This is a genomic window from Aeromonas sp. R6-1 (genome assembly GCF_040908165.1).
In the GTDB taxonomy this organism is placed as follows: Bacteria; Pseudomonadota; Gammaproteobacteria; order Enterobacterales; family Aeromonadaceae; genus Aeromonas; species Aeromonas caviae.
Map to the genome: position 1 here is coordinate 1 of NZ_JBFODF010000026.1, position 55,875 is coordinate 55,875.

Here is a 55,875-nt window from a genome sequence, read left to right on the forward strand (position 1 = left end):
TTTTGGCTGCTGCGGGAGTGGCATTCTACTCAACCGCCTTCTCGAGTCAAGCCTTATTTTACGAGGCTTTTCGAGGCTACCGACCGGCTTGTTTGCGTTGCCGCTTGCCCTGTCGATGGAGGCGCATTATAGGGAGCGAATTCGTTCTGGCAAGAGGATAATTGCAAAAAGATGGCTTTCATCGTTCAACCGATTACAAAGCGACCGCAGTGATGAATTAATGCACGAGAAGGGTCTGCAGATTGGTATTCCGGATGCTGTATTGAGGCCGGCAGGTTGACAGATCAAGCTTGTATCAGTTTGGCTTTCCCTTGCAGCACAACCATGATGATCGGCTTTCCGCCTTCGGGTAACATAGCGCCCCTTTGCGATTCTCACACTCTTGGGCTTTGGAGAGTTTAATGCCTTTTGCACTTGGCCAGCGTTGGATTAGTGATACAGAGACGGATCTGGGTTTGGGGACTGTCGTTGCTGTTGAAGGACGCATGGTTACCCTGTTGTTTCCGGCTACCGGTGAAAACCGCATGTATGCCAAAGAAGAGGCACCGGTCACCCGGGTCAGCTTCAATGTGGGCGATCAGATAGCCAGCCACGAAGACTGGACCATGACGGTCGACGAAGTGCAGGAGAAAGATGGCCTGCTTATATATGTAGGTGTTCGCACCGACAATGGTGAGCCCGTTGCCCTCAAGGAAGTGTTTCTCAACAACTTCATCAAGTTCAACAAGCCGCAGGATCGCCTGTTCGCCGGCCAGATTGACCGGATGTCCCGCTTTACCCTGCGCTACGAAGCGCTGGTCAACCAGCACCAGCGTCGCCGCAACCCGACTCGCGGCCTGGCTGGCGGGAAAGTCAGTCTGATCCCGCACCAGCTCTACATCGCCCATGAAGTGGGTCACCGCTACGCCCCGCGCGTATTGCTGGCGGACGAGGTTGGTCTGGGCAAGACCATCGAAGCAGGCATGATCATTCACCAGCAGTTGCTCTCCGGCCGCGCCCATCGGGTGCTGATCCTGCTGCCCGAAACGCTCCAGCACCAGTGGCTGGTCGAGATGCTGCGCCGTTTCAACCTGCACTTCTCCCTGTTTGACGAGGAGCGCTGCATCGAGGCGTTCGCCGATGCGGAGAACCCCTTCGAGACCGAACAGCTGGTGATCTGCAGCCTCGACTTCCTGCGCAAGAAGCGTCGTCGCTTCGAACAAGTGCTGGAAGCCGAGTGGGATCTGCTGGTTGTCGACGAAGCGCACCATCTGGAATGGAGTGAGGAGGCACCGAGCCGCGCCTACGAAATGGTGGAAGCGCTGGCCGAACAAGTACCGGGCGTGCTGCTGCTGACCGCGACCCCGGATCAGCTGGGCCACCAGAGCCACTTCGCTCGTCTGCGCCTGCTCGACCCGGAGCGTTTCTACGACTACGACGCCTTCCTCGCCGAGGAGCAGGCCTACGGTCAGGTCGCGAGCGCAGCCCAGGAGCTGCTGGATGGCGAACCCCTGAGCAATGAAGCCAAGCAAATCCTCGCCAGCCAGCTGGAAGGGCTGGACTTAAACGATGCAGCCGCCCGTCAGCAGGCGGTCGCCAAGCTGCTGGATCAGCATGGCACCGGCCGGGTGCTGTTCCGTAACAGCCGCGCCAATATTCAGGGCTTCCCGGAGCGCCACCTCAACGTCTACCCCATGCCGCTGCCGGAGCAGTACAAGACCGCCATCAAGGTGATGGGCATGATGGGTGGCAATGGCGGCGATCTGCAGACCCGTGCCTTGCGCTACCTCTATCCCGAGAAGATCTTCCAGCAGTTCGAAGGCGACAACGCTACCTGGACCCAGTTCGACCCGCGCGTCGAATGGTTGCTGGAACTGCTGCTCTCCGCCCGTCAGCAGAAGGTGCTGGTGATCTGCTCCGAAGCAGCCACCGCCATCGCCCTGGAAGAGGCGCTGCGCACCCGTGAAGGCATCCGTGGCGCCGTGTTCCACGAAGGGATGTCGATCCTCGAGCGGGACAAGGCCTCCGCCTATTTCGCTCAAGCTGAGGGGGGCGCTCAGGTGCTGCTCTGCTCCGAGATCGGCTCAGAAGGTCGCAACTTCCAGTTTGCCAGCCATCTGGTGCTGTTCGATCTGCCACTCAACCCGGATCTACTGGAACAGCGTATCGGCCGACTGGATCGTATCGGTCAGCAGAATACCGTCGAGATCCACGTTCCCTATCTGGAAGGGACTGCACAGCGCGCCCTGCAACTCTGGTATCACAATGGTCTGGATGCGTTCGAGCAGACCTGCCCGACGGCCCGCCCGGTGTTCGAAGCGGTACGTGACGAGCTGTTCGAGCTGCTGGCCGCCAACACCGGCGAGCAGGGCCCCCTCGACGCCCTGCTGGCCAAGACCCGCGAACTGCACGAGCCGCTCAAGGCCCGGCTGGAACAGGGTCGTGATCGCCTGCTGGAAATCCACTCCAGCGGTGGCGAGGCCGCCCAGCAGTTGGTCGACAAGCTCGCCGCCGAAGATGACGACACCGGCATGATCTCCTTCGCCCTCAAGATGTTCGACGAGATCGGCGTCAACCAGGATGATCGCGGTGAAAGTGCGCTGGTGCTGACACCCGGGGATCACATGCTGGTGCCGAGCTTCCCGGGCCTGCCGCAAGACGGCATGACCATCACCTTCGATCGCAACACCGCCCTGTCGCGGGATGATATGGCGCTGCTCTCCTGGGATCACCCCATGATGCGCGGCGGTATCGACCTGATCCTGGGTTCCGAGATCGGTGCCACCTCGGTGGCCCTGCTCAAGAACAAGGCGCTGCCGGTCGGCTCCATCCTGCTTGAGCTGATCTTCGTTGCCGAGTCCGCGGCTCATCCCCAGCTCTACCGTTTCATGCCGCCGACGCCGATCCGTCTGCTGATGGACAAGAACGGCCAGAATCTGGGCGAGAAAGTGGCATTCGATGCCTTCAACCGCCAGCTGACGCCGGTCAACCGCCACCTTGGCAGCAAGCTGGTGACTGCGTCCCAGCCAGTGATCCACGGTCTGATTGGCAAGGGCCAGGCCATTGCCGAAGAGCTGAAGGCCGGGATTGTCGACAAGGCCCGCGCCCAGATGGCGCAGACCCTGCAGCAGGATCTCGATCGTCTGGAAACGCTCAAGGCGGTCAACCCGAACGTGCGCGACAGCGAGCTGGAATATCTGCGCAATCTGCAGGCAGAATTGCACCACCTGATCGACCAGACCCAGCTCAAGCTGGATGCCATCCGCTTTATTGTGGTTACCCATAACTGATAAAACGGTGAAATGGCCAAACCCAACGCGAGTTGGCTGCCATGCACTTTTTTATCGTGGTTACCCATAACTGATGGGGGCTTGCCCCCGCTTTGACCCAAGATGCGAGACACTATGTTTGTATACTCACCGCCCCTGGAACCCTGGCTCGATATCCTGTTCAAGGACAAGGACATCATGGTGGTCAACAAGCCCACTGGCCTGCTGAGCGTCCCCGGGCGCGGCCCCGAGAACGAAGACAGTGTGCTCCATCGGGTCAAGCAGCAGCACCCCAAGGCGGCAGCCGCCCATCGCCTCGACATGGCGACCACCGGCGTGCTGGTGATCCCGCTCAACCCCAACTCCCACCGGGAGCTGAGCCGGCAATTCCGCGAGCGGGAGACCGAGAAGCACTACCTCGCCTGGGTGTGGGGTGAACCGGAACAGGATGCGGGCGAAGTGGATCTGCCGCTCTGTGTCGACTGGCCCAACCGGCCGAAGCAGAAGGTGGATTTTGAGGAGGGGCGCCATGCCCTGACCCTGTGGCAGAAGCTGAAGGTGGAGAACGGCAACAGCCTGATCAAGCTGACCCCGATTACCGGTCGCTCCCATCAACTGCGGGTTCATATGCTGGAGCTGGGTCACCCCATCCTCGGCGACAACCTCTACGCCAACCCGGATGCGCTGGCGGCTGCACCGCACCTTTATCTTCATGCGGCCAGCCTGACCATCAGCCACCCTCGCAGCGGCGAGCGGATGACCTTCGAGGCACCGGCCCCTTTCCCGGTCTGAGCTTGGCAGAAAACAGCCCAATAAAAAGAAAGCCCCCATCGAGAGATGGGGGCTTTTTTATCGCTCAGACGCGGATATCGATCTTGCTTCCGAGGGAAGCGCTGGCCGATGTCGGCGCAGCCGGAGCGGATTGCGCTGCTGTTTCCAGCAGTTTCAGTGCGGATTCGCCTTCCTGGGTCTGCTGCTTTTTGGCCAGGCTGGCCACCATCAGTGCAGAACCGAACGACGCATTTGCAGAACTAGAAATATCCATTGTGTACCTCCTGCCAAGAGACTATCGGCCGGGCCCGGTGAGACATGAGCCATATCGTTCAACGCAGATATGCCTTGTCCGGCGAGCGCCGGGCCAACCAGCGCTCTTCCATCTCCAACAATGTCTGATAGGCCTTTTCGGCATGCTCCGGGCGACTGAACAGATATCCCTGACCATATAGATGTATGTCGGTCAATGAGCGCAGCACATCGAGCTGCCCCTGGGTCTCGATCCCTTCACATACCAGTTTCTTGCCAAGCATGGAGCCCATACGGCAGATGTTGGCGACCAGTTCGGCCGCCTCGATAGAGGTGTCGATACCCTGGATGAAGGACCTGTCTATCTTCACCTTGCTCACCGGCAGCTTCTGCAGATAGCTGAGGGAGGAGTAGCCGGTGCCGAAGTCGTCAAGGGCCAGATGCACACCCTGCTGGCTGAGATCCTGCATCAACTGCAGCGAGTTCTTGACCTCGCGCATGGTGGTGTCTTCCGTCACCTCCAGCACCAGGCTGGACGCGGGAATATGGTGCTCCATCAGCGCTCTGGCCACCAACTTCAACAGGTTGCGCTGGTACATGCCCGGGGAGATGTTCACGCACATCTGCAAGTCCACCAAACCCAGGTGCTGCCACTGATGAAGTTGCTCACATGCGGTATTCAATACCCAGCCACCCAGTTTCTCAGCCAGCTGAAACTCTTCCGCCACCTGGATCACCTCGTTGGGCGGGATAAAGCCAAGCTCGGGATGGCGCCAGCGCAGCAGCGCCTCCACGGCTTCACAGCGGCCACTTTCCAGATTGACGATGGGCTGGTAATAGAGTTCGAGCGCATTGTGCTCCAGTGCCATCACCATGTCGGACGCAAGATGCTTGCGCCTGGCCGTCTCGTTGAGCAGGGAACTGTCATAGATGACATAGGGAACATGGGTCTTGCGGCTGTGAGAGAGGGCCTGCTCCGCCCGGCTGAGCAACTCCTGGGTCTGGTTGCTGTCGGTCGGGAAGAAGGCGATACCGATACCGACCTCAAGCCGGAAAGGGTAGTTGTCGATGATGATGTCTTGCTTGATCGAGTGGAGTACTCTGGCCACGAGCTCCCTGACCTGGCGAAGATCGCTCCCCTCCCGTTGCAGCATGGCAAGCTGATCTCCCCCCAAACGCGCCACCCACTCCCCGTTTTCGCACAGGGCGCGCAGCCGCTTTGCCACCTCTTGCAGCAGGAGGTCCCCTGTGTTGTAGCCAAACTTGCTGTTGATATCGCGAAAGTCGTTGATGTCGACCAGCACCAGTCCGAAGGAGGTGTCACGGGTGACATAGGCATCCATCTTTTCCAGCAGCGCCAGCCGGTTGGCGAGCCCGGTGAGGGGATCGATCCTAGCGGTCCTGAAATGGCGCCTGGCTTCTCGCACCAGCAGGCCGCTGAGCAGAATGACGGACACCACCAGCCCCGACACCATGAACAGCAGGGCATTGCGCAACTGGCCAAAACGCGCGTCGTTGCCCGTATAGACGTTGATGTTGTTCTGCATGACGGAAGCAAGAGAGTAAGAGAGGGGTTCCTGCAAGGGCGCCAGTGTCATCATGACTTGCTGGTAATCCGGCGTCCCCGGTTTGAGCTTGACCAAATCAGGCTCCAGCTTGCGGATACTGCTTTCAGTCAGTTTCACCAGCCGCAGCGTCTTCGGATTGTCCGCGAGGCTTTTTCTCAATTGGCCGCTCAGGAGAATAGGGGTACGACTCCAGAGAATGTCATAGCGGAGCAGCAGGGCTTCCTGGTCTATGCCGCCATAGTGGTAAATCTCGACGGCATTGAGAAAGCGGCCCAGCTCGAGCTGCAACTGCATCAATGCCCAGGAGACGTCATAGGTATACTTCTCCATCACCCGGGTCGCATTTTGTATCTGCACCAGGCAATAGAGGGTGCTACCCGTGAACAACAGAATGGATAGATAAAGAACGCCGAGTAAGGGCCAGGCCCTGGTCTTCGCTTTCACCCAGTACTCCCGTAAACCACCGTTTTTACTGCTGAATGTCGATCGCACTCAGTTGCCAGATCATCATGTCGGTGAACTCGGAACGCCTGAGTTCGGGATGCTGATCCAGTGGCAGGATAAACCAGAGCGGCCCCTTGTCACGTACCCGCATGGTCATCCCGTCATCCTGCCAGGCCAGGATAGGATCGTATTGCTTGACCTTATCCCAGTTGATCCGGATCTGGAAACTGTTCAGGGCGGTGAGTGTGATGCTCTTGCCGTTGGCCTTCACCTCCGTCAGCACGTCCGCCAGTTTCGGCCCTACGTATTTGTGCGGTTTGTCCACCCAGGGATTGCTCGTCACCACCTCATGCTGCGGCAGCGCCTGGATCATGGCCATATCGAACAGCACCTCTCCATCTGCCGGATCGGCAGGGTCCAGATTCCCCGTCACCTTGAGAATGACCGGCCCCTGCGGTGTCGCCTGCGCCATGCCCGGCAAGGCCAGGGAAAGGAGTAACGGGAGAAGCCCTAAGTATCGCATGTTCACCTCAGATCATTTCACTATCAACAACTTCAGCTTAGTAGCACTAAAAAAAACGGCCCGCAAAAGCGAGCCGTTTGATGACTTGACGGGATTACATCATACCCATACCGCCCATGCCACCCATATCAGGCATGGCAGGTGCATCTTTCTTCGGCAGCTCGGAGATCATGCACTCTGTGGTGATCATCAGGCCAGCGACGGACGAGGCGAACTGCAGGGCAGAACGGGTTACCTTGGTCGGGTCCAGGATACCCATGGCCAGCATGTCGCCGTACTGTTCGGTGTAGGCGTTGTAACCGTAGTTGCCTTCACCGTTCTTCACGGCATTGGCGATGACGGAGGCTTCTTCGCCGGCGTTGATGACGATTTGACGCAGCGGCGCTTCCATGGCGCGCAGGGCAACCTTGATACCGACGTTCTGGTCTTCGTTGTCACCACGCAGGGAGGCCAGCTTGGCAGCAACGCGCACCAGCGCTACACCACCACCGGCAACCACGCCTTCTTCCACGGCTGCGCGAGTGGCGTGCAGGGCATCGTCAACACGGGCTTTCTTCTCTTTCATTTCAACTTCAGTGGCAGCACCCACCTTGATCACGGCAACACCGCCGGCCAGCTTGGCCACGCGCTCTTGCAGCTTCTCACGGTCGTAATCGGAAGAGGTCTCTTCGATCTGCTGACGGATCTGGGCCACGCGGCTTTCGATCAGGGCGGCATCACCTACACCATCGATGATGGTGGTGTTCTCTTTGGTGATGACGATACGCTTGGCACGGCCCAGATCTTCCAGGGTCGCTTTTTCCAGCTCCATGCCCACTTCTTCGGAGATCACGGTACCACCGGTCAGGATGGCGATATCCTGCAGCATGGCCTTGCGGCGATCACCGAAGCCCGGCGCCTTGACGGCGGCCACTTTCACGATGCCACGCATGGTGTTGACCACCAGGGTCGCCAGCGCTTCGCCTTCCACGTCTTCGGCCACGATGATCAGCGGTTTGCCCGCCTTGGCCACACCTTCCAGCACCGGCAGCATTTCGCGGATGTTGGAGACTTTCTTGTCCACCAGCAGGATGAAGGGGTCATCCAGCTCGACGGAGCCGGTTTCCGGCTTGTTCACGAAGTAAGGGGAGAGGTAGCCGCGGTCGAACTGCATGCCTTCTACCACCGCCAGCTCGTCGTCCAGGCCCTGACCGTCTTCCACGGTGATGACGCCGTCACGGCCGACCTTGTCCATGGCTTCGGCAATCAGCTTGCCGACCTTCTCGTCGGAGTTGGCGGAGATGGTGCCTACCTGGGCAATGGCATTGTTGTCGGCGCAGGGAGTGGACAGTGCTTGCAGCTCGGCAACGGCAGCCACAACGGCCTTGTCGATACCACGCTTCAGATCCATGGGATTCATGCCGGCGGCAACGGCCTTCAGGCCTTCGTTGACGATGGCTTGAGCCAGTACGGTGGCAGTGGTGGTACCGTCACCGGCGGCGTCATTGGCCTTGGAAGCGACTTCCTTGACCATCTGGGCACCCATGTTCTGGAACTTGTCTTCCAGCTCGATTTCACGGGCAACGGAGACGCCATCCTTGGTGATGGTCGGGGCGCCGAAGGACTTGTCCAGTACCACGTTGCGGCCTTTCGGGCCCAGGGTCACCTTGACGGCATCGGCCAGGATGTTGACGCCTTCCAGCATTTTGATGCGAGCTTCGTTGCCAAACTTAACTTCTTTAGCTGCCATGTTCTTCAATCCTTAAATCAATTCGGGAAAAGAGGGAGGGTGATTACTCTTCGACAATCGCCAGGATGTCGGTTTCGGACAGGATCAGTACGTCCTGGCCATCCAGCTTTTCGGTCTTCACGCCGTAGCCTTCGTTGAAGATCACCTTGTCACCCACCTTGACGGCCAGTGCTTTGACATCCCCATTGTCCAGAATTCGACCAGTCCCCACGGCAAGAACTTCACCACGGGTGGACTTCTGGGCCGCAGTGCCAGTCAAGACGATGCCGCCAGCGGATTTGGCTTCAGCTTCGATGCGCTTGATGATGACGCGGTCGTGCAGTGGACGAATTTTCATCGATAACTCTCCCAAAATGAGTCTCTGTGTTGCTTGAGGAATGGCCGCAATCGGCCAAATTTGTCATGCCCCTGATCTGGGGCAACAGGGCTAGCCCTTCAAGGGCAAATACAAAAAAAATATTTTCACGTACTATGAACACCTTCGATGGATCACCCATCCCCAATCAGGAAGGCGGATGGAGACGGCCAGCATTCAGGCCCAAAGCACCTAGAGACTCTGCCTTGAGCCGACCCAATCCCATGCTGACCGCTCCCATGACGCCCATGCTGCTGCGCATGACAGGCCCCATGATCCTGGGCATCATCGCCATCCTGGCCTTCAACCTGGTCGATACCTTCTTCATCGGCATGCTGGGTACCCAGGCGCTGGCCGCCATCAGTTTTACCTTCCCGGTCACCTTTGTCGTCACCTCCCTGACCATGGGGCTGGGAGCGGGCCTGTGCGCCCTGCTCGGTCATGCCCTGGGGCAGGGTCGCCATGACGAGGCAGCCCGCATCACCACAGACTGCCTGTTCCTTGCCGTCATCGTGGTGAGTCTGCTCGCCGGGCTGGGGGCATTGACCATTACCCCTCTGTTCACCCTGCTGGGGGCCAGCCCCGAGCTCATCTCCCTCATCCACGACTACATGCTCATCTGGTATCTGACCGTCCCCATGCTGGTCGTGCCCATGGTCGGCAATGCGGCTATCCGGACGACGGGGGATACCAAGACCCCCAGTCTGGTGATGGGGGTCGCCGGTCTGGTCAACGGCGTGCTGGATCCTCTGCTCATCTTCGGGCCGGGCCCCTTCCCCGAGTGGGGCATTCGGGGAGCCGCCATCGCCACTTCCCTCTCCTGGCTGATGGCCATGCTGGTCAGCCTCTATATATTGCGCCACCGCGAGGGCCTGCTGCGCTGGCGCCTCTCCCCGCGCCCGCAGTTGCTGGCCCACTGGCGCGCCCTGCTCCATGTGGCGGTGCCCGCATCGTTTACCAACATGCTCAACCCACTGGCCAACGCCGTGTTGATGATCATTTTCGCCGGGCTGGGAACCGAGGTGGTCGCCGCCTACGGCGCGGCATCCCGGGTCGAGGCCTTGCTGCTCATCGTGATGATGGCGCTCTCCTCCGTGCTGGCCCCCTTCATCTCGCAGAACTGCGGCGCCGGGAATCCGGCCCGAGCCAAGGCCGCCCTGCTGCTCTGCATGCGCTTTGCCCTGATATTCCAGCTTGGGGTCTACGCGCTGATCTGGCTTCTCGCCCCCTTCATCGCCGATCTGTTCAGCGATCATCCGCAAGTGGTGCGACTCATCGTGCTCTATCTGCATCTGGTCCCCATTGGCTACGGCTTTCAGGGCATGGTGATGCTGCTGGCATCGGCCCTCAACGGCGTCAGGGCATCGGCGGTGTCACTGCTGATAAACGGCATCAGACTGTTTGTCTTCTTGCTGCCGGGGGCCTGGCTGGGGGCAAAACTGGGGGGAGAACAGGGGATCTATCTGGGGATGCTGCTGGCGAACCTGGCCGCCGGATTGCTGGCATGGGGGTATGCCCGCCACAGATTCGAGCGGCTGTGCCATCAGGGGAGATCCTGACGGCACAGCCCGAGGCTCGCGATTACTCTTTGCGTTCGAACTCCCCTTCGATGGTGTTGCCACCGCCTCGCGGGGATTGTCCGGGCCTGTCATCGCCCGGGCCCGGCTCGAACGGCTGCTGGCGAGCCTGGAAGCCCCCCATCTGCATCCTGAACTGATTGCTGCCAATCAGCTTGTCGGCCAGCATGTTGCGCAGCCAGGGCTGCAGCAGCAGGATGCCGACAATATCGCTCACAAATCCCGGGATAATCAGCAGCAAGCCCGCCAGCGCCAGCATCATGCCCCCCATCACCTCGCGGCCGGGCATCTCCCCCAGCTGCATCTTCTGCTGGGCAGTGAGCAGGGTCTTGATCCCCTCGCTGCGCACCAGCGACGATCCCAGCACGGCAGTCAGCACCAGCAAGCCAACGGTCGGCAAGGCCCCGATCACGGAGCCCACCTTGATCATGACGGTGAGCTCCAGCAATACCAGCCCGACCAACAACAGTAACAACTTGCCCATAGCAACCTCGGAGCGATGAATGAATGGACCCGGGGTGTCCGGTCGGCAGCCGCACATCGCTGATGCTGGCGCGCCGGGTTCAGGTCTTCTGACATTAACATGGGGCTGGTTGATCATTTTTCAAGCCTCTCCTGCCGCAGGCCCCGGAATACGGATAAATATTTGTCCGCCCAACTGGGATTGAGGTGGTTGTTCTGTCAAAGTTAATCGCCCGATTGCAATATCTGTTTAATGACCACAAGAAATTTGAGGTTGCCTCAAATTTAGTGATCCAGGTCTAATACCGGATACCTCAATTGGGGTAACATCAACACCAGTCATTGCACAGGGAGCAACTGGCTCCCAACTGCCCCACCCGATGTGTGGTGCTTCAGGATGAAATGTGCGTAGGGAAATCGCGACCACTCGGTGAGGATCGTTTCCATTTATTTGATTTCTGAGGCATAACAATGAGCGACATCAAGAACGTCCGCATTGAAGAAGACCTGCTGGGCACCAAAGAAGTTTCCAACGACCTCTACTACGGCGTGCATACCCTGCGCGCTGTTGAAAACTTCAAGATCAGCACTCAGAAGATTTCTGACGTTCCCGAGTTTGTTCGTGGCATGGTCCTGACCAAGAAGGCGGCTGCACTGGCCAACGGTGAACTGGGCACCATCCGTCCCGAGATCGCAGACAAGATTGTCGAAGCCTGCGACCTGATGCTGAACACCGGCAAGTGCTTCGATCAGTTCCCGGTCGATGTCTATCAGGGCGGCGCCGGTACCTCCGTCAACATGAACACCAACGAAGTGCTGGCCAACATCGCCCTCGAGCTGATGGGACTTGAAAAGGGTCGCTACGACGTCATCAACCCCAACGATCACGTCAACAAGTGCCAGTCCACCAACGATGCCTACCCCACCGGTTTCCGCGTGGCCGTGGTCAACAGCACCGACACCACCCTGCACGCTCTGGAAGCCCTCATCGCCGCCTTCGATGTCAAGGCCAAGGAATTCAAACATATCCTGAAAATGGGCCGTACCCAGTTGCAGGACGCCGTGCCCATGACTCTGGGTCAGGAGTTCCACGCCTTCGCCGTCACCCTGCGTGAAGAGATCAAATCCATCAAGCGTTGCCAGGAGCTGCTGCTGGAAGTGAACCTGGGCGCCACCGCCATCGGTACCGGTCTGAACACTCCGCCCGAGTACTCCGGTCTTGCCATCAAGCGTCTGGCCGAGATCACCGGTCGTGCCTACGTGCCGGCAGAGGACCTCATCGAAGCGACCTCCGACTGCGGCGCCTATGTGATGCTGCACGGTGCGGTCAAGCGTCTGGCCATGAAGCTCTCCAAGATCTGTAATGACTTGCGTCTGCTCTCCTCCGGCCCGCGCACCGCGCTCAAAGAGATCAACCTGCCGGAAATGCAGGCTGGCTCCTCCATCATGCCGGCCAAGGTCAACCCGGTCATTCCGGAAGTGGTCAACCAGTCCTGCTTCAAGGTATTCGGCAACGACGTCACCATCACCTTCGCCGCCGAGGCCGGTCAGCTGCAGCTGAACGTCATGGAGCCGGTGATCGGTCAGGCTATGTTCGAATCCCTGAGCCTGATGGAAAAAGCCTGCATCTCCCTGCGCGAGAAGTGCGTGGAAGGCATCACCGCCAACCCGGACATCTGCATGAACCACGTGCTGAACTCCATCGGCATCGTGACCTACCTGAACCCCTTCATCGGTCACCATGAAGGCGACATCGTCGGCAAGATCTGTGCCCAGACCGGCAAGAACGTCCGCGAAGTCGTGCTGGAACGCGGCCTGCTGACCGCCGAACAGCTGGACGAGATCCTCTCCATCGAGAACCTGATGAACCCGCAATACAAAGCCAAGCGTTACACCCGCGAAGCCACCGTATAAGCGAGCAGATGGGCCGGGGTTATCCCGGCCCATTTAAAGTCAATTCCCGAGCGGTCTCTCCACAGCCCCATCGGGAATTGGCTTTTCAGCCTAATAAAACCTAAAAAAACTGGAAAATGGAGTGTTCGCTATGATTGGAATCGAGTTACTTGTCGTGCTCGCCGCTATCTATCTGGGGGCCCGGATAGGCAGCATCGGTATCGGCTTTGCCGGTGGTCTTGGGGTACTGGTACTGACCTGGGGGCTGGGCATGCCCATCCCGAGTGATCAGCTGGTGACCTATCTCCCGTGGGACGTGATCATGATCATCGCGTCCGTCATCTGCGCCATTGCCTGTATGCAGCTGGCTGGCGGGATGGATTATCTGGTGCACCTGGCCGAAAAAGCCCTGCGCAAGAATCCCAAGCACATCACCTTCGCCGCGCCGGTCGTCACCTACCTGATGACCATGCTGGCCGGTACCGGTCACACCGCCTTCTCCACCCTGCCGGTGATCGCCGAAGTGGCCAAGGAGCAGGGCATTCGCCCCTCCCGTCCGCTCTCCATCGCGGTCGTTGCCTCCCAGATTGCCATCACCGCCTCCCCCATCTCGGCGGCCGTGGTCGCCTTCTCCGGCATGCTGGAGCCGCTTGGCGTCGACTACTTGACCCTGCTGGCCATCTGCATCCCGTCCAGCTTCATCGCCTGTCTGCTGGGGGCCTTCATCGCCAACCTGCTGGGCAAGCCGCTGGATCAGGACGAAGTCTATCTGGAGCGCAAAGCCAAGGGACTCATCAAGCTGCGCGGTACCAGCCAGGTTGAGATCAAGCCTTATGCCAAGCTCTCCGTCGGCATCTTCGTCGCCTCCATCGTGGCCGTGATGGCCTATGCCACCGCCATCTCCGGCAATGTCGGCCTCATCAGCAATCCGCCGATCCCCCGCGATGGCGCCATCATGGGCATCATGCTCTCCGCCGCCACCCTGATGGTACTGTTCTGCAAACTGGACGCGGCCCAGATCACCAACATGCCGACCTTCAAGTCCGGTATGTCCGCCTGTATCTGCGTGCTGGGCGTAGCCTGGCTGGGCAACGTCTTCGTGAAGGGCAACATGGTGGAGATCCAGGCGTTCGCCGGCGATCTGCTGAGCCAATACAGCTGGCTGCTGGCCGTGGTGCTGTTCTTCTCCTCCATGCTGCTCTACTCGCAAGGTGCCACCACCAAGGCCCTGATGCCTGCCGCCCTGGCACTGGGTGTCAGCCCGCTGGCGGCCATCGCCTCCTTCGCCGCCGTGAGCGCCCTGTTCGTGCTGCCGACCTACCCGACCCTGCTGGCCGCGGTCGAGATGGACGACACCGGATCCACCCGCATCGGCAAGGCCGTGTTCAACCACCCCTTCTTCATCCCGGGTGTGGCCACCATCGCCATGGCTGTGGCGCTCGGCTTCTTCTTCGGTGGTCTCATCCTCTGACCGGTGAACCACCCCATGCAAAACGGCCCGAACGGGCCGTTTTTTTATGCCCTGCCACCGCCGGGCGCCCATGAAAAAGCCGCTCCCGGGAGCGGCTTTCGTCATCCTGGCGGCATCCTCAGACCGTGGTCTGGCGGGTACCGAAATAGTCAGCCAGGAAGTCGTCGAACGACAGACTGTCACTGCGTTCCCGCTCCCGCTGCTTGGCCAGGGAGTCCCGCGCCTCGCCGGCAAAGTAGGCCTCGTCCCAGTATTGCAGCTCGCCGGCCAGCATCTCTTCCCGGTAGCGGCTCGCCAGCGCATCGCCGAAGCAGCCGTTGTCCTGGCCGCTTGAAAGCAACTGCTTGAGCAGGCGGGCGGAGTAGGTCTGCTCGGGGTCGAGCAGCTTCTCACGGTGCATCGCCAGCGTCTCGCGATAGCGGTTGCGACCACAGCAGCGATCCAGCAGCGCTGCGACCTCGGCCAGCTCGTCGAACAGCTTGAGGCCGTACTCCTTGAGGCCGATGGCATTGCCCTGCTCATCTTCAAGCGTCAGGCCGGGGCGACGCCCCTCCAGCACCACCTTGTTCTGGTTGCGGCGGTTGCGGGCAACCTCGTCATCCGAGAGCACGGGGGACGGGCGCAACAAGCACCAGACCAGGAAGAGATCGAAGAAGCGGATTTGATCCACCTCGATACCGAACGGGGTAAAGGGATTTACGTCCACCGTGCGCAGCTCGATGTATTCGATGCCGCGCTGCTCCAGCGCATCCGAGGGCTTCTCGCCGCTGCGGGGGGTACGCTTGGGGCGGATCGGCGCGTAGAGCTCGTTCTCCAGCTGCAGCACGTTGTCGTTGAGCTGGCGGTACTCGCCGTTCACCTTGACCCCTATCTTGGCGAAGTCGGGATCATGGGTATTGATGGCCCGGCGCAGGCTGCTCACATAGGCGGGCAGGCTGTCATGACTGATCTTGAGCCCCGCCTGGGCGCTGTTGGTGTAACCGAGATCGGACAGGCGCAGAGCCGTGGCATAGGGCAGGTAAAGGGTGCCCTTGCCGGTCTTCTGGAACGGCAGGCTGCTCTTGCGCCCCTTGAGGAAGGAGTCGCAGATGGCCGGAGACGCGCCGAACAGATAGGGCACCAGCCAGCCGAAGCGGTAGACGTTGCGAATCAGCCCCATGTACTTGTCGGAGATGAAGCGCTGGCTGCAGCAGCCCTCTCCCACCAGATCCTGCCACTCGCACCAGAAGCTGTCCGGCATGGAGAAGTTGAAGTGCACCCCGGCGATCACCTGCATCAGGCTGCCGTAGCGGTTCTTCAGCCCCTGGCGATAGAGGGTCTTCATCCGCCCGATGTTGGAACTGCCGTACTGGGCCAGGCGGATGCTCTCCTCGTCACCGACGAAGCAGGGCATGGAGAGGGGCCAGATCCGCTCCTCTCCCAGATGATGAATGGTGTGGCGGTGAATGTCGCCGAGCTGCTCGATCAGGCTCTCGATGGAGTCGGTGGCCGGCGTGATGAACTCCAGCAGGCTCTCGGAGTAATCGGTGGTGATGTTGGCATGGGTCAGGGCCGACCCCAGGCTTCTGGGGTGATCGGTCTGGGCCAGGGTCCCTTCGGGGGTGATGCGCAGACATTCGCGCTCGATCCCGCGCCGGATCCCCTTGAGGGCGGTCACCCGTTCCGGGGTGCCCAGCGCAGCCAGCAACTCGGTGAGCGACAAGCTAGTAGTAGTCATATTCACGGCTCATGTGTGGCCGCCCCACCCGGGGCGGCACTTATTGTTGCAACGCCCCTCAGGGCAGTTGCAGTGGATAGATGGGAAGATGAAGCTCGCTCAAAGGTTTTTCAAGCTTTTGCTTGTCTCCCACCACCACAATCACCATCTCGGCCGGATCCAGCCAGCGGGCTGCACTGGCCTTCAGCGTCTCGGGTGACACCGTTTTGATCAGGTTGTTCTGGGCCTGCACATAGTCCGGCTTCAGGTCGTACATGATCATCTGCAGCAGGAAGCCAGCCTTCTGCCCCAGGGTCTCGTAGGAGAGCGCATCCTGCTGGGAGACGGCGCTGCGCATGTAGGCCAGCTCCACCGGGGTCGGCCCGCTCTTGCGGTAGCCGTCCATCTCCTTGAGGAACTGGCGGATGGCATCCACGGTCGCATCGGTGCGCACATTGGCGCCGGTCGCGAAGACACCCGCCTCGCGGTTGGCCTGGAAGCCCGAGCTGGCACCATAGGTGTAGCCCTTGTCTTCCCGCAGGTTGAGGTTGATGCGGCTGTTGAAGTTGCCACCCAGGTTGAAGTTCATCAGGTTGGCGATGAAATAGTCTCCCGTGGTGTCAAACGGCATGGCGCGACGGCCGATACGGATCACCGACTGGGGGGCCCCCGGCTTGTCCACCAGATAGATGCCTGGCTTGGCCTGCTCTCCCCCGGGCTTGAGATCCCCCAGGGTCGGGGCGGCTCCCTGCCACTGGGTCAGGAAGGCGAGACCGGATTCCACCTGCTGGGCGGTCACATCACCTGTCACCACCACCTTGGCATTGGTCGGATTGTAATAGGCCTCATAGAAGCGCTTCACATCCGCCAGGGTCAGCTTCTCCACGTCCGCCAGCACCCCGTCAGAGGGTTGGCCGAGGCGATTCTGCTTGCCATAGACCAGTTCGCGGAACGCCTGACCCGCCAGCCACTCCGGCTGCTGCTCGCTCTGTTTCATGCCTTGCAGCATCTGGGTCTTGAGCCGCTCGAAGTCCGCTTCCCGCAGGCCGGGTTGCAGCAGCACTTCCCGCACCAGCGCCAGGGTTTCGGGCAGCTTGTCCGCCAGACTGCTGATGGTGATGAGGTTGTTGTACTGGGCGCTGGAGACGCTGATGCTGGCGCCGAGTTTTTGCAGCTCGTCGCTCAGCTCGGCCTCGGAGAGGCGCGTCGTCCCCTGCTCCAGCATGGCGGCGGTGAGGCTGGCCAGCCCCAGTTCTCCCTTGCCTTCGGCCCGGATGCCACCCGGCAGGGCGATCATGATGGAGACGGCCGGGATCTCGTCGCTGTGGGTGCCGATGATCTCGATCCCCTTGTCGAGCTTGCCACGCCAGATGGCGGGCACCTTGACGCTCACCGCATCGGCCGCCTTGGGCTGCACGCTGCGATCGAAGTCATCTTTCACCGGCCGCTCGGCCAGCACCTTGTCATGCTTGCTGTAATCCGGCAGCTCCCGCTTGGCGGGAGTGAAATTGGGCTTGGCGGCCTGCCAGTCGCTCTTGCCCTTGGGCACCACGCTCAGCACCACGGCAGGCTTGTTCTGGATGAACTTGTCGTAGGCAGCCTTGACGTCAGACCCCTTGACCCGGGCGATGGCATCCAGATTCTTGAACACATAGTCGGGATCCCGGGCCAGCACCTGCCCCATGGCAAGCTGGCTTACCTTGCCCTCAATACTGTCGAGTCCCCAGATGGCGGACGCGCGATAGCTGCTGATGGCCTTCTCCAGATCCGCAGGCTTGATGCCGCGCTGGGCGAACTCGCCGATCACCTTGTCCACCTCGCCCTTGAGGGTCTTGAGGCTGCCATCCGCCGCCGGATTGGGGTAGGCATAGACCGTCAGGGTACAGGCAAGCTCTTCGCAGGAGTGGGAAGCACCCGCCTCGATGGCCTTGCCGGTTTTCACCAGGGACTGGTAGAGCATGGAGCTGGCAGAGCCCCCCAGCACATCGGCAAAGATGTCTAGGGCCGGCTCCTGCGGGTCACCCAGGGAGACGGTCGGGTAGCTGATATACAGGAGCGGCAGATGCACCTTGTCTTCCAGCGTCACGTAGCGGGTTGCCGGCAGGGTGGCAGGCTGGGGCGTCGGTTCTGCCACATCCGGACCGCGCGGGATGGAACCGAAGTACTGCTCAATCCAGGCCAGCGCCTGCTTGGTATCAAAGTCGCCGCCCAGGGTCAGGGTCGCGTTGTTGGGACCATACCAGCGCAGGAAGAACTGCTTGAGGTCGTTGACGTCGACCCGGTCGAGATCCTCCACATAACCGATGGGTTGCCAGGAGTAGGGGTGGGTACGCGGATAGAGTGCCTCCCCCACCCGCTCGCCCACCAGGCCATAAGGCTGGTTGTCGATGCGCTGGGCCCGTTCGTTCTTGACGGTGGCGCGCTGGATCTCGAACTTCTTCTGGCTCACCGCATCGAGCAGGAAGCCCATGCGATCCGCCTCCAGCCAGAGCACCTTCTCCAGCTGGTTGGCCGGCACGGTTTCGTAGTAGTTGGTGCGGTCCTTGTTGGTGGTGCCGTTCATGTCACCGCCCGCCTCGTTGATGATCCGCATGTGTTCCTGATCACCAACGTGCTTGGAGCCCTGGAACATCATGTGCTCGAAGAAGTGGGCAAAGCCCGACTTGCCCACGGTTTCCCGGGAGGAGCCGACGTGATAGGTGACGTCCAGATGCACCAGGGGATCGGAGTGGTCGGGGGCCAGGATCACGGTCAAACCGTTGTCCAGCTTGTACATCTGGTAGGGGATGCCGAGCTTGCCCTCTTGTTTGACCTGCTCGGACACCAGGGTCGGGGCCGCCAGCACGGGAAGGGAGAAGCCCAGCAGCATGCTTAATGGAATGAGTTTGTTCACGGGTACCTCGTGAGTGACAAAAGGGCTAGAAGATCTGACTGGCCAGCAGAAACACCAGGGCATAACGAAGCAATTTGCCGAGCCCGATCAAGATGAGGGAGCGCCAGAAGGAGAGGCGCAGCCAACCAGCCAGCAGACAGAGACCATCGCCGACCACAGGCGTCCAGGCAAGCAGCAGACACCAGTGGCCATGACGTTTGAGCCAACCAAGGGCTTTTTGTTCCCCACGGCCTTGAAAATCTTCCGGTTTTTTCTTGTGGGTGGCGAGCCAGCCGAGCCACCAGGTGGTCATGGAACCCAGGGTATTGCCCAGCGTCGCCCAGAAAAGCAGGCTGGTCATGCTCCACTCCCCCTTGACCGCCATGGCGCCCAGCAGCACTTCCGAGCTGCCGGGCAACAGGGTGGCGGAGGTGAAGGCGCTCAGAAACAGCCCTCCCAGCCCCATCCCGGTGAAGTCTATCATCCGGGCTGGCCGTCTGCGGCGGACATGCGCAGCAACAGCTTGCCGCGCACATGGCCCTGCTCGATGGCCTGATGGGCCAGCGCCCCTTCTGCCAGCGTGTATTCACCGGAGACAGTGATCTTCACCTCCCCCTGGCGAAGCAGCGTCAGCATCTGGGTCAGCTGCGTTCGATCGGGATGGACCAGCATGCCGACAACCTCGACGCCGAGCTCGGCCCCCGCGTCCTTGATCTGCTGGGCCGTGATGGTGGGGACCGTCACCAGACGGCCGCCCGGCTTGACGCAGGCCAGCGCCGCCTTGCCGCTCTCGCCCCCCACCAGATCCAGCACCAGATCGAACGGACCATCGGTGATCGCCTCGGTGCACCACCCGGCCTGGTGGTAATCCACCATCCGGCTCGCCCCGAGACTATGAAGGAAGCTGTGATTGTCGCCGCTTGCCGTGGCAACCACGTGGGCACCATAGGCGGCGGCAAACTGCACCGCCAGGTGGCCGACGCCACCGGCACCGGCCAGGATCAGTACCCGATGCCCCGACCGCAAGCCACCGTGCTCCAGCAGCCCCTGCCAGGCGGTGAGACCCGCCAGCGGCAGGGCCGCTCCCTGCCTGAGGCTCACCCCATCGAGCTTGACCAGCTCCTCCTCGCGGGCCACTACGGATTCGGCATATGCACCGGCGGCGAGGGGGAAACCCACCATGCCGCACACCTGAGCCCCCTCGGCCAGGGAGGTCACGCCGGGCCCCACCTTTTCCACCACACCGGCCACGTCATAACCCGGCGTCCAGGGCAGGTTGTCCTTGTTCTGGGCGGCCGCCCAGCCGAGACCGGCCCGGGTCTTGGCATCGATGGGGTTGACCCCCGCAAAGCAGATGCGCACCCGCACTTCGCCGTCGGCTGGCACCTTGTCCAGGGAAGGGTTGAGCCTGAGTACCGAGGGGTCGCCGAATGCGGTAATCTGTAGCTGCGTCATTGCACAATCCATCCTGTTGATTGATCAAGGGTCAACAGAATAACAGCGAGGACACCATGGCTCGAATGTTTCTTATTCCTCTGTTGCTGGCCCTGGGGTGGTGGGCGTTTCTGCTCTACTTCCGCATTCCGCTCAAACAGGGGGCCAAGGGCTTTTACTGGATCATCGGCATCGGCGGCGGGCTGGCCGCCTTCCTCAGCCTGATGATGGTGCTCACTCACTAGGGTTCGGGGACAAGGGGGAACAAGAGAAGATGCTGCATGGACTGAACCATCTCACGCTGGCAACCGGCGATCTCGACAGCAGCGTTGCCTTTTATGTCGACTTGCTGGGATGTCGCCCTAGGGTGAGATGGGCACGGGGAGCCTATCTCACCCTCGGCGATCTCTGGCTCTGTCTCTCCTGCGATCCTCCCCAACCGGCCAGAGATTACAGTCATGTCGCGTTTGGCATCTCGCCTGAACAGTTTCCAGCCTTCTGCGCCCGTCTGCGCGCGGCGGGCGTCGTGGAGTGGAAGAAGAACAGCAGCGAAGGGGATTCACTCTATCTGCTGGATCCCGACGGGCACCGGCTGGAAATCCATGCAGGCAACCTGGATAGCCGGCTCGCCTCCCTCAGACAGCAACCCTATGAGGGTCTTATCTGGTTCGACTGAGCCGGATTCACCCCTGCTCGGCACGAAGATGGTAGTGACGATTGCTGCCCTGCCCCAGCACGCCCTGCGCCAGCAGATGCTGGAACACCCGGTCCACCTCCTCCAGAGACAGTGACAATGCCTCTGCCACCTTGCGTTTGCTGCATTTGAGCTCGCCGCTCTCCAGCGCGCCGCGCACCTGGGCGACCACGGCTGGCTCGGGCATGGGTCTGCTGATGGCTGGCGGCTCCGGGGTCGGCGCTGCGACCCGGGCCTCGGCTTGCGCCTTCTCCCGTTGCCACATCCATTGACGGCGGAAACGGTTCTCCTCACCGATCAGGCTGACGAAAAAGGCACCAAATGCATCGAGCAGGATAGACAGGAAGCAAACCAGCAGGAACTGCACCTGGCCGATGCTCATGCCCACCCCGTCCGCCAGACTGCTCATCAGCCCCAGCATGGAGGACTGCTCCCCCAGCGGCTTGGCGTCCCGCTCCTGGCGCAGCTCGTCCTGACGCAGCCTGAGCTTGGTGTTGGCCTGCTGCAGACCGCTGACGCCGCTCGAGATACGCGCCATCTCGATGTATTTGCGGGCCGCCTCTTCGTTGAGCTGGATCTGCCGCTCTATGCTGGCTATCTGCTCGTCGAAACGGGCTATCTCCCGCTCGTGACGCGCCTGCTGGCTCAGGATGGTGTTGGTGGCGCTGTTGATGCCGCCGATACTGCCCCCGATGGAGATGGCGGCCAGCACGCTGTAGAACAGCAGCGACCAGAAGGCGCCGCCCAGATCCCGCCTCGCCTTGCACTCGCCGTACTCGTACCAGACGTAGAACTTGCCCAGCTCGAAGATGATGGCCAGCCCGCCGAACAGCCACTTCATCAGGGGGTTTTCGTCGATGGAGAGAAACAGCAGCAGGGAGAAGACGATGGAAGCCAGAATGGCCAGCCCGGTAAAACTGTAGACTGTCGTGAGGGCGAACCATCCCTTGGGGTAACGCAATGCGGCGCAAGCCTGAGTAGTCATGATGAAACGGGAAACATCTGCAGGAAAAGTTGGCTGCCGATTATAGTCGCCACTCCCCCGGAGAGAAGGGCAAATCCCCGAATTCCCGCCGATGGACGATCAGCTGCCCAGAGTGCGACCAAAACGTGCAAATCGGCAGCAGAAAAACACTACAATCGACCCCGAACCTGAAGGACATCTGCGGTTATGCTCGGGTTAAGCCCGCCGCATTACACTCTTTTCCACCGAACACGACTCGAGGACATCATGAACAGAACGACGGCTTTGTTGCTCTCTCTTTTTCTGATCACCGGTAGCGCCCTGGCACAGGACGAAGGGAGCCAGACCTTCTCCGTGGATGCGCTGACCTTCAATCTGGACTGGAATGACACGCAGTTTGACTGGTCCCAGAGCAACTGCTTCGATCTCGGGAGCGGTGACACGGCCGCCGCCGACTGCAAGAGGATCAACCTCAATCTGGAGGACGAGACGCAGCGCAACCAGCCCCCCAGCACCAACCAGATCAGCACGCAACCGGATCAATGATCCCCCTGACAGGGGCCTTGATGCGATGACCCACATGACCATGACTTCCCGCGGCGCACTGCTGCTCTCCCTGCTTCTGGTTCAGGGAATGGCCTTTGCTGCCCCCCCTTCCAAACACGATGACGACATCCGGATCTCCACCGACCAGGGCCGGGTAAGCCTGGATTGGGACGACAAGGAGTACGAGTGGTGGCAGCACAACTGCCTGGATGTCAGCACCCGGACCAGCCGCATCCAGCTCAACTGCGACAACATGGATGGCAAATACCGCGACCATTACAACCGCAGCATTCACAGTGGCAACAACCCGGGTCAGGGCCATGACAAGCCCAGGAACAAGCACGGCGGCAACGGCCACCAAAAACACTGACCAGCATGCCCATGGACATGGTTGAGGGGCCTGTGGCCCCTAGAGTCATTTCCCCTACCAGTAGTTTTCCATGCTGATATTGCCGGGGGCGCGACGCAGGTTCTTGGCAAGCCCCAGCCCGAGCAGGGTCTGCTGGGTTTCTTTCACCATGGCGGGGTTGCCGCAGATCATCACCTGGCTCAACTCGGGGGAGAAGTTCAGCCCCACCCTCGCCTGCAAGCTGCCATCGACGATGGCTGCCGGGATACGCCCTGCCATCGCCCCCGGCCAGGTCTCACGACTGACGAAGGGAACATAGCGAAAACGCTCGCCATGCTGCTCGGCAAAACTGGCGATAAGCGGCTGATAGCTGAGCTCTTCCCCTTTTCTCACCCCGTGTACCAGCACCAGATGCTCGAAGCGGTCGAAGACCTGTCCCTCGGCCAGCATGGCGAGGAAGGGGCCGATGGCGGTGCCGGTTGAGAGCAGCCAGAGATCCCGTCCCGGGGGAATCTCATCCAGGGTCAGAAAACCGGTGGCCTGGGACTGCACCAGCAGGCTGTCGCCCACCTGCAGGGAACCGAGAGAGGGACTCAGCTCACCGCCGGGGATCTCCACCAGATAGAATTCGTGATAGGGCGTGCCGGGAGGATTGACGAAGGAATAGGCACGCTGGACTCGACGCTCACCCTGCTCCAGGGCCAGCTTGGTGAATTGACCCGCCTTGTAGGGGGCAAGTTCCGCCTCCACACGCAGGGAGAGCAGGGTGGGTGTCCACTCGATGCGCTCGATGACCCGACCTTCGACCCAGGCAGCCATAAAGGTTCTCCTCCAGAGGAACAGACCTTCACTTTACCCCTTGATCTGAAAATAAAAAACCCGCGCATGTGCGCGGGTTTTTCTGCAAGAGCGGAACGCTATTACAGAGCAACAACCTGGATTTGTACGGTTGCTTTGACGTCAGCGTGCAGCTGAACAACAACTTCGTACTCACCGGTGTTACGCAGAACGTTGCCCATGCGGACTTCGCTCTTGGCAACGGCTACGCCGGCAGCAGTGATGGCTTCAGCCACGTCACGGGTACCGATGGAACCGAACAGCTTGCCTTCGTCGCCAGACTTGGAGGCGATGACAACGGCAGCCAGCTCACCCAGCTTGGCAGCGCGCTCTTCGGCAGCAGCCTTGTTGGCAGCCAGTTTGGCTTCCAGCTCAGCGCGACGAGCACCGAAGGCTTCGATGTTGGCCTTGGTGGCCATAACAGCTTTGCCTTGCGGGATCAGGTAGTTACGGGCATAACCAGCTTTTACGGAAACTTGGTCACCCAGACCGCCCAGTTTGGCGATCTTATCGAGCAGGATAACTTGCATTACCTTTCCTCTATAAATTTCGTTGAGTTAGGCGTAAGCGCCGGGCCGATTCTTACTTGTTGTGCAGATCGGTGTACGGCAGCAGAGCCAGGTAACGAGCACGCTTGATGGCGCGTGCCAGCTGACGCTGATACTTGGCGCGGGTACCGGTGATACGGCTCGGTACGATCTTGCCAGATTCAGTGACGTAGTTTTTCAGAGTAACGATATCTTTGTAGTCGATCTCGGTAACGTTCTCGGCGGTGAAGCGGCAGAACTTACGACGACGGAAATAACGTGCCATGGCCTTTATCCTCTAATGCGGTGATCTAAGAATTACTCTTCGGAAGACGCTTCAACAGCATCTTCGCGACGCTCGTCGTCACGACGGGTGAAGCGCTCTTCCTTGGCCTTGGCCATCGGAGAAACTTCAGTCACGGCGTGCTTGGTGCGCATGATCATGTTGCGGATAACGGCATCGTTGAAGCGGAAGTTGGTTTCCAGCTCATCGATAACGGCCTGTTCAGCTTCTACGTTCATCAGAACGTAGTGAGCCTTGTGCAGCTTGTCGATCGGGTAAGCCAGTTGACGACGGCCCCAATCTTCCAGGCGATGAATGGTACCACCAGCGGTGGTGATAGCGCCGGTGTAACGCTCGATCATGCCAGGTACTTGCTCGCTCTGGTCCGGATGAACCATGAAGACGATTTCGTAATGACGCATTTTAGCTCCTTACGGATTAATTCAGCCTCCGCCCAGGTGCAGCCAGACCTCGGAGGCAAGGAACATAGTGATGTTTAGACGCTGCTTTCTAGGGCGGCGTATTGTACGAAATCACCTCTCCCACTGCAACTGGCGAAGCAAGATGTTTTTCTCGATGAGCCCGATACAAAACTTTAATTGATAACAATTATCATTTAGATCCATACTCTCCTCATATCCCCACGGAGGATGACAGTATGCAACCTGCGCTCACCACGGCCATCCCGGCCCGCAAATTCAAGCTGACCCTGCTCGGCCCCGCCTTCATCGCCGCCATCGGTTATATCGACCCGGGCAATTTTGCGACCAATATCCAGGCCGGCTCCACCTTCGGCTATCAACTGCTGTGGGTAGTGGTGTGGGCCAACCTGATGGCCATGCTGGTGCAGACCCTCTCGGCCAAGCTCGGTATCGTCACTGGCAAGAACCTGGCGGAACACATTCGTGATCGTCTGCCCAGGCCCGCAGTCTGGGCCTATTGGGTGCAGGCCGAGATCATCGCCATGGCCACCGATCTCGCCGAGTTCATCGGCGCTGCGGTCGGCTTCAAACTGCTGCTCGGCATCACCCTGCTGGAAGGGGCCTGCATCACCGCCGTGGTCACCTGGGGGATCCTGATGTTGCAATCCCGCGGCCAGAAGCCGCTGGAGTTCGTGGTGGGGGGCCTGCTGCTGTTCGTGGCCGCCGCCTACATCGTCGAGCTGATCTTCTCGCGCCCCCATCTGCCGAGTCTGCTGGAAGGGGCACTCTTCCCCGGCCTCCCCAATGGTGATGCTGTCTATCTTGCCGCCGGTGTGCTAGGTGCCACCGTGATGCCCCATGTCATCTATCTCCACTCGGCCCTGACCCAGCACACCCATGAGCAGGGCACGGTGGCCCAGCGACTGCACAGCACCCGGGTCGACGTGGCCATCGCCATGACCATCGCCGGCTTCGTCAACCTGGCCATGATGGCCATGGCGGCAGCCGCCTTCCACAGCTCCGGCAACCAGCAGGTGGCCGAGCTGGAATCGGCCTACCAGACCCTCACGCCCCTGCTGGGACCGGCAGCCGCCACCCTGTTCGGCCTCTCCCTGGTCGCCTCCGGCATCTCCTCCACCGTGGTCGGGACGCTGGCGGGGCAAGTGGTGATGCAGGGCTTCGTGCGCTTCACCATTCCGCTCTGGCTGCGCCGAGCCATCACCATGGCTCCCGCCTTCGTGGTGATCGCCATGGGCCTCAACACCACGGAAATTCTGGTGCTGAGCCAGGTAGTGCTGAGCTTCGGCATTGCCCTCGCCCTCATTCCGCTGCTGATCCTGACCGGCGATCGCGCCCTGATGGGGGCACATCGCAACCATCCTCTGACCCAGGCAGTCGGTCGCCTCATCGTCGCGCTGGTGATCGGCCTCAACGCCTATCTGCTGGTCACCACCCTCTAACGCCATCTTGAGGCTCATTGACCCGGGTTGATGAGCCTCTTCGCACTTTCGCGTATGCTGCCCCTTTCTCTTCTCATCATCTCGTTGCGGGAGCCCTGCCATGGAACATACCCGAGCCAGCTTCGTACTGGGCCACCATCAGGAACAGGCCAGCGTCGTCTGTTGCAAACAGGGGGATCCGACCCTGCTGGTCACCGACCTCACCCCCTTTCATCCCCAGAGCCACCTCTGGCCCGATCAACCCGGTGACGTGGGCACAGTGCGCTGGGAAGAGGGGGAAGCGGCCGTGGGCCCCTGCCGCATGGGCGCCATCAGTCCCGAGGGCGAGCTGTTCGTGGATACGGAGATTCCGGTCAAGCGGGGGGCGGATGGGTGGGCTTTCGTGGTGGTGCATCCCCTCGCCGGTTCCCATCACCTTGCCATTGGCTCGCCTGTGGAACTGACGGTGGATGCCGAGGCACGCCATGCCCTGAGCCTGGGCCACAGCGCCTGCCACCTGGTGGCACTGGCCCTCAATCGGGCGCTCACGCCCTATTGGCGAAAGGAGACAAGCGAGCTGGACGCTCTCGGGCAGCCGGATTTCGACCGCCTCGCCATCCAGCACTCCCGGGTCGAGCCCAGAGGATCAAAGGAGCAGTACCGGATCGGCAAGAGCCTTCGGAAAAAGGGAATCAACAGCGAGGCATTGCTGGCCGACCTCGACAGGATAGCGCTCCAGGTCAACGAGCAGCTGATGCGCTGGCTCAAAGAGGGAGGCGAGATCCGCCGCAGCCGGGCCGGTGATGCCATCATCGATTCCCGCTACTGGCATGGCATGCTGGACGGTCAGGAGATCACCATTCCCTGTGGCGGCACCCATGTAAGCACTCTGACCGAGTTGGGCCAGGTTCAGGTGACGCTGGCCTCCAGTGAAGAGGGATTTACCCTCACCACCCGGGTCACTCCCTGAACCACCACAGCCTTCCTGATGTCGCACCGCCCTGACCGGGGCGGTGTCCCGACAGAGAGACCGCAGGCAGATCAGCGCGGCGGTATCTCACCCCGGGCTGCTACCCCATGGCCACGGGGTAGCAAAAAACCATGCAATGCACCACGGATGAGGGGCCACTTGCCCCTTTCCTGGCGCCTGACGATGTCAGGTAGGCTCCCTTCGCATCCCCATGTGAGGGATGTCATCTTCCAGATACCCTTCCCCTTCGGCCACGAAACCATGCTGGCCGTAAAAACCTTGCAGGTGGGCCTGTGCACCGAGCCAGATGCTGTGTGCAGGCCAGCGAGCCTCGCACTCTCTGACCGCTTGCGCCAGCAGGCGGTGACCCAGTCCGCCCCCCCGCGACGTGGGAGAGGTGACCACACGGCCGATGGCGGCGCCGCTGCCATCACCAATGCCGGGTGCCATGATGCGGGCATAGGCGGCCAGCAGATCGCCCTGATAGCCGAGCAGGTGCCAGACCCCTTCGCGGCGATCGAGCCCGTCCAGATCCTGGAAAGGGCAGGTCTGCTCCACCACGAACACCTCGGCGCGCAGGGCAAGCAGCTCATACAATTCATCAGTGGTCAGCTCGGACCAGGATTTCATACTCCAGTTCATGAATGACTCCTGTTTAATGGGGTCTGACAGCATAATCTTGCTCCCGACGAGGGGCATTAACCTTGGTTAAGTTGGCCCCCTTCTCATCCAATGCGGACATGGTCGACAAAGAGCCGATCTCTGCCCAGGTTCATCGGCAATCCCTTCTGGCTCAACCCTGATCGCGCGTTTTCAGCCGCCTGCGGATGCGGCTCAGGCTGATGGGGGTGATCCCCAGATAGGCGGCAATCTGGTGATCCGGAACCCTGGCATCCAGCGCGGGGAAGCTTCGCAGAAAATGCTGATAGCGCGCCTCTGGGCCCCCGGTCAGCAACAACAGCTCTTTCTCCTCCTTGATGCGCAGTTGCACTTCAAGGAGATGGTGATACCAGGCGGGCCAGCAAGGGAGTCGGCGCAGATCCGCCAGCGGAAGAAGCTGCAGCCGGCAAGGCTCCAGCGCCTCCACGCTGTAGCGGGCGGGCTCACCACTGAGCAGGTGGTGGAAGTCGATAAACTCGTCCCCCTCCCAATAGAACTCCTTGATGTACTCGCGGCCATCCGCCAGCACCACCTTGGCCCGCAGCAACCCTTCTTCCACCCTAACCAGCAGCGCCGGACTGTCACCGGCATGCCAGAGGCAGGTGCGAGGGGGCAAGGTCAGGGAGCGGGCAAAAGAGAGGAGGCGCTCGGCCTCCTGCTCATCTGCAACCCGTTCCCAGACAAAGGGGGGTCTGTCGGTCATCGTCTTGTCAGACGCGGCGCTGGCGCACGGCTTCGAACAGGCAGACACCGCTCGCCACCGAGACGTTGAGGCTGGAGACAGCCCCCGCCATGGGGATGCTCACCAGCTCGTCGCAATGTTCGCGGGTCAGGCGGCGCATCCCCTTGCCTTCGGCCCCCATCACCAACGCCATGGGGCCGGTGAGTTTGGCCTGATAGAGATCGTGATCCGCCTCGCCGGCGGTGCCGACGATCCAGACGCCGCGCTCCTGCAGCTCGCGCAGGCTGCGGGCCAGGTTGGTGACCTGGATGAGCGGCACCACTTCGGCGGCGCCACAGGCGACCTTGCGCACCACGGACGTGAGGCCTGTGGCCTTGTCCCGCGGCACGATCACCGCATGCACCCCGGCCGCATCGGCACTGCGCAGACAGGCACCGAGATTGTGCGGATCGGTCACCCCGTCCAGTACCAGCAGGAAGGGCGCTGTCTCTTGCGCCGCCAGATCGTCCAGCAGGCTGGCCAGGTCGTGCTCGGCCAGCTTGGGCGCTTCAATCACCTTGGCCATGATGCCCTGGTGATTGTTGCCTTCCGCCTTGTCATCCAGCGTCTTGCGGTTCACGCTCTGCACCCTGATACCGAGGGACTCCAGCTCGGCCAGCAGGGGATGCAGCCGCTCGTCATCGCGGCCCTTGAGAGCCCACACCTCGATGAAGCGCTCGGGGGTGCGCTCCAGCAGCGCGGAGACGGCGTGAATGCCGTAGATCAGTTCAGTACTCATTTAGTGCTCTTGGCCTTGTCGCGAGCCTTTTTGCTCGGTCGTCTGTTGCTGGGCTTGGCACGGCCACCCTTGTCGGATTTACCGCTCTCCTTGCCCTCTTTGCGTTTCTCGTGGCGCTGGGCGCTCTTGGCCTTCTCTTTCTTGATCTCGGCCTGCTTGCGCGCCATCTCCTTGGCGTTCTTGCCGGTGGCCTTGAGGGGCTCTTCCACCATCACGAAGTCGATCTTGCGATCGTCCAGGTTCACGCCCATCACCTTGACCCGCACCTTGTCACCCAGACGGTAGCGACGGCGGAAGTTCTCGCCGATCAGCTGCTGGTGCAGGGGGTCGAACTGGTAGTAGTCGTTGGTGAGGGTGCTGACGTGCACCAGACCGTCGATGTGGATCTCCGCCAGACGCACGAAGAAGCCAAAACCGGTGACGCTGGCGATGACGCCGTCAAACTCGTCACCCACGTGATCCAGCATGTACTCGCACTTGAGCCAGTCTGCCACGTCGCGGGTGGCATCATCGGCACGGCGCTCCGTCATGGAGCAGTGCTCGCCCATGGGGTCCACTTCTTCCAGCTGGTAGTGGTAGCCACCGCTCGGCGTCCACTTGTGGCGCAGGTTGCCCTGCTGCTCCTTGGCGGTCTGGTACTTGATCGCCCGGTGCAGGATGAGATCCGGGTAACGACGGATTGGCGAGGTGAAGTGAGCGTAGGACTTCAAGGCCAAGCCGAAGTGACCGATGTTGTCGGCCTGATAGATGGCCTGACGCATGGAGCGCAGCAGCATGGTGGAGAGCAATTCCGCATCCGGGCGCCCTTCGAATTTGGCGGCCAGGTCGGCAAAGTCCTTCGGCTCGGGCTCCAGGCCCCCCTTGAGCTCCAGACCCAGTTCGGCCAGGAAGTCACGGAAGCCGGTCAGACGCTCCTCGCCCGGGCGGTCGTGCACCCGGAACAGGGCGGCGGCCTCGTTCTTCTCGATGTAGCGGGCGGCAGCCACGTTCGCCTGGATCATGCACTCTTCGATGATCTTGTGGGCGTCATTGCGCACCAGCGGTACGATACGGTCGATCTTGCGCTGGGCGTTGAAGATGAAGCGGGTCTCCTCGCTTTCGAACTCCACCGCACCGCGTTGATGGCGAGCATGCTTGAGCGCCTTGTAGAGGTTGCTCAGCTCCTCGATGTGGCCCACCAGCGGATCATACTGCTGACGCAGCTTGGGATCCCCGTCAAGGATCGCCGCTACCTTGGTGTAGGTCAGGCGAGCGTGGGAGTTCATTACCGCTTCGTAGAACTTGTAGCCGGACATGCGGCCGGCGGCGGAGATGGTCATCTCGCACACCATGCAGAGCCGGTCGACCTGCGGGTTCAGGGAACACAGACCGTTGGAGAGCACCTCCGGCAGCATGGGCACCACGAACTCGGGGAAATAGACCGAGTTGCCGCGCTGATAGGCTTCGGTGTCGAGGGCCGTGCCCGGTTTCACATAGGCAGAAACGTCCGCGATGGCGACCCACAGGCGCCAGCCGCCTCCACGCTTGGCTTCACAGAAGACAGCGTCATCGAAGTCGCGGGCGTCTTCCCCGTCGATGGTCACCAGCGGCAGGGCGCGCAGGTCGATGCGACCCTCTTTGGCCTTCTCCGGCACCTGCTCGCCGAGACCGGCGACCTCTTTGGTCACCTCTTCCGGCCAGGTGTGCGGAATGCCGTGGGTACGCAGGGCGATCTCGATCTCCATGCCGGGCGCCATGTTCTCACCCAGGACTTCCAAGACGGTACCGACCGCATTGAAGCGGGCAGTGGCGCGCTGGTTGATGCGCACGACTACAACCTGGCTCTGGCGAGCCCCCTTGTTCTCCCCTTCCGGGATGATGATGTCCTGGCCGATGCGGCTGTCATCGGGTACCACGAAACCGACGCCGTTCTCGACGAAGTAACGACCGACGATGTCCGCCTCCCGGGATTTGAGCAGGCGCACCAGACGCGCTTCCTGACGACCCTTGCGATCGATCTCGGTCGGCTGCACCAGGGCATAGTCGCCATGCATCAGGCGCTGCATCTCGCGGTTGTTCAGGAAGAGATCCGCTCCACCACCCTCGGGGCGCAGAAAACCGAATCCATCTTTGTGGCCAAGCACATAGCCTTTGACCAGATTCAGGCGATCCGGCAGGGCGTAACATTGGTTGCGGGTGAACACGAGCTGCCCGTCGCGCTCCATGGCGCGCAGGCGACGTCGCAAGGCTTCCAACGGCTCTTCATCGGTCAGCTTGAGGACCTTGGCCAGCTCTTCCCGGGACATGGGTTTCTCATGGCCCTTGATGAGCTCCAGCAGCATCTCGCGACTGGCGATGGGGTTTTCGTATTTTTCGGCCTCGCGTTGGAGGAAAGGATCTTTTTGAGACATAAGCAGGCCTTAGGGTAGGTAATAACGCAGACATTATATCGGAGGGGGGAGCTAATGGCATCCATCGACTGCCTTTTGGCCATTCTCTCTGTCATACTGGACACAGTTTGCAGGTATGTGAGACTCGGAACTCATGAGCAAGGACTCGTTCGCCCAATCTGCCGCCTATTTGAAACAGGCGGTTCCCCTGATGATCAAGTATCAAATTCCCACCACGCCGAACAACTATCACCTTTGGTACAGCTACGTCTCCGGCGACATGCCCGAACTCAACCATGCCGTCGATCAGGCGATAAAGCAGCAGGGAACCTTCTCCCTGACCACCTGCGAGCGTCTCTACCACCAGCACCTTGCGGCCCAGGACGAGCAGCAGATCGAGGCGATGAAACTCAACCTGGCGGCCATGGCCAGCGAGCTGAGTCACTCGATGCAGGATGCCATCTCCGATACCGGGCTGTTTCAGGAGATGCTCGACAAGAGTTTCGACAAGCTGAGCAAGATAGACGACGAGGGGCTCAGCCTGGAAGACACCATGGGGATCCTGCGGGATCTCGTGCGCGAGTCGCGCGACGTACGCATGTCCACCCTCCACTTTCGCAACCAGCTCAGCAGCGCCGAGAAAGAGATCAAGGAGCTGAAACAGGCCCTGAACGAGACGAGGAAGCTGGCCACCGAGGACCCGCTCACGTCTCTGCTCAATCGACGCGCCTTCGATCTCGAGATGGACAGCCTCATCCGCAGCAAGCAGCCCTTCTCCCTGATCCTGACCGATATAGATCGCTTCAAGAACTTCAACGACGAATATGGACATCTGCTGGGGGACCAGGTGCTGCGCATCGTCGGCAAGCGGCTGCGAGAGGCCAGCAAGGAGGGCATAACCGCCTATCGCCTGGGGGGTGAGGAGTTTGCCCTCTTGGTGCCAAACCGCGCCCTGGCACTGACCCGCCAGATGGCCGAGAGCCTGCGTCGCGTCATCGAGCGGATGTCGATTCTGGATCGCAAATCCGGGCGACGCATCGATCACATCACCGCCTCGTTCGGCGTGGGGGAATACATCCCCCAGGAGACGGCAGACACCCTGATCGAGCGTACCGACAAGCTGCTCTACAAGGCCAAGGAGCTGGGACGCAATCGGGTGATGCCACTGCCCTCCTGATCCCACCAGATGCAAAAAGGCCGGTCATTGACCGGCCTTTTTCATGCTTCCCTTATCGGGATCAGAGGCTTTTCAGCTTCTCTTCCGGCAGGGCCAGCTCGTCATTGTGGTTGACACCGATACCGCGCTCCAGCACATGGCGGGCGATGGCATGGGCCTCTTCCAGCGAATGCATGCTGTAAGTACCGCACTGGTATTCGTTCAGCTCGGGGATCTTGCCCTGATCCTGCACGGTCAGCACGTCGCTCATGGCGGCCTGCCAGGCAGCGCCAACACGGGCTTCATCCGGCGCACCGATCAGGCTCATGTAGAAGCCGGTGCGGCAACCCATGGGAGAGATGTCGATGATCTCCACCCCATTCCCATTGAGATGATCACGCATGAAGCCGGCAAACAGATGCTCCAGAGTATGGATGCCACGCTCGGAGAGGATCTCCTCGTTCGGCACGCAGAAACGCAGGTCGAACACGGTGATGGTGTCCTTGTTCGGGGTCTGCATGGTCTTCGCCACCCGCACTGCCGGGGCGGCCATGCGGGTATGGTCGACGGTAAAACTGTCCAATAACGGCATTTCTGACTCCTGATTTGGTTACCAGAACCAGCCCCCGCTGGAGAGCTGATCCTTGCATTGTCGATACTGGGCACCGTAGCGCTGGGCACGGGCCTCCACCTTGCGGGAGACCTTCATCAGCCATCCCTTGCTGCGGTAGCTGCCACGTCGGTAGCCCCCCCAGCCTTCGTGATAATTGAGATACTGGCCATAGGCATCCCACTTGGACGTGCCGTTGAGCCGCTGTGCCTTGTGAGTGTACCAGCCCATGAAATCGATGGCGTCGGCAAAGTCGTCGCGATCGCTCCAGCCGTTGCCGGTTTCCCGCTGATAGTCGGCCCAGGTTTCGTCTTTCACCTGGGCATAGCCGTAGGCTGAACTGGCCCGCCCGGTGGGGATGAAGAGGAAATACTGCATCGGCGGCTGGGCATCATGCACGAAGGAAGATTCCTGGTACATCATGGCCATCACTACCTGGACAGGTGTCCCCCACTTCTTGTTCATCTTGAGCGCCGCCTCGTGCCATTCGGGTTTCTCCCGAAAGATCTGGCACAGGTTTTCCGGCTGGGCCGGCGGCCGGGTGCTGCACGCGGTGAGTGCCATCAAGCACGCCGCCACGACCCCGATACGGTACAACGACATCAGAACGACAGACTCTTGCTGTTCATCACAGGGCACATCCACCACATCAGATCGCGTCTTCGTTCTCTTCACCAGTACGAATACGAATGACGCGCTCCACCTCGCAGACGAAGATCTTGCCATCACCGATCTTGCCGGTACGCGCTGTGTTCTGGATGGCTTCCAGGCAGGCATCGAGATCCTCGTCCTGCACCACCAGCTCCACCTTGACCTTAGGCAGGAAGTCGACCATGTACTCGGCACCGCGATAGAGCTCGGTATGGCCCTTCTGGCGGCCGAACCCCTTGACCTCGGACACTGTCATGCCGTTGATGCCGATCTCGGCCAGGGCCTCGCGCACATCGTCCAGCTTGAACGGTTTGATGATGGCTTCAATCTTCTTCATGGTGACTCCTTACCAGTTCTGTTTGCCGAACCCGGACGTGATGGGATAACGGCGGTCCTTACCAAAGTTGCGAGCCGTGATGCGAGGGCCGACGGCGGCCTGACGGCGCTTGTATTCGTTGAGATCCACCAGGCGGATCACCTTGCGTACCACCGCCTCTTCGAAACCTTCCGCCACCATGTCGGCGACAGACGCATCCTCTTCCACGTAGCGCTTGAGGATGGCATCCAGAATGTCATAGGGGGGTAGGCTGTCCTGATCCACCTGGTCCGGCGCCAATTCTGCCGAAGGCGGGCGGTCGATGACCCGCTGCGGGATCACATAATCGACGGAATTGCGGTATTCGCACAGCTTGAAAACAAGCGTCTTGGGCACATCTTTCAGCACGTCGAAGCCTCCGGCCATGTCGCCGTACAGAGTGGCGTAGCCGACCGCCATTTCACTCTTGTTGCCGGTAGTCAGCACGATACGGCGACGCTTGTTGGAGAGCGCCATCAACAGCACACCACGGCAGCGGGCCTGCAGGTTCTCTTCAGTGGTGTCGCGGGCAGTCCCTTCAAACAGCGGTGCCAGCTGGGCCATAAAGCCCTCGAACATGGGCTCGATGGAGATGATGTTGAACTCCACCCCCATCCGCTCGGCCTGCTCCTTGGCATCTTCCACGCTCATCTGGGCGGTGTAGCGGAACGGCATCATCACCGCCTGCACCTTGTCGGCGCCGATGGCATCGGCTGCGATGGCCAGGGTCAGTGCCGAGTCGATACCGCCGGAGAGGCCCAGCACGGCGCCGTGGAACCCGTTCTTGGTGACGTAGTCGCGCACCGCCAGCACCAGCGCCTGATAGGTCTCGGCCAACGGCTCCAGCGGTGCGGCGGGTTCCCGCTCCTTCACCGGCTGACCATCGGCAAAGCGCACCAGCGCCAGCTCTTCGGCAAAGGGGGCCAGCTTGTGGGTCAGCTCGCCCTGGCTGTTGAACACCTTGGAGCAGCCGTCGAAGATCAGCTCGTCCTGGCCGCATACCTGATTGAGGTAGATGAGCGGCAGACCGGTCTGATCGCAGCGCTCCGCCATCAGCTCGCGGCGGATCCAGGGTTTTTCCTGATCATAAGGAGAGGCATTGATGGTGAGCAGCAGCTCGGCTCCCGCCGCCTTGGCGGCCAGCGCCGGCCCCGGCTGCCAGAGATCTTCGCAGATGAGCAAGCCCAACTGATGGCCACGGAACGGCACCACACAGGTATCGGTCGCCGCAGTGAAGTAGCGCTTCTCGTCGAACACCCCGTAGTTGGGCAAGTCCTGTTTGAAATAACGTGCCCGCAGTTGACCGCGCTCATAGAGAGACGCCGTATTGTAAAGCGCCCCCTCTTCGCGCCAGGGATGGCCTACCAGAATGGCACATTGTCCCTGCCATGCCGCGATGCGGGACAGAGCGGCCTCGACCCGGATCATCAGGTCGGCGCGCAGCAGCAGATCCTCAGGCGGGTATCCTGTCAGGGCCAGCTCGGAGCAAACCAGCAGATCGGCCCCTTGCTGATCGGCCAGGGCTGCTGCCGCCAGTACCTTGTCACAGTTATCTTCGATGGCGCCTACCGTCAGATTTAACTGGGCAAGCATCAGAGAGAGGGCTTTTGCCATGGCGATGCATCTTGAATTCGAAAATGATGGGGAATGATAAAGAAAAGGCGCTGGCTGTGCCAGCTCAACACTTGGGCTTTGCGCTGGTGTTCTGGCTGTCTGGAGATAAGATGTAACTAATCGAGGGAGATATTGCCATGATCAAGGACGAGAAAGGATTCACCCTGCTGGAACTGATGATCGCCGTCAGTCTGGGGGTCATCTTGCTTGGTATTGGTGCACCGGCCATGTCGAGCCTGCTCAATGAGAATGCCTTGAAATTTGAATCTCGCACACTCTTGAAATATCTGCGTTTTGCTCGTAGCCAAGCCATCGACAACCAGCAATCTGTCACTGTGTGCCTTGCCAATGCCAGTGACAATTGTGTCACCGCCAATCCGACCCAATTCCTCGTTTTCGTCGACGGTAATGGCAATGACATTTTCAATAACGGTGAGCAGATTCTGGCAAGAAGCCCTCAGCTATCTGACTCGCTGACTGCTGCAAACAATCGAACGTCCACTACCTTCAGCCCTGATGGCACCAGCCTGGGTACCAATGCCACCATCACGCTGTGTCGTTCAGGAAATGCCCAGATAAATCTGGTCATCTCTCCCTCCGGCCGCACCACCCAATCTACCCAGGCAAATATCTGCCTCTGAATGAAGTCCTTCGCTATCGCAGTTGACGGGCATCCTGTTGCTGACCCTCTTTTGACTGGAAATTTTCCTCCGCAGTGCGGCATTCCAGGATTTTCTTCACAGGCTGTACCGCACCATCCACCTCGTATCCTCTTTGTTTGAATTTATCCTGCACCGCCTTTGGCGTGCTGTCTGCCACAGTACCGTGCAGGACAACCTTCTGGCCGTTAACCAACTCGACATAACATTTTATGTCATCTGCCAAGACGGACCCGGATAACAAGAGGCACAAACCCAACACCCCGCTGCGTGTTTTCATTGCGCCTCTCCTTCGTAGAGGTAAATTTTCTTGGGCGACATATCCATCTCAGCCTCCTCTGCCCCCTGGTTGCACTCTCCCGCTCCGGTACAACGCTCAGGCTCACCATCCCCTTCATCTTTCAGGATGACCTCTTCCCCGACACCGCCTCCAATAATGCGGATCTTGGCATCGTCTCCTGCATGCACCACCAAATCGTCGGCAACCTTGTTCTGTACTTCGACATAACGCTCAGGTGTCTGGTTGCCTTCAAGATCAACCACATAACGGAAGGAACTGCCATAATGCATGTCTACCATGTATTGGCGTGCAGCCCCGATGGATTGAATGGTGCATTGCTGGAACGACTGCACTTGCGGCAGGAACGAGGTGAAGTAAAGCTTGCCCTGAAGTACGACCCCGGCCCCCATGGATTTCTCACCCGGTTCGTTCAACCAATTGACCCACCCTTTGGCAGTGGTAATTCCCGCCTTGGTCGCCAATATTCCATCCGTGTTTGTCTGGGCAGACAAAGGATCAGAGGTCACATCATAAAGGTCAGTAATCAAGATGGGGCTTCTCGCCTGCGCATTGGCGGCACGCGGCACGACATCATAATCACGCAACATGAAATAGCCATTGCGGACAGTCGCTTCCGATGAGGGGCGATTGCGGTCTCCACTCCCAATCAGCACTGCATCAAAGGGACGATCCTGATAGGAGTAGACCACATTCCCTCCCACAACGGTGCGGGTGACCTGCTTGTTGATGGTACGCACCACGATAGGCTGGGTGAAGAAACGGCGATCATCGGCTTGAGTGACATCCGACCCCAGGCTGGCAAATTTGAAGACGCTCCAGTCAGATTTGTTGGTGCCCGGGAGATCCATGCGCCAGATATTGCCCCCCGTATCACCCACATAGATGCGATCGACTTTGCCATCACCATCGCTGTCCAGCGTAGCTACCGACCCGGGCATACTGTCGGTCATCCCCGTGACTCTGAGGTTGCTGGTTGAAGTCGCAGCAGGGGTCGCACTGAATATCAGCGCCCCAGTATCGGCATTGACGATGTAGATACCTCTCCCCATGCTGTCACTGGTTCCCAATCCCAGTACGCTCTTGTTCACGTCATAACCGCCAGCAAAGATAAGCACGGGATCACTGACTCCCGGCACAAACGCGACTTCCGGCACCGACCAGGTCAGCCCCAGCTCACCAAAACCAGTCGTCAGACTGTTCAGACGCCATTTCAGTGTCGGCGTATCCGGGCTGGAAACGTTGAATGCATAATAGGCTTTGCCGCCGCTCCTCAAGCCGGTGAATACCCATACAAAATCGCTCTCCGAGGATTTCAGCACCCCGTTGCGATTGGCATCTTTGATAAGGGCCACCGGAGAAGAGTCAACACCGTAGATATGTTCGGCTGATTCCGCATTGAGACGCAGCGCCTTCTGATTGGCCATGAACTCATAAGGTATCGCCGCCCAGCTTTCGTCTATGGTGCTCCCCATGTCCTTGAACATATGCAGGAAACCGGCATTGGTCCCAAACAGAATACGCAAGTCCGGTGCATCCGTCGGGTTACCGGATTGCGGGCCATAGTTCAGCACCAGGGGACGTGAGTGCAGGGGGTCACCCATGATATGGGCGCGGATCAGGGTTGATGTATCAAAGTCCTCATCGTCGACATCCAACCCCTTGGTCCAGTTGATCAGGGAATCGAGTTCAGTCGTCGTAACTGCCTGCATGAAGGTCATGAGCGCGGCTTCACTGCCAGCCTGCGTTACCAGATTTGCCTTGGTCAGCTGATCGAGACGGTTCTGGGCATTGTTGATGACATAGAGGCTGCGGTTGCTTTTCCCCGCCAACATCTCTTGCGCCCCACCTTCGGCCACAACGTTCCCGTCACGGCCGGATGACCAGAAAGTCTGGGCACTGTCGATGATGGTGCCATCAAACTTGATAGCAGGCAGTCCCCGGCTGTCAGCCACATAACCGTCAGGAGAAAAGATCAGTTTTTTCAGATTGCCCCGCCATCTGGGACCATCATCCGGCTCAAACATGGCGTAATAGATGTTGTTGAGACTGCGTGTCCGGTCAAAGTTGTTGCTGGCAATGGCGGGGGACACCAGCGAGGTATTGATCCGCAGGATCGCCAGCAGCGATGCCTTCAACGCATCACTCAAGGCAGAGGCGTTGGTTGCCGGATAATAAACGCCGCCACCACGACGGGCAGTTTCAGCAAGCAAATTACCGGCCCCGCTTATCGCCTCGTCACCAAACCCGACGGTAAAGGTCGTGACTGTCTGGGTACCAGGGGAAACGGCATTCACATCCTTGTGTTTCATATAACCCGCCAATGCGGCCAGATAGCTGCTGGACCTGTTCCCTGACCCATAAGTAACGGTAGTGCCATAAGCCGCTTTTTCATCGCTGGACAATGTATTTATCAATCCCTGGACAAAGGTATTGGCATCCCCATCCTGAGTCGGCTCTCCATCGGTGATGTATATGACGTAACCGTTGTTTGAGCAGTTGTCATAGGGGGCTTGATAGGTACCTGTCGGGCTTTCGGCGGTCGTATCTCTCGTGCCTCCTTGCAAGCCATAAACAACGCTTCGTCCCCCGAAGAAGCGATACGCCTCACTCAACGTCTCGCATAATGGTGTGTTGGTACTGGCAGTCAGTCCTTCGACCCTGTCGAGCAGGTCTTGTTCTCCGGTCTTGCCATTCGACAACGTAATCTCGCTACCCAGAATATCCCGGACAACTCTGCCGCCATTGGTACTGCTACTGTCATTCCTGTTGAAAATAGCCAGACCAAAATCAACCCCGGGGGCAGATGATATCAATCCTTTGACTGCATCTTTGGCAATACGCAGCCGGGATTCTATAGAGTAACCCGTAGGCCCGTAATACCACCTGATATAGTTGGCAGAATAAAGCACCACGGCCGTATTGCTGGCATTAACAGAGTCTCTTGTTGCCGCTGTATAAAACCATGAGCCTTGATTATTGCTGGTTTTATTGACCGGATACCCGGTGCCAACACTCCAAGTACCTGTGTATGGGTTGGCAGGGTTATTTGCGGTCACATCCTGCTTGCAATCGACCAAGTCGATGTTGTTTTCCTGATAACCACTAATTGAATACCAGCTTCCCCTCCCTCTCCCCGGAGGGTTGCCACTTGTCACTTCATAAGTCCAGACTTGCGACTGAAAATAACCGATACTTGCAAGAGGTCCCTTGGAGGTGGCACAAGCGTTCAGTTTGTCAGAGAAACGCTTGTTGCTATTAATAGCGGGAATGCTCCCATCGGTTGAAAAATAGATATATCGTTTAGTATTGCTTTTGTCGGGATCATTGCTCAAGGCTGGATAGACAGTCGCTGGATTATAAGCTTCCTTTATCTGTTCCATGGTGTCAGCCATACTGCCGGAGTTATCAAATATCAACAGCACTTTAGGTCTGAAATCACCAGCCTTATTAAAGTCGTATATAAAAAGCTCGGTGTCATCGGCTCGTGTTGACGTCATGCCAAAAACAAGACTGCACCAGCATAAAATTGAACCGAATCGTTGTAACCACATATCCTTCGCTCCTATTTTGTGAGCAGTGGCTGTTCCACACCCGCAGTCCAGGTCAGCGGGCGAGAATATTTTCCATAATTGACACCGGCCTGTAGCTCGACATATTTGCATACAGGAATCACATTGCTGCTGCTGGCATCCACCTTGCGTTTGCAGACAGTTTCCGTGCGATTGGTGAGGGCCACATTGGCTGAATTATTGCTGCTATTGACACTGATGGCAGCACTCGCCCCCAGCGCAGACCCCATGCCTGCAATCACCGTCGATATGTTATTGCTCTGTACCGCCGCTTCGATGATGCCTTCCAGTCTGTGTTCTGCCTGCCTGAAATTGGCCGCAGAGCCTGCCATCTTGAGATCCTGCCCGGAGGACTGCATCACCACCACGGCGATCAGCGTCAGAGGTACCAGAATGATCAGCGCGACGATCAGGGCTACGCCATGCTGAGACCTCATGAACCACCTCCAGTCATGACCACCGGGTTGCGCAGCGACACGCTGCTCTCCAGCAGCAAGCGACGAAACCCATCCCCATTGCCTGATACGCTGGTACTACCTACCTGATAGATGTTGTTGTTCACATAGCTGCTGGATGCTTGCGACGATCGCACCAGAATAAAAACACGGGCAGCAACGACACGCCCTTCGCTCCATTCCTGCTCGGTCACGTTTGTAGACGCGACATAGCGATCAATGACCCCATCGGCAACAGAAGTGTCGTCAACACCAAACAGCACCGTCATGCGCTCAATCCCTTCCGCCATGGGGCCTCCTATCAGAACCGAGCCCCCATTGGCAGTCAGGTAACGCTTTCTCAGTTCCGGGTTGCCTGCGGCATTGGGAGCGAGATAATAGATAAAGTGCTGATATTCCCAGAGCTGACGAGCCGGCATATCTGTCATCGTGGGCACTGTTTCTCCCCCTTTGAACATCAGCGCCGCTTGCGTCGTAGTAGCAAGATAGAAGCGATTATCAGTAGCTGCGGCATCGGCCAGGGGCTGCCCAATCAATCGCTTGATGCTGATGACATCCGTATTGGCAATACGTGACGTCACGGGAATACAGGCAAAAGCCCCCCCGTTAATCGCCCTGTTATTGTCCACCCGAGCGACCCAGACCCCCCGATTTGTTCCCACGCTGGGTGGCAAGCTGCCACGCCCCAAATTGTCCAGACAATCGTTCGCCGAAAGCACCGCAGACCCGCTGCTGAGAGTCACGCCTTGCCCCGTTGCCATGGGGGAACCGGTGTAGTCCCCCCAGAAGCCCGCCCACTTCAGGTCCTGGGTTACCAAACGCATCGCAATACGCCCATTCTCCTGCAACTCGCTCTGATCGAAAGCATCTTCCGTTGTGGCGCGGGAAGCCACGAAGATGCTCAAGCCACCACCGACCAGAAATACGCCGATCAACATGGCAATCAACCATTCAATCAGGGTGAAGCCGCGGGCATTCATAGTGTGGTCGTCAGTACGAACTGACGCCTCTGTCTGTCTGCTGCATTGCCCAACCCACAACTGTTGCGCACTGCGGCCACTGCAACGGCACCATCGGACAGAGACTCCCGCCCCTGCCAGAAGATCCCTATGGTCAAACTGTTGTTGGCGCCACGAATCACGCAGCCGACCGGAGATTGCAGAGGTGACGCGGCACCGGATACCGCGGTTCCCAGCAGAGACTGCTGCCAGTAGAAGAGGTCCAGTGCCTGCCGCTCAGTCCTGCTGCAATCCGACATGGTGCCATTGTTGTTGGCACAGCTCGGCATATCCAGGATCGCGTTGCCGGATACCACTGTCGTTCCCTGACCAGCCCAGCTGTCTTTGTTGATCCTGGCGCGTTCGACCAGATCATTGGCCAGCCAGTTGGCGATGGTGCGCTGACGCGCTTCGTAGCTGGAAAACTTGGCGGTGACCTGCATGGCAACCAATCCCAGCAAGCCGAAGGAGAGCACCACGGCCGCAATCATCACCTCCAGCAGGCTGAATCCCCTCGTGTGTCGATGGTGCAGTGGTTTCATCGCCTAGTCCCAGCAAGCATTGTTGACGGTATCCCCGAGCCGGGTGGCACTCCGGGTGCCATCCTGGTCGATGGAGAAAATGATGCAGTCGCTGTCTGACCCCTGCGCACCAGAGGCTGTGGCAAACAGGATGTATGTATTGACCCCGGCTGAGATGACCAAGTGATAGAAGCCGGATTCGGAGTTCTCCGAGATATTCAAATCGGCTGCGGATGAGGTATACCGATTGAAGTCCATAAAATAGGTTTCTTGTCTGTTGGCGGCATCCAACAGCATTTTTTTGGCATCAATTCGGTGGCTGGACAGCAGGTAACGCTGATAGGAGGGATAGGCAATAGTGCCAAGAATCGCCACGATTGCGACGACAATCATCAATTCAATGAGAGAAAAGCCTCGATAGAACCCAATCATAACCCATCCTTGGTGACTGGCGGTTCATATAGTCTAATGCCGGATAGGTCGCAACGACAAATCCGGCATCAGGAACATAACTCTTTATTCTCAGGCCATCCTGGCCACATTCAAATAATTCTAAGCTCGGGCGGCACTTCAAACACCACATTCTCTTCCCGGCCAGGATGCTCGGTCACTATCTTGCCTCCCAGCTCGCGCAGCCGGGCGATGACATTCTGAACAAGCACATCGGGGGCTGACGCACCCGCCGTGACCCCGATACGGGCAACCCCGTCCAGCCATTGCGGCTCAATCATGGAGGCATCGTCGATGAGGTAGGCCTTGGCGCCCACCTTCTCGGCCAGCTCCCTCAGACGGTTGGAGTTGGAAGAGTTGCGCGACCCCACCACCAGCATGGCGTCCACCAGCCCGGCCATCTCCCGCACCGCATCCTGGCGGTTTTGGGTGGCGTAGCAGATGTCATCCTTGCGCGGCCCCTGGATCTTGGGGAAGTGCGCACGCAAGGCATCGATGACATCCGAGGTCTCGTCCACGCTGAGTGTCGTCTGGGTCACGAAGCAGAGGTCATCCGGGTTCTTCACCTTGAGTTTGGCCACATCTTCCGGCGTCTCCACCAGATACATGCCACCCTCACTGTTCTCGTACTGTCCCATGGTGCCGATCACCTCGGGGTGGCCGGCATGGCCGATGAGCACGGCTTCGGAGCCCTTGCGACTGGCGCGATGGACCTCCATGTGCACCTTGGTCACCAGCGGACAGGTGGCATCGAACACCTTGAGGGCGCGGGATTTGGCCATCTCACGCACGACCTTGGCGACACCGTGGGCAGAGAAGATGACGATGCTGTCATCCGGCACCTCATCCAGCTCCTCCACGAAGACGGCGCCCGCCTCCTTGAGCTTGTTCACCACGTAGCGGTTGTGCACCACCTCATGGCGGACATAGATGGGGGCACCGAACTTCTCCAGCGCGCTCTCGACGATGCTGATGGCCCGGTCGACACCGGCACAGAAGCCACGGGGGTTAGCCAGCAGAATATCCATCAGTGCACCTTCTCCTCGTCATCAACCCCCAGGATCTCCACCGCGAAGGTGACGGTGTGACCGGCCAGGGGGTGGTTGAAATCGACCGTGACCGACATCCCTTCCACCGCCCGGATGATCCCGGGCAGTTCACTGCCGTTGGGCTGGTCGAACAGAATGATGGTACCCACCTTGGGCTCAACTTCGTTACCGAACTTGGCGCGATCGAGATGGTAGATGTTGTCAGGATTGGAGAGGCCAAACGCCTCTTCCGGCGCCAGGGTAAAGCTCTTGCTCTCCCCTTCGCGCAGCCCCAGCAGGCATTGCTCGAAGCTCGGCGTCAGACTGCCGTCTCCCATCCGCAGACGGGCAGGCTTGCCGTGCAGCGCCGTGCTGTCGGCCACCGAGCCATCTTCCAGTTTGATAGAGAAATGGAACAGCACGCTGCTGTCCGCAGCAATCAGCTGGCTCATAAGGTCGCGTCCTGTTTTTTCTCGCCACGGAAGCCGTCCAGCACGATCATGGCGGCACCGATGAAGATGAAGCTGTCAGCCAGATTGAACGCCGGCCAGTGGGCGCGCTGCCAGTAGAAGTCGAGGAAGTCGACCACATGGCCCAGCACCAACCGGTCAAACACGTTGCCGAGCGCCCCGCCGATGATCAGGCTGTAGGCGATACCGCTCCAGCGCTGGGTGACCGACTGCTTGCGCAGCCAGTGGATCAGCAGGCCACAGATGGCGAACGCCAGCACAGCGAAGAACCAGCGCTGCCAGCCTCCCTGATCTGCCAGGAAGCTGAAAGCCGCCCCCTTGTTGTAGACGTGGACCAGGTTGAAGAAGGGGGTGATCTCCACCCCCGGGTAGCCAAACGGCAGCAGCTTGACCACGGCGAGCTTGCTCGCCTGGTCCAGTACGAAGGCCAGCACCGCCAGCCACAGCCAACGCAGGCCGCTTTTATGTTGAGTCATGTTCATCAGGCAAATTGACGCGTTTCGCCGTCACCCTCGACGTTGGTGACGCAGCGGCCACAGATCTCTTCATGGCCCGCAATGGTGCCCACGTCTTCCACATGGTGCCAGCAGCGGTCGCACTTGGCGGCGGCAGACTGGGCCACGCAGAGCCACAGGTCATCACGCTCGGTTGCCACGGCCTCTGCCGGTGCGGCATCGACGCTGACCACCCTGGCCTTGGAGGTGAGCAGCACGAAGCGCAGCTCATCGGCCAGGGCGTTCAGACGCGCGGCCAGCTCAGGCTTGGCGAACAGGGTCAGCTCGGCCTGCAGAGAACCGCCGATGCGCTTCTCGCCACGGGCCACTTCCAGCGCCTTGTTCACTTCACCGCGCACGGTGAGGATCTCGGCCCAGAACTCGTCGTTCAGCACTTCGCCCGCTTCCAGCCCGAACAGGCCGTCGTACCACTCCTCGGTGAACACGAACTCGCCGCGCTCACCCGGCAGCAGGGCCCAGATCTCGTCGGCAGTGAAGCTCATGATCGGCGCCATCCAGCGCACCATGGCCTCGGCGATGTGATAGAGGGCGGTCTGGCAGGAGCGACGGGCCAGGCTGTCGGCCTTGGCGGTGTACTGACGATCCTTGATGACATCCAGATAGAAGGAGCCCATCTCGATGGAGCAGAACTGCATCAGCTTCTGGGTCACGCCGTGGAAGTTGTACTCGTCGAACGCAGCCACGATCTCGGCTTGTACCGCTTTGGCACGGCCCACTGCCCAGCGATCCACCACCACCATGTCGGCAGGCGACACCATGTCGGTTGCCGGATTGAAACCGTTCAGGTTGGCCAGCAGGAAACGGGCAGTGTTGCGGATACGACGATAGGCGTCGGCGGAGCGCTTGAGGATCTCGTCGGAGACGGTCATCTCACCGGTGTAGTCAGTGCTCGCTACCCACAGACGCAGGATGTCGGCACCCAGCTTGTTCATCACGTCTTGCGGGCTTACCACGTTGCCGATGGACTTGGACATCTTGCGGCCCTGACCGTCCACGGTGAAGCCGTGAGTCAGCACCTGGTTGTAGGGTGCCTTGTCCTTCATGGCGACGCCGATCATCAGGGAGGACATGAACCAGCCACGGTGCTGGTCAGAGCCTTCCAGATACATGTCGGCCGGCTTGCCGTTGAACTCGGGACGGGCGTCGACCACGGAGGCGTGGGTAGAACCGGAGTCAAACCAGACGTCCAGGGTATCAGGCACCTTCTCGTAGTTGTCGGCGTCCGCGCCCAGCAGCTCGGCCTTGTCCAGATCCCACCAGGCCTGGATGCCGGACTGCTCGACCCGCATGGCCACCTCTTCCATCAGGCGCACGGACTCCGGGTGCAGCGCCTGGGTATCCTTGTGAACGAACAGGGAGATGGGCACGCCCCAGGTACGCTGACGGGAGATGCACCAGTCAGGACGGTTCTCGACCATCGCCTGGATGCGATTCTTGCCCCAGGCCGGAACCCAGCCGCTCTGGCCGTGTTCGGCGATGCCCTCTTTCTCGATACGCTCGATCTCTTCCAGAGCACGCTTGCGCAGACCCTTCTGCTCCATGCTGATGAACCACTGGGGGGTGGCACGGAAGATGATCGGGGTCTTGTGACGCCAGCAATGCGGGTAGGAGTGGTTGAATACCTTGTGATGCAGCAGGGCGCCGCGCTCGGTCAGCACCTCGACCACGGCCGCATTGGCCTTGAACACGTGCTGGCCGGCAAACAGTTCGGTATCCGGCAGATAGACGCCGTTGCTGCCAACCGGGTTGGCCACTTCCAGACCGTACTTCTGACCGACCACGAAGTCTTCCTGACCGTGACCAGGGGCGGTGTGCACCGCGCCAGTACCGGCGTCCAGAGTGACGTGGTCACCCAGCACCACAGGTACGTCGAAGCTGTAGAAGGGGTGGTTGAAGCGCAGCAGCTCGAGTGCAGCACCCTTGGCATAGCCCAGGTTGTGGAAGTGCTCGATGCCGGCGCGATCCATCACGTCCTTGACCAGCTCGGCGGCCAGGATCAGACGCTCGGGATTGTCGCCCTCTACCTGCACCAGTGCGTAGTCGAGATCGGCATGCATGGCGATGGCGCGGTTGGCCGGCAGGGTCCACGGAGTGGTGGTCCAGATCACGGCAGAGAGCGCGCCCTTGCCGGTGTGGCCTTCGGCGCAATCAAACTTGGCGGCAACGGCAGCCTCGTCGACGGCCTTGAAGCGCACGTCGATGGAGGGAGAGTTCTTGTCGTAGTACTCCACTTCCGCTTCAGCCAGCGCGGAGCCGCAATCGGTACACCAGTGCACCGGCTTGGAGCCTTTGTGCAGGTGGCCGTTTTCAACGATCTTGGCCATGGAACGGATGATGTTGGCTTCGGTCCCAAAATCCATGGTCAGGTAGGGGTGTTCCCAGTCACCCAGCACGCCCAGACGGATGAAGTCGGTCTTCTGCGCTTCGATCTGGGTTTTGGCGTATTTGCGGCACTCGGCGCGGAACTCGGCGGCGGAAACCTTCTCGCCCGGCTTGCCGACCATGCCTTCCACTTTCAACTCGATGGGCAGACCGTGGCAATCCCAGCCCGGTACATAGGGGGAATCGAAGCCAGAGAGGCCTTTGGACTTGATGATGATGTCTTTGAGGATCTTGTTGACCGAGTGACCGATGTGAATGCTGCCGTTCGCATAGGGGGGGCCATCGTGCAGAATGAAAGAAGGCTTGCCCGCTTTGGCGCGGCGAATGGCGCCGTAAAGATCCTGATCGTACCAACGTTTCAGCATGTTGGGTTCGCGTTTGGCCAGATCGCCACGCATCGGAAACTCGGTTTCCGGCAGATTCAGGGTGTGTTTATAGTCGCTCATCAGTCCTGGGTTCCCTTCTTTTCTAAAAGAGTGCTGGGTAAATGAAATTGTGGCAGCCCGAACCAGGCTCGGGCCGCCAGGGCATCTCGTTCGATCTGCTCTTTCAAGGCGGTGAAAGAGTCAAATTTCTGCTCTTCGCGCAGCTTGTGGCGAAGCAGCACCTTGACCTGCTGACCATATAGATCACCAGAAAAATCAAATAGATGTACTTCCAATCTGGCTTGTGTACCGCTCAAGGTCGGACGTACACCCACATTGGCGACGCCGGGGAAAGTCTTGCCGGAACATATCACTTCCACCGCAAACACGCCACCGACCGGGACAACCTGGCGTTTGAGGGCCAGATTCGCGGTGGGAAAACCTATGGTGCGCCCCAGCTTGTCGCCGTGGGCCACCCGGCCGCTGATGGCATAGGGGCGACCGAGCATCAGCTCCACCTCCGCCATGCGGCCCGCTTTGAGGGCCTCGCGCACCAGGGTGCTGCTGACCCGCTGGCGGGAAAGCTGGAAACTCTGGGTACTGATCACCTCGAACCCGAAGCGCCGACCTGCCTCCTCCAGCAGGTGGAAGTCCCCTTCCCGCCCCTTGCCGAAGCGAAAATCGTCGCCGACCACCAGATAGTGCACGCCGAGTTTCTCCACCAGCAGTTGCTCGATGAAGGTGCTGGCTGCCTGCTCGGCAAAACGATGGGTGAAACGCACGCAGAGCATGCGATCGATCTGCATTCCCTTGAGGGCTTCGTACTTCTCCCGCCAGCGGCTGAGGCGGGCGGGCGCGGCACTGCCCGCAAACAGCTCCAGCGGCTGGGGTTCGAACAACATGACGCAGGCCGGCAGGCCAAGTTGGGCGGCCTTCTCCTGCAAACGGGCCAACACCGCGTGGTGCCCCTGATGAACCCCATCGAAGTTGCCTATGGTCAATACACAGCCCCGGTGACGGGGCTTGATATTGTGAATGCCGCGAATAAGCTCCATCAGTGCCTTGTGCGTTGCTGCCATGGAAATCGGCGGATTATATATCAGGCAGCAGGCAGGGTCAGCCCTGCCGTTGGCCCGATTTAGCCATCCCGCTCGCTTCTCGGACTCGGCCAGGAGCATCGCACCTCGTTGGCGGGCCAACCCGACAGCCCCTGAGACCGCTCCCCTATCTCCCCTGTACTGTCCCCCTCCCTTGCAGCTGGCTCCTTATTGCTGACCGGCTCTCAGGTGCCGTGGCCGGATCCCCAATGCCAAGAGGACAATGCCGTACAGTGCTCCGCCCAGGCAGAGCAGCAGGGTCAACTCCAGGCTGGCCTTGCCCATGCTCCAGGCCCCCCATTGGGGGAGATCCGGTGATAGATAGGCCAGAAGCCCCCCCATCAAGACCGTTGCCGCCAAGAGCTTGAGGCAGAACAGCCCGGTGTTGCGGGAAGGGCGATAAACATCCTGCTGATAGAGCCCCTTGAACAGCAGTACGGCATTCAGGGTGCCGGAGCAGGCGGTCGCCAGCGCCAGCCCGACGTAGCCGAGCGGATAGATGAAAATAAGGTTGCACACCATGTTGGCTACCATGGCCATGATGCCGATACGCACCGGCGTCCTGGTGTCCTGGCGGGCGTAATAACCGGGGGCCAGTACCTTGATGAGCATCAAGGAGAGCAGCCCCGTAGTGGAGGCCAGCAGGCTGGCACTCGACATGCTCACCTCGTGCAGACCGAACTCACCGCGCATGAAAAGCACCCGCAGTATGGGCTCGCGCAGCACGGCGATGCCGACCATGGCTGGCAAGCCGAGCAACATCACCATGCGCACCCCCCAATCCATGGTGCGAGAAAAATCAGCCGGATCCGCATCCACGTGTTTCCTGGCCAGGGCAGGCAGGATCACCGTGCTGATGGCCACCGCAAAGAGGCCGAGGGGAAACTCCAGCAACCTGTCCGAATAATAGAGATAGCTGATGGCACCGGTAGCCAGAAACGAGGCCAGCATGGTGTTGATCAGCAGGTTGATCTGGCTGACCGACACACCGAACAGGGCCGGGATCATCAGGGTACGGATCTTCACCACCCCGGGATGGTGCCAACCCCACTTGGGCCAGACCAGCATGTTGAGCTGGCGCAGAAAAGGGTACTGGAACAAAAACTGGACCAGACCGCCGAGGAAGACACCGATCGCCAGGGAGATCTCGGGGCGCTCCATCAAGGGCGCTATCCACCAGGCCGCCGCAATCATGGTGATGTTGAGGAACACCGGCGTGAAGGAGGACACGGCAAAACGGCCAAAGGTATTGAGAATGGCCCCCGCCATGGCGGTGAAGGTGATGAACCAGAGATAGGGGAAGGTGATCTTGAGCATCAGACTGGCCAGCTCGAACTTCTCCGCCGCCGGTCCGCCGTGCAGCCAGTCCCAGAACCAGCCCCAGCCAAAGAGGGCCGTCAGGACACCGGAACCCAGCACCCCGAGCAAGGTGACCACGGTGACGATACCACCCAGGGTGCCCGCCACCGCCGCCAGCAACTCGCGAACCGCCTGCTCGTCACCATTTTTCTTGTACTCCGTCATCACGGGCACGAAGGCCTGGTTGAATGCCCCTTCGGCAAAGAGCCGGCGCAAGAAGTTGGGAATGCGATTGGCGAAGAAGAAGACGTCTGCGGCCACCCCGGCACCGAGCAAATTGGCGATGACCACATCGCGCACCAAGCCCATCACACGGGATGCCAGCGTCATTCCGGACACTATCATGCCGGATTTGATCAATTTCTTACTCAAGACGAGGCCTCTGGAACTGTCGGAAAGAAAAGAATGCTGTTAGAATCGGCCGACAGTTTAACCGTCTCCCATCTGACACACCACCGGGGGGCGGTGTTTATTTGCACAAATCATTTGACAATATGTGGTTGGGAAGGCATATTTCCGGGCCTTTTCAATACACTCGCTAAGACAGTTTTAGGAGTTTTACCTTGGCTAACATCAAATCTGCTAAGAAGCGTGCTCTTCAGTCAGAGAAACGTCGTCAGCACAACGCCAGCCGTCGTTCCATGACCCGTACCTACCTGAAGAAAGTGATCGCTGCCATCGCCTCTGGTGACAAGGCTGCTGCCACTGCCGCTTTCGCTGTTGCTCAGCCGATCATGGATCGTATGGCGACCAAAGGCCTGATCCACAAGAACAAAGCTGCTCGTCACAAGAGCCGCCTGTCTGCCCAGATCAAAGCCATGGCTTAATCAGCATCCGCTGATGAAAGCTGAAAAAACCGGCCTAGTGCCGGTTTTTTATTTGGGGTCGCTACAGTACAGTCTGTGCAACAGTCCGATCATCTCACGCACTTCATGGCTGCGCAGGGAATAATAGACCGTCTGGGCTTCCTTCCTCGTCGCCACCAGCTCATCCCGGCGCAACACCGCCAGATGCTGCGACATGGCTGACTGGCTCAATCCCAATACCTCGTTCAGCTCGCCGACCGACAGCTCCCTATCCAGCAACTGGCACAAGATAAACAGCCGCCGTTCATTGGCCAATGCCTTGAGCAGGGTGACGGCACGCCCGGCATTCGCTTCCATTTCTTCCAATTGCATCTCACCCTCCTCTTCCAAGACAGGCATCATAGCGCCGTCACCGTCGATTTAAAACGAGAGGCTTGCCGGCTGAATGGCCGTGAAATCCTCCTGCCCGGCAAAGAGGAAGGAGAAATCACTCTCGCATACTCGCTTGACCGCAGGATGTTGGATCATCCGCTCGGCAAAGATGACGTAATACTCCTCCATCAGATCCTGGGTTTCACCTAGCAGCATCACCTCCTCCCCCTCCAGGATCTCTTCCCGATAGATGGTCGGAGCCATGAAGATGCCCTGGTTGAAGAAGCCGAACGCCTTCATCAGCGCCGCATCATCGAATTCTCCCAGAATACTGGGGGAAATCCCCTGCTGCTCGAACCACTGGGTCAGTTGACGACCCATGGCGGTGCGACGGCCCGGGATGAGCAGCTTGCGCTCTTCCAGGCAAGCAGGGAAAGGCTGGGAGGGCAGAGGCGCCTTGCAGAAGAAACTGACGCCGCATCCCCCCAGACGCTTGGACAGCAACCCGGCATGCTGGCTGGAGTCCACCGGGCAATCAGAGAGGATCATGTCGAGCTTGTGCTCGCTCAACTGCTCCAGGAGCAGTTCATGGGTCGACTCGAAGCAGCGCAGGTGAATGGAACCATCATTGGGGATCACGGAGAGCAGTACCCGGCTGGCAAGACGCTTGGAGAGTGCATCGGCGATGCCGACGTCGAACAGGATCTGGCTCTCCTTGCGGTAATTGACGATATCCAGCATCTCGTAGGAGAGGCTGAACATCTTGTCCGCATAGCGAAACACCAGTTGGCCAAGCTCGGTGGCCTCAAGGGAGCGCCCCTTTCTGATCAGCAACTTGCCGCCAAGACGCTGTTCGAGCAGTTTGATCTGACCGGTCACGGTCTGTGGAGTCAAAAAGAGGGCTTCCGCCGCCTGCGTGACGGAGCCCTTCTTCTGAGTCATCCAAAAATAGTAGAGATGGTTGTAGTTAAGGTGTGACATCCGATGGGGTTCCCGCGCCAGGCGGGCTCCGGTAGCAGCTGAGTTCAACCGCCAGAATGTCATACATGTCGCTGATCGAGTCAACCTTGTTCGCGTCGAACTGTGCCTGCAGATGGGCCTTGAGACGACCGGCATCCGGCATTCGCTCGGTGCAATAGCGCTTGTTGGACAGCTTGACTCGCTCGCCGGCACGACTGCTCAATGCCCGTTCGGTGAAGGTCTCTCCGAACCGAGCTTTTACCTGTGAGTCCCCCAGCATGAGTGCGCTGTCGACCACCCCGTTGAGATAGGCAGAACAGCTTGCCGAGGTGGCATCCCGCTGACAATCGGCCAGGCTATCTGCCCAGATTGCAGGGCTCGCCAGCATGACTAACCATCCGAGTTTTCTCATAACCCCTCCGTACTTTGATTCGCCTCCCGATTGGGCAGCGATATCCGCAGGGCGATGTAACCGATCACAGCCGCGAGTGTGGAACCTGCCAAGATCCCGAGGCGCGAGTAGCTGCCGTAGTCCAGTCCGCCATGCTCGAATGCCAGCGATGCGATAAACATCGACATGGTAAAGCCGATGCCACACAGAATGCTGACGGCAAAGATCTGTCTGAAGTTCACTCCTTGCGGCAGTTGGGCAATGCCTGATTTCACTGCCAGCCAGCTGATGGTGAAAATCCCGAGCGGCTTGCCGACGAAGAGCCCCAGGATGATCCCCATGGGGAGCGGATTGAGCAGAGCCGAGAAGTAGATCCCCTCCAGCGATACCCCGGCGTTGGCGAAAGCGAACAGCGGCAGGATCAGGAAGGCACTCCAGGGGTGCAGCACATGCTCCAGATGCTTGAGTGGCGATGCGTAACGCTTGCCGTTGAGGGGGATCATGAAGCCCACGATGACCCCCGCCAGGGTCGCATGGACACCGGACTTGAGCACGGCAACCCAGAGCACCAGGCCGACCAGCATATAGAGTCCAATCCTGTCCTCACCACGGCGATTCATCCAGAGCAAGGTCAGGGTGGCCACCACACCTATCGCCAGCGCAGTCAGCGACAGTTGCTGGGTGTAGAAGAGGGCAATGATGATGATGACCCCCAGATCGTCCATGATAGCCAGCGCCAGCAAGAAGACCTTGAGGCTGGTCGGTACCCGCTTGCCCAGCAGCGCCATGACCCCGAGAGCGAAGGCGATGTCGGTTGCGGCCGGAATCGCCCAGCCAGCACGGGTAGCCTCGTCCCCGTAGTTGAAGAAGCTATAGATGAGTGCCGGTGCCAACATACCCCCCACGGCAGCAATGGCCGGGAAGGTTGCCTGCACCCGGGAGGAAAGCGCTCCCTCCAACATCTCTCGCTTCACCTCGAGACCCACCAGCAGGAAGAAGATCGCCATGAAGCCATCATTGATCCAGAGCAGCAGCGGCTTGTTGATGTCGAGGGCCGCGATGCGAACCTGCACCTCGGTATTGAGGAAGCTCTGATAGTGTTGCGCCAGCGCCGAATTGGCCAGGCCGATGGCAAGCAGGGCGGCCAGGATCAGAATGATCCCGGAAGCGGACTCCAGTTTGAGAAAACGCTTGAATACATCGCTCATATCTAACTACCCATAAAATTGCATCTTTTCAGTCTAGGGCCAGAGTAGCTCAATGAAAAATCGTTTCTAACGGCTGATAACAACGAAAAAACCGAAAGCAAAACAGATAATGCCTGCTATAAGCAGGTTATTTCCCCTTTTCAGGAGCCATCTCCCAGCCCGAAAATTGCATATTAATTCACAAAAATGCAAAAAGGCGCCCGCAGGCGCCTCTAATAGCTGAGTGTCGATTCATCGTCACCTGAGAGACGGGGCTCGCCCCGTACTCATAACCTACTCAAATGGCGACAGGCGCCTTGATCCCTGGATGGGGATCATAGCCCTGGATCTCGAAATCCTCGAATCTGTAATCGAAGATGGAGTCAGGTTTGCGCTTGATCACCAGTTGCGGCAAAGGGCGCGGCTCGCGGGTGAGTTGCAGTGCCGTCTGCTCCATGTGGTTGGAATAGAGGTGCACGTCGCCGCCGGTCCAGACAAAGTCCCCCACTTCCAGATCGCACTGCTGCGCCATCATGTGGGTCAGCAGCGCATAGCTGGCAATGTTGAACGGCAGGCCAAGGAAGACATCACAACTGCGCTGGTAGAGCTGGCAGGAGAGCTTGCCATCCGCCACATAGAACTGGAAGAAGGCGTGGCAGGGTGCCAACGCCATTTTGTCCAGCTCGCCCACGTTCCAGGCGGAGACGATGATGCGGCGGGAATCCGGGTTGTGCTTGATGTCGTCCACCGCCTTCTGGATCTGGTCGATGACAGACCCATCGGCCGCCGGCCAGGAGCGCCACTGGGCACCATAGACAGGCCCCAGATCACCGTGCTCGTCGGCCCACTCATCCCAGATGCTGACACCGTGCTCTTTCAGATAGGCGGTGTTGGTATCGCCGTTGAGGAACCAGAGCAGCTCGTGAATGATGGAGCGCAGGTGGCACTTCTTGGTGGTCACCAGCGGGAATCCTTCCGCCAGATTGAAGCGCATCTGATGACCGAACAGGGAGACTGTCCCGGTCCCGGTGCGATCGGATTTGACGGTCCCTTCATCCAGAATTTTCTGCATCAGGTCGAGATAGGCACGCATTACTTCGCCTCCTTGGGTGCATTGCCGAACAGGCGGGGCTGCTTGTAGGCGGCCCAGACCATGAGTGCACCCGCCACTATCATCGGGGTAGAGAGGATCTGGCCCATGCTGATCTCGTTGAAGTAGAGACCCAGCTGGCTGTCAGGCTGACGAACAAACTCCACCAGGAAGCGGAACAGACCGTAGAAGAGCAGGAACATGCCGGAGATGGCGCCACGGGGCGGGTGCTTGCGCCAGAACAGGTTCAGGATGATGAAGAGCACCACCCCTTCCAGCGCGAACTGATAGAGCTGGGACGGGTGACGCGGCTCGGGGCCAGCCTCGGGGAAGATGATGGCCCAGGGGACATCGGTCACCCGACCCCACAACTCGCCGTTCATGAAGTTGCCGATGCGGCCAACACCGAGGCCGAACGGAATCAGCGGCGCCACGAAATCCGCCACGGTGAAGAAGTGGCGCTGGGTTTTGTGGGCAAACCAGATCATGGCGGTGATCACCCCGATGAGGCCACCGTGGAACGACATGCCACCGGTCCATATCTTGAACAGATAGGTCGGGTCGGCGAGGAAGAGATCGAAGTTGTAGAACAGCACATAGCCGATACGGCCACCCAGGATCACCCCGAGAAAGCCATAAAACAGCAGGTCGGATACCTCGTTGCGGGTCCAGCCGCTATTGGGTGCATCGGCGCGGCGA

The 55,875-nt window shown here is 59.6% G+C and carries 56 protein-coding genes (1 of these 56 only partly in view); 15 read left to right on the forward strand and 41 right to left on the reverse strand.

Annotated elements, in window-relative coordinates; translation table 11 throughout:
• From AB5Y68_RS06325 to rluA, 3 genes are all read left to right on the forward strand, one after another.
• Positions 1-280 (forward strand): hypothetical protein (locus AB5Y68_RS06325; protein ID WP_368206972.1); only part of this gene is annotated, 280 nt, incomplete at its 5' end.
• A gap of 121 nt (positions 281-401) precedes the next feature.
• On the forward strand, positions 402-3,269 hold the full coding sequence (gene rapA, locus AB5Y68_RS06330; RefSeq protein ID WP_039040012.1) for an RNA polymerase-associated protein RapA: 2,868 nt from the start codon (positions 402-404) through the stop codon (positions 3,267-3,269).
• Between the two features lie 114 nt (positions 3,270-3,383).
• A complete protein-coding gene (gene rluA / locus AB5Y68_RS06335) occupies positions 3,384-4,040 on the forward strand; it encodes a bifunctional tRNA pseudouridine(32) synthase/23S rRNA pseudouridine(746) synthase RluA (RefSeq protein WP_033115942.1) in 657 nt (218 codons plus the stop codon).
• A 64-nt stretch (positions 4,041-4,104) separates the two neighbouring features.
• On the opposite strand, the gene AB5Y68_RS06340 is transcribed toward rluA, so the two are convergent.
• The 5 genes from AB5Y68_RS06340 to AB5Y68_RS06360 form a co-directional block, all read right to left on the reverse strand.
• Entirely contained in the window at positions 4,105-4,293 is a 189-nt protein-coding gene (locus AB5Y68_RS06340; RefSeq protein WP_010673139.1) for a hypothetical protein, read from the reverse strand.
• Positions 4,294-4,351: 58 nt separating this feature from the next.
• On the reverse strand, positions 4,352-6,283 hold the full coding sequence (locus AB5Y68_RS06345; RefSeq protein ID WP_039040011.1) for a bifunctional diguanylate cyclase/phosphodiesterase: 1,932 nt from the start codon (positions 6,281-6,283) through the stop codon (positions 4,352-4,354).
• A 25-nt stretch (positions 6,284-6,308) separates the two neighbouring features.
• Positions 6,309-6,806 carry a molybdopterin-binding oxidoreductase gene (locus tag AB5Y68_RS06350; protein ID WP_029313815.1) on the reverse strand — a complete coding sequence of 166 codons (498 nt, stop codon included), beginning with the start codon at positions 6,804-6,806 and terminating at the stop codon, positions 6,309-6,311.
• A 94-nt stretch (positions 6,807-6,900) separates the two neighbouring features.
• Positions 6,901-8,535, reverse strand: a complete 1,635-nt coding sequence (gene groL / locus AB5Y68_RS06355) for a chaperonin GroEL (RefSeq protein ID WP_010673136.1) — start codon at positions 8,533-8,535, stop codon at positions 6,901-6,903.
• A 43-nt stretch (positions 8,536-8,578) separates the two neighbouring features.
• On the reverse strand, positions 8,579-8,872 hold the full coding sequence (locus tag AB5Y68_RS06360; RefSeq protein WP_005309514.1) for a co-chaperone GroES: 294 nt from the start codon (positions 8,870-8,872) through the stop codon (positions 8,579-8,581).
• A 242-nt stretch (positions 8,873-9,114) separates the two neighbouring features.
• Between AB5Y68_RS06360 and AB5Y68_RS06365 the strand changes: the two genes are divergently transcribed.
• Positions 9,115-10,449 (forward strand): MATE family efflux transporter, encoded by a 1,335-nt coding sequence (locus AB5Y68_RS06365; RefSeq protein ID WP_231563152.1) that lies wholly within the window; start codon positions 9,115-9,117, stop codon positions 10,447-10,449.
• A 22-nt stretch (positions 10,450-10,471) separates the two neighbouring features.
• Here the strand turns inward: AB5Y68_RS06365 and AB5Y68_RS06370 are convergent, their stop codons facing one another.
• Entirely contained in the window at positions 10,472-10,951 is a 480-nt protein-coding gene (locus AB5Y68_RS06370; protein ID WP_039040009.1) for an FxsA family protein, read from the reverse strand.
• Positions 10,952-11,400: 449 nt separating this feature from the next.
• Between AB5Y68_RS06370 and aspA the strand changes: the two genes are divergently transcribed.
• Together aspA and AB5Y68_RS06380 are read left to right on the forward strand one after the other, a co-directional pair.
• Positions 11,401-12,843, forward strand: coding sequence for an aspartate ammonia-lyase (gene aspA, locus AB5Y68_RS06375; RefSeq protein WP_010673133.1), 1,443 nt, complete (start codon positions 11,401-11,403; stop codon positions 12,841-12,843).
• Between the two features lie 130 nt (positions 12,844-12,973).
• Positions 12,974-14,293, forward strand: coding sequence for an anaerobic C4-dicarboxylate transporter (locus AB5Y68_RS06380; RefSeq protein WP_010673132.1), 1,320 nt, complete (start codon positions 12,974-12,976; stop codon positions 14,291-14,293).
• A 118-nt stretch (positions 14,294-14,411) separates the two neighbouring features.
• On the opposite strand, the gene gshA is transcribed toward AB5Y68_RS06380, so the two are convergent.
• Genes gshA through AB5Y68_RS06400 form a run of 4 tightly spaced genes read right to left on the reverse strand, consistent with a single transcriptional unit; the run spans position 14,412 to position 20,316 of the window.
• Positions 14,412-16,010: a glutamate--cysteine ligase gene (gene gshA / locus AB5Y68_RS06385; RefSeq protein WP_039040008.1), complete on the reverse strand. Its 1,599-nt coding sequence runs from the start codon at positions 16,008-16,010 to the stop codon at positions 14,412-14,414.
• Positions 16,011-16,068: 58 nt separating this feature from the next.
• Entirely contained in the window at positions 16,069-18,882 is a 2,814-nt protein-coding gene (locus AB5Y68_RS06390) for a pitrilysin family protein (RefSeq protein ID WP_039040007.1), read from the reverse strand.
• Between the two features lie 25 nt (positions 18,883-18,907).
• A complete protein-coding gene (locus AB5Y68_RS06395; RefSeq protein WP_029313803.1) occupies positions 18,908-19,345 on the reverse strand; it encodes a YqaA family protein in 438 nt (145 codons plus the stop codon).
• Positions 19,342-20,316 carry an NADP-dependent oxidoreductase gene (locus AB5Y68_RS06400; RefSeq protein ID WP_052258830.1) on the reverse strand — a complete coding sequence of 325 codons (975 nt, stop codon included), beginning with the start codon at positions 20,314-20,316 and terminating at the stop codon, positions 19,342-19,344. Before AB5Y68_RS06400 ends, AB5Y68_RS06395 begins: the two co-directional genes overlap by 4 nt.
• A gap of 56 nt (positions 20,317-20,372) precedes the next feature.
• On the opposite strand from AB5Y68_RS06400, the gene AB5Y68_RS06405 reads away from it, so the two are divergent.
• Both AB5Y68_RS06405 and fos read left to right on the forward strand, forming a co-directional pair.
• A complete protein-coding gene (locus tag AB5Y68_RS06405; RefSeq protein ID WP_005308905.1) occupies positions 20,373-20,540 on the forward strand; it encodes a hypothetical protein in 168 nt (55 codons plus the stop codon).
• A gap of 29 nt (positions 20,541-20,569) precedes the next feature.
• Positions 20,570-20,971, forward strand: coding sequence for a fosfomycin resistance glutathione transferase (fos, locus tag AB5Y68_RS06410; protein WP_039040005.1), 402 nt, complete (start codon positions 20,570-20,572; stop codon positions 20,969-20,971).
• Between the two features lie 7 nt (positions 20,972-20,978).
• Here the strand turns inward: fos and AB5Y68_RS06415 are convergent, their stop codons facing one another.
• Positions 20,979-21,974: a hypothetical protein gene (locus AB5Y68_RS06415; RefSeq protein ID WP_039040004.1), complete on the reverse strand. Its 996-nt coding sequence runs from the start codon at positions 21,972-21,974 to the stop codon at positions 20,979-20,981.
• A 246-nt stretch (positions 21,975-22,220) separates the two neighbouring features.
• Between AB5Y68_RS06415 and AB5Y68_RS06420 the strand changes: the two genes are divergently transcribed.
• Both AB5Y68_RS06420 and AB5Y68_RS06425 read left to right on the forward strand, forming a co-directional pair.
• Positions 22,221-22,499 (forward strand): hypothetical protein, encoded by a 279-nt coding sequence (locus AB5Y68_RS06420; RefSeq protein ID WP_050485177.1) that lies wholly within the window; start codon positions 22,221-22,223, stop codon positions 22,497-22,499.
• 40 nt (positions 22,500-22,539) lie between these two features.
• Positions 22,540-22,869 carry a hypothetical protein gene (locus AB5Y68_RS06425; RefSeq protein WP_029313799.1) on the forward strand — a complete coding sequence of 110 codons (330 nt, stop codon included), beginning with the start codon at positions 22,540-22,542 and terminating at the stop codon, positions 22,867-22,869.
• A 54-nt stretch (positions 22,870-22,923) separates the two neighbouring features.
• Here the strand turns inward: AB5Y68_RS06425 and AB5Y68_RS06430 are convergent, their stop codons facing one another.
• The 4 genes from AB5Y68_RS06430 to rpsF all read right to left on the reverse strand — a co-directional run bounded on the left by AB5Y68_RS06430 (position 22,924) and on the right by rpsF (position 24,917).
• Positions 22,924-23,667 carry a ferredoxin--NADP reductase gene (locus AB5Y68_RS06430; RefSeq protein ID WP_039040002.1) on the reverse strand — a complete coding sequence of 248 codons (744 nt, stop codon included), beginning with the start codon at positions 23,665-23,667 and terminating at the stop codon, positions 22,924-22,926.
• A 101-nt stretch (positions 23,668-23,768) separates the two neighbouring features.
• On the reverse strand, positions 23,769-24,215 hold the full coding sequence (gene rplI, locus AB5Y68_RS06435; RefSeq protein ID WP_010673120.1) for a 50S ribosomal protein L9: 447 nt from the start codon (positions 24,213-24,215) through the stop codon (positions 23,769-23,771).
• A 52-nt stretch (positions 24,216-24,267) separates the two neighbouring features.
• Positions 24,268-24,498 carry a 30S ribosomal protein S18 gene (rpsR, locus tag AB5Y68_RS06440; protein ID WP_005313392.1) on the reverse strand — a complete coding sequence of 77 codons (231 nt, stop codon included), beginning with the start codon at positions 24,496-24,498 and terminating at the stop codon, positions 24,268-24,270.
• Positions 24,499-24,530: 32 nt separating this feature from the next.
• On the reverse strand, positions 24,531-24,917 hold the full coding sequence (gene rpsF, locus AB5Y68_RS06445; protein ID WP_005331771.1) for a 30S ribosomal protein S6: 387 nt from the start codon (positions 24,915-24,917) through the stop codon (positions 24,531-24,533).
• Positions 24,918-25,153: 236 nt separating this feature from the next.
• Here rpsF and AB5Y68_RS06450 point away from each other — a divergent pair, with 236 nt between their 5' ends.
• Both AB5Y68_RS06450 and AB5Y68_RS06455 read left to right on the forward strand, forming a co-directional pair.
• Positions 25,154-26,377, forward strand: a complete 1,224-nt coding sequence (locus AB5Y68_RS06450; RefSeq protein WP_039040001.1) for an Nramp family divalent metal transporter — start codon at positions 25,154-25,156, stop codon at positions 26,375-26,377.
• A gap of 100 nt (positions 26,378-26,477) precedes the next feature.
• The gene (locus AB5Y68_RS06455) at positions 26,478-27,326 is read left to right on the forward strand and encodes a hypothetical protein (RefSeq protein WP_039040000.1); all 849 of its coding nucleotides are present in this window, start codon (positions 26,478-26,480) and stop codon (positions 27,324-27,326) included.
• A 186-nt stretch (positions 27,327-27,512) separates the two neighbouring features.
• Here AB5Y68_RS06455 and AB5Y68_RS06460 read toward each other — a convergent pair whose 3' ends face one another.
• From AB5Y68_RS06460 to rnr, 4 genes are all read right to left on the reverse strand, one after another.
• Positions 27,513-27,968 (reverse strand): GNAT family N-acetyltransferase, encoded by a 456-nt coding sequence (locus AB5Y68_RS06460; RefSeq protein WP_039039999.1) that lies wholly within the window; start codon positions 27,966-27,968, stop codon positions 27,513-27,515.
• A 151-nt stretch (positions 27,969-28,119) separates the two neighbouring features.
• Entirely contained in the window at positions 28,120-28,689 is a 570-nt protein-coding gene (locus tag AB5Y68_RS06465) for a Crp/Fnr family transcriptional regulator (RefSeq protein WP_039039998.1), read from the reverse strand.
• Between the two features lie 7 nt (positions 28,690-28,696).
• Positions 28,697-29,446 (reverse strand): 23S rRNA (guanosine(2251)-2'-O)-methyltransferase RlmB, encoded by a 750-nt coding sequence (rlmB, locus tag AB5Y68_RS06470; protein ID WP_010673115.1) that lies wholly within the window; start codon positions 29,444-29,446, stop codon positions 28,697-28,699.
• Entirely contained in the window at positions 29,443-31,836 is a 2,394-nt protein-coding gene (gene rnr, locus AB5Y68_RS06475; RefSeq protein WP_010673114.1) for a ribonuclease R, read from the reverse strand. The genes rlmB and rnr overlap by 4 nt, the downstream gene beginning before the upstream one ends.
• Positions 31,837-31,969: 133 nt before the next feature.
• Here rnr and AB5Y68_RS06480 point away from each other — a divergent pair, with 133 nt between their 5' ends.
• Positions 31,970-32,992 (forward strand): GGDEF domain-containing protein, encoded by a 1,023-nt coding sequence (locus tag AB5Y68_RS06480; RefSeq protein ID WP_010673113.1) that lies wholly within the window; start codon positions 31,970-31,972, stop codon positions 32,990-32,992.
• A gap of 61 nt (positions 32,993-33,053) precedes the next feature.
• Here the strand turns inward: AB5Y68_RS06480 and luxS are convergent, their stop codons facing one another.
• Genes luxS through AB5Y68_RS06500 form a run of 4 tightly spaced genes read right to left on the reverse strand, consistent with a single transcriptional unit; the run spans position 33,054 to position 36,201 of the window.
• The gene (gene luxS, locus AB5Y68_RS06485) at positions 33,054-33,563 is read right to left on the reverse strand and encodes an S-ribosylhomocysteine lyase (protein WP_010673112.1); all 510 of its coding nucleotides are present in this window, start codon (positions 33,561-33,563) and stop codon (positions 33,054-33,056) included.
• An 18-nt stretch (positions 33,564-33,581) separates the two neighbouring features.
• Positions 33,582-34,184 carry a transglycosylase SLT domain-containing protein gene (locus tag AB5Y68_RS06490; protein WP_039039997.1) on the reverse strand — a complete coding sequence of 201 codons (603 nt, stop codon included), beginning with the start codon at positions 34,182-34,184 and terminating at the stop codon, positions 33,582-33,584.
• A gap of 46 nt (positions 34,185-34,230) precedes the next feature.
• The gene (gene glnB / locus AB5Y68_RS06495) at positions 34,231-34,569 is read right to left on the reverse strand and encodes a nitrogen regulatory protein P-II (protein ID WP_005308848.1); all 339 of its coding nucleotides are present in this window, start codon (positions 34,567-34,569) and stop codon (positions 34,231-34,233) included.
• Between the two features lie 9 nt (positions 34,570-34,578).
• Complete coding sequence (locus AB5Y68_RS06500; protein WP_039039996.1) at positions 34,579-36,201, reverse strand: NAD+ synthase; 1,623 nt, start codon at positions 36,199-36,201, stop codon at positions 34,579-34,581.
• Positions 36,202-36,338: 137 nt separating this feature from the next.
• Between AB5Y68_RS06500 and AB5Y68_RS06505 the strand changes: the two genes are divergently transcribed.
• Positions 36,339-36,842, forward strand: coding sequence for a GspH/FimT family pseudopilin (locus tag AB5Y68_RS06505; protein WP_010673109.1), 504 nt, complete (start codon positions 36,339-36,341; stop codon positions 36,840-36,842).
• Between the two features lie 13 nt (positions 36,843-36,855).
• Here AB5Y68_RS06505 and AB5Y68_RS06510 read toward each other — a convergent pair whose 3' ends face one another.
• The 12 genes from AB5Y68_RS06510 to murJ all read right to left on the reverse strand — a co-directional run bounded on the left by AB5Y68_RS06510 (position 36,856) and on the right by murJ (position 50,742).
• Positions 36,856-37,140: a TapY2 family type IVa secretion system protein gene (locus AB5Y68_RS06510; protein ID WP_039039995.1), complete on the reverse strand. Its 285-nt coding sequence runs from the start codon at positions 37,138-37,140 to the stop codon at positions 36,856-36,858.
• Positions 37,137-40,658 carry a pilus assembly protein gene (locus AB5Y68_RS06515; protein WP_080769992.1) on the reverse strand — a complete coding sequence of 1,174 codons (3,522 nt, stop codon included), beginning with the start codon at positions 40,656-40,658 and terminating at the stop codon, positions 37,137-37,139. The genes AB5Y68_RS06510 and AB5Y68_RS06515 overlap by 4 nt, the downstream gene beginning before the upstream one ends.
• 65 nt (positions 40,659-40,723) lie before the next feature.
• On the reverse strand, positions 40,724-41,167 hold the full coding sequence (tppD, locus tag AB5Y68_RS06520; protein WP_039039993.1) for a type IVa pilus pseudopilin TppD: 444 nt from the start codon (positions 41,165-41,167) through the stop codon (positions 40,724-40,726).
• A complete protein-coding gene (locus AB5Y68_RS06525; protein ID WP_080769990.1) occupies positions 41,164-42,165 on the reverse strand; it encodes a PilW family protein in 1,002 nt (333 codons plus the stop codon). The genes tppD and AB5Y68_RS06525 overlap by 4 nt, the downstream gene beginning before the upstream one ends.
• On the reverse strand, positions 42,162-42,725 hold the full coding sequence (gene pilV, locus AB5Y68_RS06530; RefSeq protein WP_039039992.1) for a type IV pilus modification protein PilV: 564 nt from the start codon (positions 42,723-42,725) through the stop codon (positions 42,162-42,164). The genes AB5Y68_RS06525 and pilV overlap by 4 nt, the downstream gene beginning before the upstream one ends.
• Positions 42,726-42,728: 3 nt before the next feature.
• Entirely contained in the window at positions 42,729-43,136 is a 408-nt protein-coding gene (gene tppA / locus AB5Y68_RS06535; RefSeq protein ID WP_039039991.1) for a type IVa pilus pseudopilin TppA, read from the reverse strand.
• A 110-nt stretch (positions 43,137-43,246) separates the two neighbouring features.
• Positions 43,247-44,182 carry a 4-hydroxy-3-methylbut-2-enyl diphosphate reductase gene (gene ispH / locus AB5Y68_RS06540; protein ID WP_039039990.1) on the reverse strand — a complete coding sequence of 312 codons (936 nt, stop codon included), beginning with the start codon at positions 44,180-44,182 and terminating at the stop codon, positions 43,247-43,249.
• The gene (gene fkpB, locus AB5Y68_RS06545) at positions 44,182-44,634 is read right to left on the reverse strand and encodes an FKBP-type peptidyl-prolyl cis-trans isomerase (protein WP_039039989.1); all 453 of its coding nucleotides are present in this window, start codon (positions 44,632-44,634) and stop codon (positions 44,182-44,184) included. The genes ispH and fkpB overlap by 1 nt, the downstream gene beginning before the upstream one ends.
• Positions 44,631-45,134, reverse strand: coding sequence for a signal peptidase II (gene lspA / locus AB5Y68_RS06550; protein WP_039039988.1), 504 nt, complete (start codon positions 45,132-45,134; stop codon positions 44,631-44,633). Before lspA ends, fkpB begins: the two co-directional genes overlap by 4 nt.
• On the reverse strand, positions 45,134-47,995 hold the full coding sequence (gene ileS, locus AB5Y68_RS06555; protein WP_039039987.1) for an isoleucine--tRNA ligase: 2,862 nt from the start codon (positions 47,993-47,995) through the stop codon (positions 45,134-45,136). The genes lspA and ileS overlap by 1 nt, the downstream gene beginning before the upstream one ends.
• Positions 47,995-48,969 (reverse strand): bifunctional riboflavin kinase/FAD synthetase, encoded by a 975-nt coding sequence (gene ribF, locus AB5Y68_RS06560; protein ID WP_010673098.1) that lies wholly within the window; start codon positions 48,967-48,969, stop codon positions 47,995-47,997. The genes ileS and ribF overlap by 1 nt, the downstream gene beginning before the upstream one ends.
• A gap of 210 nt (positions 48,970-49,179) precedes the next feature.
• Positions 49,180-50,742: a murein biosynthesis integral membrane protein MurJ gene (gene murJ, locus AB5Y68_RS06565; RefSeq protein ID WP_039039986.1), complete on the reverse strand. Its 1,563-nt coding sequence runs from the start codon at positions 50,740-50,742 to the stop codon at positions 49,180-49,182.
• A 191-nt stretch (positions 50,743-50,933) separates the two neighbouring features.
• Between murJ and rpsT the strand changes: the two genes are divergently transcribed.
• Complete coding sequence (gene rpsT / locus AB5Y68_RS06570) at positions 50,934-51,197, forward strand: 30S ribosomal protein S20 (RefSeq protein WP_005308808.1); 264 nt, start codon at positions 50,934-50,936, stop codon at positions 51,195-51,197.
• Positions 51,198-51,245: 48 nt separating this feature from the next.
• On the opposite strand, the gene AB5Y68_RS06575 is transcribed toward rpsT, so the two are convergent.
• The 6 genes from AB5Y68_RS06575 to lgt all read right to left on the reverse strand — a co-directional run.
• Positions 51,246-51,548 (reverse strand): metalloregulator ArsR/SmtB family transcription factor, encoded by a 303-nt coding sequence (locus AB5Y68_RS06575; protein WP_029313781.1) that lies wholly within the window; start codon positions 51,546-51,548, stop codon positions 51,246-51,248.
• A 48-nt stretch (positions 51,549-51,596) separates the two neighbouring features.
• Positions 51,597-52,529 carry a transcriptional activator NhaR gene (gene nhaR, locus AB5Y68_RS06580; protein WP_010673095.1) on the reverse strand — a complete coding sequence of 311 codons (933 nt, stop codon included), beginning with the start codon at positions 52,527-52,529 and terminating at the stop codon, positions 51,597-51,599.
• Positions 52,516-52,896: a hypothetical protein gene (locus tag AB5Y68_RS06585; protein ID WP_200886018.1), complete on the reverse strand. Its 381-nt coding sequence runs from the start codon at positions 52,894-52,896 to the stop codon at positions 52,516-52,518. Before AB5Y68_RS06585 ends, nhaR begins: the two co-directional genes overlap by 14 nt.
• Before the next feature lie 20 nt (positions 52,897-52,916).
• Positions 52,917-54,107: a Na+/H+ antiporter NhaA gene (nhaA, locus tag AB5Y68_RS06590; RefSeq protein WP_039039984.1), complete on the reverse strand. Its 1,191-nt coding sequence runs from the start codon at positions 54,105-54,107 to the stop codon at positions 52,917-52,919.
• A gap of 277 nt (positions 54,108-54,384) precedes the next feature.
• Positions 54,385-55,179 (reverse strand): thymidylate synthase, encoded by a 795-nt coding sequence (gene thyA / locus AB5Y68_RS06595; RefSeq protein WP_039039983.1) that lies wholly within the window; start codon positions 55,177-55,179, stop codon positions 54,385-54,387.
• Positions 55,179-55,875, reverse strand: partial view of a prolipoprotein diacylglyceryl transferase gene (gene lgt / locus AB5Y68_RS06600; RefSeq protein WP_039039982.1) — the 3' portion only. It continues 128 nt past the right edge of the window; the window shows 697 of its 825 coding nt (coding positions 129-825); its start codon lies beyond the right edge, outside the window; the stop codon is at positions 55,179-55,181. Before lgt ends, thyA begins: the two co-directional genes overlap by 1 nt.

Bases quoted from the DNA above. Each gene is read 5' to 3' on its own strand.
- pilV (WP_039039992.1), bottom strand. From the start codon at position 42,725: ATGAAACCACTGCACCATCGACACACGAGGGGATTCAGCCTGCTGGAG.
- lspA (WP_039039988.1), bottom strand. From the start codon at position 45,134: ATGAACATGACTCAACATAAAAGCGGCCTGCGTTGGCTGTGGCTGGCG.
- AB5Y68_RS06370 (WP_039040009.1), bottom strand. From the start codon at position 10,951: ATGGGCAAGTTGTTACTGTTGTTGGTCGGGCTGGTATTGCTGGAGCTC.
- AB5Y68_RS06405 (WP_005308905.1), top strand. From the start codon at position 20,373: ATGGCTCGAATGTTTCTTATTCCTCTGTTGCTGGCCCTGGGGTGGTGG.
- fos (WP_039040005.1), top strand. From the start codon at position 20,570: ATGCTGCATGGACTGAACCATCTCACGCTGGCAACCGGCGATCTCGAC.
- rplI (WP_010673120.1), bottom strand. From the start codon at position 24,215: ATGCAAGTTATCCTGCTCGATAAGATCGCCAAACTGGGCGGTCTGGGT.
- AB5Y68_RS06460 (WP_039039999.1), bottom strand. From the start codon at position 27,968: ATGAACTGGAGTATGAAATCCTGGTCCGAGCTGACCACTGATGAATTG.
- AB5Y68_RS06490 (WP_039039997.1), bottom strand. From the start codon at position 34,184: ATGTCGTTGTACCGTATCGGGGTCGTGGCGGCGTGCTTGATGGCACTC.
- rluA (WP_033115942.1), top strand. From the start codon at position 3,384: ATGTTTGTATACTCACCGCCCCTGGAACCCTGGCTCGATATCCTGTTC.
- AB5Y68_RS06420 (WP_050485177.1), top strand. From the start codon at position 22,221: ATGAACAGAACGACGGCTTTGTTGCTCTCTCTTTTTCTGATCACCGGT.
- AB5Y68_RS06585 (WP_200886018.1), bottom strand. From the start codon at position 52,896: ATGCTGGCGAGCCCTGCAATCTGGGCAGATAGCCTGGCCGATTGTCAG.
- AB5Y68_RS06575 (WP_029313781.1), bottom strand. From the start codon at position 51,548: ATGCAATTGGAAGAAATGGAAGCGAATGCCGGGCGTGCCGTCACCCTG.
- AB5Y68_RS06395 (WP_029313803.1), bottom strand. From the start codon at position 19,345: ATGATAGACTTCACCGGGATGGGGCTGGGAGGGCTGTTTCTGAGCGCC.
- AB5Y68_RS06480 (WP_010673113.1), top strand. From the start codon at position 31,970: ATGAGCAAGGACTCGTTCGCCCAATCTGCCGCCTATTTGAAACAGGCG.
- rapA (WP_039040012.1), top strand. From the start codon at position 402: ATGCCTTTTGCACTTGGCCAGCGTTGGATTAGTGATACAGAGACGGAT.
- AB5Y68_RS06500 (WP_039039996.1), bottom strand. From the start codon at position 36,201: ATGGCAAAAGCCCTCTCTCTGATGCTTGCCCAGTTAAATCTGACGGTA.
- tppA (WP_039039991.1), bottom strand. From the start codon at position 43,136: ATGATTGGGTTCTATCGAGGCTTTTCTCTCATTGAATTGATGATTGTC.
- ribF (WP_010673098.1), bottom strand. From the start codon at position 48,969: ATGGAGCTTATTCGCGGCATTCACAATATCAAGCCCCGTCACCGGGGC.
- AB5Y68_RS06505 (WP_010673109.1), top strand. From the start codon at position 36,339: ATGATCAAGGACGAGAAAGGATTCACCCTGCTGGAACTGATGATCGCC.
- AB5Y68_RS06510 (WP_039039995.1), bottom strand. From the start codon at position 37,140: ATGAAAACACGCAGCGGGGTGTTGGGTTTGTGCCTCTTGTTATCCGGG.
- AB5Y68_RS06350 (WP_029313815.1), bottom strand. From the start codon at position 6,806: ATGCGATACTTAGGGCTTCTCCCGTTACTCCTTTCCCTGGCCTTGCCG.
- rpsR (WP_005313392.1), bottom strand. From the start codon at position 24,498: ATGGCACGTTATTTCCGTCGTCGTAAGTTCTGCCGCTTCACCGCCGAG.
- groL (WP_010673136.1), bottom strand. From the start codon at position 8,535: ATGGCAGCTAAAGAAGTTAAGTTTGGCAACGAAGCTCGCATCAAAATG.
- AB5Y68_RS06340 (WP_010673139.1), bottom strand. From the start codon at position 4,293: ATGGATATTTCTAGTTCTGCAAATGCGTCGTTCGGTTCTGCACTGATG.
- AB5Y68_RS06455 (WP_039040000.1), top strand. From the start codon at position 26,478: ATGGAACATACCCGAGCCAGCTTCGTACTGGGCCACCATCAGGAACAG.
- AB5Y68_RS06365 (WP_231563152.1), top strand. From the start codon at position 9,115: ATGCTGACCGCTCCCATGACGCCCATGCTGCTGCGCATGACAGGCCCC.
- nhaA (WP_039039984.1), bottom strand. From the start codon at position 54,107: ATGAGCGATGTATTCAAGCGTTTTCTCAAACTGGAGTCCGCTTCCGGG.
- tppD (WP_039039993.1), bottom strand. From the start codon at position 41,167: ATGAGGTCTCAGCATGGCGTAGCCCTGATCGTCGCGCTGATCATTCTG.
- rpsF (WP_005331771.1), bottom strand. From the start codon at position 24,917: ATGCGTCATTACGAAATCGTCTTCATGGTTCATCCGGACCAGAGCGAG.
- AB5Y68_RS06525 (WP_080769990.1), bottom strand. From the start codon at position 42,165: ATGAATGCCCGCGGCTTCACCCTGATTGAATGGTTGATTGCCATGTTG.
- ispH (WP_039039990.1), bottom strand. From the start codon at position 44,182: ATGGATATTCTGCTGGCTAACCCCCGTGGCTTCTGTGCCGGTGTCGAC.
- ileS (WP_039039987.1), bottom strand. From the start codon at position 47,995: ATGAGCGACTATAAACACACCCTGAATCTGCCGGAAACCGAGTTTCCG.
- AB5Y68_RS06450 (WP_039040001.1), top strand. From the start codon at position 25,154: ATGCAACCTGCGCTCACCACGGCCATCCCGGCCCGCAAATTCAAGCTG.
- rnr (WP_010673114.1), bottom strand. From the start codon at position 31,836: ATGTCTCAAAAAGATCCTTTCCTCCAACGCGAGGCCGAAAAATACGAA.
- aspA (WP_010673133.1), top strand. From the start codon at position 11,401: ATGAGCGACATCAAGAACGTCCGCATTGAAGAAGACCTGCTGGGCACC.
- thyA (WP_039039983.1), bottom strand. From the start codon at position 55,179: ATGCGTGCCTATCTCGACCTGATGCAGAAAATTCTGGATGAAGGGACC.
- gshA (WP_039040008.1), bottom strand. From the start codon at position 16,010: ATGACTACTACTAGCTTGTCGCTCACCGAGTTGCTGGCTGCGCTGGGC.
- glnB (WP_005308848.1), bottom strand. From the start codon at position 34,569: ATGAAGAAGATTGAAGCCATCATCAAACCGTTCAAGCTGGACGATGTG.
- AB5Y68_RS06430 (WP_039040002.1), bottom strand. From the start codon at position 23,667: ATGGCTGCCTGGGTCGAAGGTCGGGTCATCGAGCGCATCGAGTGGACA.
- AB5Y68_RS06415 (WP_039040004.1), bottom strand. From the start codon at position 21,974: ATGACTACTCAGGCTTGCGCCGCATTGCGTTACCCCAAGGGATGGTTC.
- AB5Y68_RS06465 (WP_039039998.1), bottom strand. From the start codon at position 28,689: ATGACCGACAGACCCCCCTTTGTCTGGGAACGGGTTGCAGATGAGCAG.
- AB5Y68_RS06380 (WP_010673132.1), top strand. From the start codon at position 12,974: ATGATTGGAATCGAGTTACTTGTCGTGCTCGCCGCTATCTATCTGGGG.
- AB5Y68_RS06515 (WP_080769992.1), bottom strand. From the start codon at position 40,658: ATGACGTCAACACGAGCCGATGACACCGAGCTTTTTATATACGACTTT.
- nhaR (WP_010673095.1), bottom strand. From the start codon at position 52,529: ATGTCACACCTTAACTACAACCATCTCTACTATTTTTGGATGACTCAG.
- luxS (WP_010673112.1), bottom strand. From the start codon at position 33,563: ATGCCGTTATTGGACAGTTTTACCGTCGACCATACCCGCATGGCCGCC.
- AB5Y68_RS06425 (WP_029313799.1), top strand. From the start codon at position 22,540: ATGACTTCCCGCGGCGCACTGCTGCTCTCCCTGCTTCTGGTTCAGGGA.
- fkpB (WP_039039989.1), bottom strand. From the start codon at position 44,634: ATGAGCCAGCTGATTGCTGCGGACAGCAGCGTGCTGTTCCATTTCTCT.
- rlmB (WP_010673115.1), bottom strand. From the start codon at position 29,446: ATGAGTACTGAACTGATCTACGGCATTCACGCCGTCTCCGCGCTGCTG.
- AB5Y68_RS06400 (WP_052258830.1), bottom strand. From the start codon at position 20,316: ATGACGCAGCTACAGATTACCGCATTCGGCGACCCCTCGGTACTCAGG.
- AB5Y68_RS06360 (WP_005309514.1), bottom strand. From the start codon at position 8,872: ATGAAAATTCGTCCACTGCACGACCGCGTCATCATCAAGCGCATCGAA.